At 71.2% G+C, this 54,847-nt stretch carries 51 protein-coding genes and 4 pseudogenes (1 of these 55 only partly in view); 33 read left to right on the top strand and 22 right to left on the bottom strand.

The features are described 5' to 3' along the window. The 4 genes and pseudogenes from ACZ4SA_RS19565 to ACZ4SA_RS19550 all read left to right on the top strand — a co-directional run. Nucleotides 1-693, top strand: the 3' portion of a protein-coding gene (locus ACZ4SA_RS19565) for an S-4TM family putative pore-forming effector (protein WP_468275982.1). It extends 231 nt beyond the left edge of the window; the window shows 693 of its 924 coding nt (coding positions 232-924); the start codon falls outside the window, past its left edge; it ends in the stop codon at nucleotides 691-693. 344 nt (nucleotides 694-1,037) lie between these two features. Then, a pseudogene (locus ACZ4SA_RS19560) lies at nucleotides 1,038-2,756 on the top strand (helix-hairpin-helix domain-containing protein); the annotation flags it as partial. Next, nucleotides 2,753-3,733 carry a DNA polymerase Y family protein gene (locus tag ACZ4SA_RS19555; protein WP_468275979.1) on the top strand — a complete coding sequence of 327 codons (981 nt, stop codon included), beginning with the start codon at nucleotides 2,753-2,755 and terminating at the stop codon, nucleotides 3,731-3,733. The pseudogene ACZ4SA_RS19560 and the gene ACZ4SA_RS19555, both read left to right, overlap by 4 nt. A 158-nt stretch (nucleotides 3,734-3,891) precedes the next feature. Next, entirely contained in the window at nucleotides 3,892-4,767 is an 876-nt protein-coding gene (locus ACZ4SA_RS19550; RefSeq protein WP_468275977.1) for an esterase/lipase family protein, read from the top strand. Between the two features lie 72 nt (nucleotides 4,768-4,839). On the opposite strand, the gene ACZ4SA_RS19545 is transcribed toward ACZ4SA_RS19550, so the two are convergent. Continuing rightward, nucleotides 4,840-5,877, bottom strand: coding sequence for a lytic polysaccharide monooxygenase auxiliary activity family 9 protein (locus ACZ4SA_RS19545; RefSeq protein ID WP_468275975.1), 1,038 nt, complete (start codon nucleotides 5,875-5,877; stop codon nucleotides 4,840-4,842). Between the two features lie 285 nt (nucleotides 5,878-6,162). Here ACZ4SA_RS19545 and ACZ4SA_RS19540 point away from each other — a divergent pair, with 285 nt between their 5' ends. The 3 genes from ACZ4SA_RS19540 (at nucleotide 6,163) to ACZ4SA_RS19530 (ending at nucleotide 7,606) form a co-directional block, all read left to right on the top strand. Further along, nucleotides 6,163-6,525, top strand: coding sequence for a DUF427 domain-containing protein (locus ACZ4SA_RS19540; RefSeq protein ID WP_468275972.1), 363 nt, complete (start codon nucleotides 6,163-6,165; stop codon nucleotides 6,523-6,525). Beyond that, the gene (locus ACZ4SA_RS19535; protein ID WP_468275970.1) at nucleotides 6,522-7,166 is read left to right on the top strand and encodes a class I SAM-dependent methyltransferase; all 645 of its coding nucleotides are present in this window, start codon (nucleotides 6,522-6,524) and stop codon (nucleotides 7,164-7,166) included. Before ACZ4SA_RS19540 ends, ACZ4SA_RS19535 begins: the two co-directional genes overlap by 4 nt. A gap of 80 nt (nucleotides 7,167-7,246) precedes the next feature. Further along, a complete protein-coding gene (locus ACZ4SA_RS19530) occupies nucleotides 7,247-7,606 on the top strand; it encodes a VOC family protein (RefSeq protein ID WP_468275968.1) in 360 nt (119 codons plus the stop codon). Between the two features lie 8 nt (nucleotides 7,607-7,614). Here ACZ4SA_RS19530 and ACZ4SA_RS19525 read toward each other — a convergent pair whose 3' ends face one another. Beyond that, on the bottom strand, nucleotides 7,615-8,268 hold the full coding sequence (locus ACZ4SA_RS19525; RefSeq protein ID WP_468276051.1) for a response regulator: 654 nt from the start codon (nucleotides 8,266-8,268) through the stop codon (nucleotides 7,615-7,617). A 156-nt stretch (nucleotides 8,269-8,424) separates the two neighbouring features. Between ACZ4SA_RS19525 and ACZ4SA_RS19520 the strand changes: the two genes are divergently transcribed. Genes ACZ4SA_RS19520 through ACZ4SA_RS19510 form a run of 3 tightly spaced genes read left to right on the top strand, consistent with a single transcriptional unit; the run spans nucleotide 8,425 to nucleotide 11,416 of the window. After that, nucleotides 8,425-9,408, top strand: a complete 984-nt coding sequence (locus ACZ4SA_RS19520; protein WP_468275966.1) for a Bug family tripartite tricarboxylate transporter substrate binding protein — start codon at nucleotides 8,425-8,427, stop codon at nucleotides 9,406-9,408. Beyond that, on the top strand, nucleotides 9,405-9,923 hold the full coding sequence (locus ACZ4SA_RS19515; protein ID WP_468275964.1) for a tripartite tricarboxylate transporter TctB family protein: 519 nt from the start codon (nucleotides 9,405-9,407) through the stop codon (nucleotides 9,921-9,923). Before ACZ4SA_RS19520 ends, ACZ4SA_RS19515 begins: the two co-directional genes overlap by 4 nt. Beyond that, nucleotides 9,923-11,416 (top strand): tripartite tricarboxylate transporter permease, encoded by a 1,494-nt coding sequence (locus tag ACZ4SA_RS19510; protein ID WP_468275962.1) that lies wholly within the window; start codon nucleotides 9,923-9,925, stop codon nucleotides 11,414-11,416. Before ACZ4SA_RS19515 ends, ACZ4SA_RS19510 begins: the two co-directional genes overlap by 1 nt. Nucleotides 11,417-11,471: 55 nt before the next feature. On the opposite strand, the gene ACZ4SA_RS19505 is transcribed toward ACZ4SA_RS19510, so the two are convergent. After that, nucleotides 11,472-11,963, bottom strand: a complete 492-nt coding sequence (locus tag ACZ4SA_RS19505) for a ribonuclease FAU-1 family protein (RefSeq protein WP_468275959.1) — start codon at nucleotides 11,961-11,963, stop codon at nucleotides 11,472-11,474. After that, the gene (locus ACZ4SA_RS19500; protein ID WP_468275956.1) at nucleotides 11,944-12,864 is read right to left on the bottom strand and encodes a GNAT family N-acetyltransferase; all 921 of its coding nucleotides are present in this window, start codon (nucleotides 12,862-12,864) and stop codon (nucleotides 11,944-11,946) included. Before ACZ4SA_RS19500 ends, ACZ4SA_RS19505 begins: the two co-directional genes overlap by 20 nt. A 683-nt stretch (nucleotides 12,865-13,547) precedes the next feature. On the opposite strand from ACZ4SA_RS19500, the gene ACZ4SA_RS19495 reads away from it, so the two are divergent. Further along, nucleotides 13,548-14,720, top strand: coding sequence for an FAD-dependent oxidoreductase (locus ACZ4SA_RS19495; protein WP_468275953.1), 1,173 nt, complete (start codon nucleotides 13,548-13,550; stop codon nucleotides 14,718-14,720). A 22-nt stretch (nucleotides 14,721-14,742) separates the two neighbouring features. Then, entirely contained in the window at nucleotides 14,743-15,672 is a 930-nt protein-coding gene (locus ACZ4SA_RS19490; RefSeq protein ID WP_468275951.1) for an SDR family oxidoreductase, read from the top strand. A gap of 101 nt (nucleotides 15,673-15,773) precedes the next feature. On the opposite strand, the gene ACZ4SA_RS19485 is transcribed toward ACZ4SA_RS19490, so the two are convergent. Further along, nucleotides 15,774-16,826 carry an alcohol dehydrogenase catalytic domain-containing protein gene (locus ACZ4SA_RS19485; protein ID WP_468275949.1) on the bottom strand — a complete coding sequence of 351 codons (1,053 nt, stop codon included), beginning with the start codon at nucleotides 16,824-16,826 and terminating at the stop codon, nucleotides 15,774-15,776. Nucleotides 16,827-17,013: 187 nt separating this feature from the next. On the opposite strand from ACZ4SA_RS19485, the gene ACZ4SA_RS19480 reads away from it, so the two are divergent. Then, on the top strand, nucleotides 17,014-17,727 hold the full coding sequence (locus tag ACZ4SA_RS19480; RefSeq protein WP_468275946.1) for a TetR/AcrR family transcriptional regulator: 714 nt from the start codon (nucleotides 17,014-17,016) through the stop codon (nucleotides 17,725-17,727). Nucleotides 17,728-17,783: 56 nt separating this feature from the next. On the opposite strand, the gene ACZ4SA_RS19475 is transcribed toward ACZ4SA_RS19480, so the two are convergent. Beyond that, nucleotides 17,784-18,434, bottom strand: a complete 651-nt coding sequence (locus ACZ4SA_RS19475; RefSeq protein ID WP_468275943.1) for a TetR/AcrR family transcriptional regulator — start codon at nucleotides 18,432-18,434, stop codon at nucleotides 17,784-17,786. 189 nt (nucleotides 18,435-18,623) lie between these two features. On the opposite strand from ACZ4SA_RS19475, the gene ACZ4SA_RS19470 reads away from it, so the two are divergent. Beyond that, a complete protein-coding gene (locus tag ACZ4SA_RS19470) occupies nucleotides 18,624-19,013 on the top strand; it encodes a GntR family transcriptional regulator (protein ID WP_468275940.1) in 390 nt (129 codons plus the stop codon). A 44-nt stretch (nucleotides 19,014-19,057) separates the two neighbouring features. Here the strand turns inward: ACZ4SA_RS19470 and ACZ4SA_RS19465 are convergent, their stop codons facing one another. Next, a complete protein-coding gene (locus tag ACZ4SA_RS19465) occupies nucleotides 19,058-20,152 on the bottom strand; it encodes a DUF5925 domain-containing protein (protein ID WP_468275937.1) in 1,095 nt (364 codons plus the stop codon). Between the two features lie 83 nt (nucleotides 20,153-20,235). After that, nucleotides 20,236-20,424 (bottom strand): annotated as a pseudogene (locus ACZ4SA_RS19460) (polysaccharide deacetylase family protein); the annotation flags it as partial. A 234-nt stretch (nucleotides 20,425-20,658) separates the two neighbouring features. Between ACZ4SA_RS19460 and ACZ4SA_RS19455 the strand changes: the two are divergent. After that, entirely contained in the window at nucleotides 20,659-21,468 is an 810-nt protein-coding gene (locus ACZ4SA_RS19455) for an SGNH/GDSL hydrolase family protein (protein WP_468275934.1), read from the top strand. Between the two features lie 136 nt (nucleotides 21,469-21,604). Here ACZ4SA_RS19455 and ACZ4SA_RS19450 read toward each other — a convergent pair whose 3' ends face one another. After that, nucleotides 21,605-22,597: a serine/threonine-protein kinase gene (locus ACZ4SA_RS19450; protein WP_468275931.1), complete on the bottom strand. Its 993-nt coding sequence runs from the start codon at nucleotides 22,595-22,597 to the stop codon at nucleotides 21,605-21,607. Nucleotides 22,598-22,879: 282 nt separating this feature from the next. On the opposite strand from ACZ4SA_RS19450, the gene ACZ4SA_RS19445 reads away from it, so the two are divergent. Further along, on the top strand, nucleotides 22,880-23,143 hold the full coding sequence (locus ACZ4SA_RS19445; RefSeq protein WP_468275929.1) for a hypothetical protein: 264 nt from the start codon (nucleotides 22,880-22,882) through the stop codon (nucleotides 23,141-23,143). 61 nt (nucleotides 23,144-23,204) lie between these two features. Here the strand turns inward: ACZ4SA_RS19445 and ACZ4SA_RS19440 are convergent, their stop codons facing one another. The 4 genes from ACZ4SA_RS19440 to hmgA form a co-directional block, all read right to left on the bottom strand. Next, nucleotides 23,205-24,401, bottom strand: a complete 1,197-nt coding sequence (locus ACZ4SA_RS19440; protein ID WP_468275926.1) for a CaiB/BaiF CoA transferase family protein — start codon at nucleotides 24,399-24,401, stop codon at nucleotides 23,205-23,207. A 406-nt stretch (nucleotides 24,402-24,807) separates the two neighbouring features. Then, nucleotides 24,808-26,004 (bottom strand): type ISP restriction/modification enzyme, encoded by a 1,197-nt coding sequence (locus ACZ4SA_RS19435; protein ID WP_468275923.1) that lies wholly within the window; start codon nucleotides 26,002-26,004, stop codon nucleotides 24,808-24,810. A gap of 206 nt (nucleotides 26,005-26,210) precedes the next feature. Next, nucleotides 26,211-26,963, bottom strand: a complete 753-nt coding sequence (locus tag ACZ4SA_RS19430) for a GntR family transcriptional regulator (RefSeq protein ID WP_468275920.1) — start codon at nucleotides 26,961-26,963, stop codon at nucleotides 26,211-26,213. Nucleotides 26,964-26,991: 28 nt separating this feature from the next. Further along, on the bottom strand, nucleotides 26,992-28,344 hold the full coding sequence (hmgA, locus tag ACZ4SA_RS19425; RefSeq protein WP_468275918.1) for a homogentisate 1,2-dioxygenase: 1,353 nt from the start codon (nucleotides 28,342-28,344) through the stop codon (nucleotides 26,992-26,994). A gap of 89 nt (nucleotides 28,345-28,433) precedes the next feature. Between hmgA and ACZ4SA_RS19420 the strand changes: the two genes are divergently transcribed. From ACZ4SA_RS19420 to ACZ4SA_RS19380, 9 genes and pseudogenes are all read left to right on the top strand, one after another. Then, a complete protein-coding gene (locus ACZ4SA_RS19420; RefSeq protein WP_468275916.1) occupies nucleotides 28,434-29,111 on the top strand; it encodes a TetR/AcrR family transcriptional regulator in 678 nt (225 codons plus the stop codon). A 174-nt stretch (nucleotides 29,112-29,285) separates the two neighbouring features. Then, nucleotides 29,286-31,547 carry a molybdopterin oxidoreductase family protein gene (locus ACZ4SA_RS19415; RefSeq protein ID WP_468275914.1) on the top strand — a complete coding sequence of 754 codons (2,262 nt, stop codon included), beginning with the start codon at nucleotides 29,286-29,288 and terminating at the stop codon, nucleotides 31,545-31,547. Between the two features lie 5 nt (nucleotides 31,548-31,552). Beyond that, nucleotides 31,553-32,357 (top strand): annotated as a pseudogene (locus tag ACZ4SA_RS19410) (MFS transporter); the annotation flags it as partial. Between the two features lie 118 nt (nucleotides 32,358-32,475). Continuing rightward, complete coding sequence (locus ACZ4SA_RS19405) at nucleotides 32,476-33,165, top strand: hypothetical protein (protein ID WP_468275912.1); 690 nt, start codon at nucleotides 32,476-32,478, stop codon at nucleotides 33,163-33,165. Nucleotides 33,166-33,229: 64 nt separating this feature from the next. Then, a complete protein-coding gene (locus ACZ4SA_RS19400; RefSeq protein WP_468275910.1) occupies nucleotides 33,230-34,015 on the top strand; it encodes a class F sortase in 786 nt (261 codons plus the stop codon). Nucleotides 34,016-34,204: 189 nt separating this feature from the next. Beyond that, nucleotides 34,205-35,536 (top strand): ABC transporter ATP-binding protein, encoded by a 1,332-nt coding sequence (locus ACZ4SA_RS19395; RefSeq protein WP_468275907.1) that lies wholly within the window; start codon nucleotides 34,205-34,207, stop codon nucleotides 35,534-35,536. Between the two features lie 140 nt (nucleotides 35,537-35,676). After that, nucleotides 35,677-37,071 carry an aldehyde dehydrogenase family protein gene (locus ACZ4SA_RS19390; protein WP_468275905.1) on the top strand — a complete coding sequence of 465 codons (1,395 nt, stop codon included), beginning with the start codon at nucleotides 35,677-35,679 and terminating at the stop codon, nucleotides 37,069-37,071. Between the two features lie 17 nt (nucleotides 37,072-37,088). Next, entirely contained in the window at nucleotides 37,089-38,168 is a 1,080-nt protein-coding gene (locus tag ACZ4SA_RS19385; RefSeq protein ID WP_468275903.1) for a Zn-dependent alcohol dehydrogenase, read from the top strand. A gap of 178 nt (nucleotides 38,169-38,346) precedes the next feature. Then, entirely contained in the window at nucleotides 38,347-39,723 is a 1,377-nt protein-coding gene (locus ACZ4SA_RS19380; RefSeq protein ID WP_468275900.1) for an MFS transporter, read from the top strand. A 71-nt stretch (nucleotides 39,724-39,794) separates the two neighbouring features. Here ACZ4SA_RS19380 and ACZ4SA_RS19375 read toward each other — a convergent pair whose 3' ends face one another. Continuing rightward, nucleotides 39,795-40,190: an ATP-binding protein gene (locus tag ACZ4SA_RS19375; protein ID WP_468275897.1), complete on the bottom strand. Its 396-nt coding sequence runs from the start codon at nucleotides 40,188-40,190 to the stop codon at nucleotides 39,795-39,797. On the opposite strand from ACZ4SA_RS19375, the gene ACZ4SA_RS19370 reads away from it, so the two are divergent. After that, nucleotides 40,142-40,429 (top strand): DUF397 domain-containing protein, encoded by a 288-nt coding sequence (locus ACZ4SA_RS19370; RefSeq protein WP_468275895.1) that lies wholly within the window; start codon nucleotides 40,142-40,144, stop codon nucleotides 40,427-40,429. The two genes, ACZ4SA_RS19375 and ACZ4SA_RS19370, sit on opposite strands and share 49 nt — an antisense overlap. A 23-nt stretch (nucleotides 40,430-40,452) precedes the next feature. Here the strand turns inward: ACZ4SA_RS19370 and ACZ4SA_RS19365 are convergent. The 3 genes and pseudogenes from ACZ4SA_RS19365 to ACZ4SA_RS19355 form a co-directional block, all read right to left on the bottom strand. After that, nucleotides 40,453-41,381 (bottom strand): annotated as a pseudogene (locus ACZ4SA_RS19365) (DMT family transporter). Nucleotides 41,382-41,413: 32 nt separating this feature from the next. Then, the gene (locus tag ACZ4SA_RS19360) at nucleotides 41,414-42,115 is read right to left on the bottom strand and encodes an ArsR/SmtB family transcription factor (RefSeq protein ID WP_468275893.1); all 702 of its coding nucleotides are present in this window, start codon (nucleotides 42,113-42,115) and stop codon (nucleotides 41,414-41,416) included. 15 nt (nucleotides 42,116-42,130) lie between these two features. Next, complete coding sequence (locus ACZ4SA_RS19355) at nucleotides 42,131-42,820, bottom strand: TetR/AcrR family transcriptional regulator (RefSeq protein ID WP_468275891.1); 690 nt, start codon at nucleotides 42,818-42,820, stop codon at nucleotides 42,131-42,133. 66 nt (nucleotides 42,821-42,886) lie between these two features. On the opposite strand from ACZ4SA_RS19355, the gene ACZ4SA_RS19350 reads away from it, so the two are divergent. From ACZ4SA_RS19350 to ACZ4SA_RS19340, 3 genes are all read left to right on the top strand, one after another. Beyond that, complete coding sequence (locus ACZ4SA_RS19350) at nucleotides 42,887-44,038, top strand: acyl-CoA dehydrogenase family protein (protein ID WP_468275889.1); 1,152 nt, start codon at nucleotides 42,887-42,889, stop codon at nucleotides 44,036-44,038. A 104-nt stretch (nucleotides 44,039-44,142) separates the two neighbouring features. Then, the gene (locus ACZ4SA_RS19345; protein WP_100106388.1) at nucleotides 44,143-44,430 is read left to right on the top strand and encodes a YiaA/YiaB family inner membrane protein; all 288 of its coding nucleotides are present in this window, start codon (nucleotides 44,143-44,145) and stop codon (nucleotides 44,428-44,430) included. Nucleotides 44,431-44,497: 67 nt separating this feature from the next. Next, nucleotides 44,498-45,136, top strand: a complete 639-nt coding sequence (locus tag ACZ4SA_RS19340; RefSeq protein WP_468275887.1) for a TetR/AcrR family transcriptional regulator — start codon at nucleotides 44,498-44,500, stop codon at nucleotides 45,134-45,136. Here the strand turns inward: ACZ4SA_RS19340 and ACZ4SA_RS19335 are convergent. Next, nucleotides 45,124-45,585, bottom strand: coding sequence for a MaoC family dehydratase (locus ACZ4SA_RS19335; protein ID WP_468275884.1), 462 nt, complete (start codon nucleotides 45,583-45,585; stop codon nucleotides 45,124-45,126). The genes ACZ4SA_RS19340 and ACZ4SA_RS19335 overlap by 13 nt on opposite strands. A 100-nt stretch (nucleotides 45,586-45,685) precedes the next feature. Between ACZ4SA_RS19335 and soxR the strand changes: the two genes are divergently transcribed. Next, nucleotides 45,686-46,165 (top strand): redox-sensitive transcriptional activator SoxR, encoded by a 480-nt coding sequence (soxR, locus tag ACZ4SA_RS19330; protein ID WP_468275882.1) that lies wholly within the window; start codon nucleotides 45,686-45,688, stop codon nucleotides 46,163-46,165. Between the two features lie 56 nt (nucleotides 46,166-46,221). On the opposite strand, the gene ACZ4SA_RS19325 is transcribed toward soxR, so the two are convergent. The 4 genes from ACZ4SA_RS19325 to ACZ4SA_RS19310 form a co-directional block, all read right to left on the bottom strand. Continuing rightward, nucleotides 46,222-47,295: an RNA ligase (ATP) gene (locus ACZ4SA_RS19325; protein WP_468275879.1), complete on the bottom strand. Its 1,074-nt coding sequence runs from the start codon at nucleotides 47,293-47,295 to the stop codon at nucleotides 46,222-46,224. 203 nt (nucleotides 47,296-47,498) lie between these two features. Next, nucleotides 47,499-48,110 (bottom strand): hypothetical protein, encoded by a 612-nt coding sequence (locus tag ACZ4SA_RS19320; protein ID WP_468275877.1) that lies wholly within the window; start codon nucleotides 48,108-48,110, stop codon nucleotides 47,499-47,501. Between the two features lie 101 nt (nucleotides 48,111-48,211). Beyond that, nucleotides 48,212-49,504, bottom strand: coding sequence for a serine-threonine protein kinase (locus ACZ4SA_RS19315; RefSeq protein WP_468275875.1), 1,293 nt, complete (start codon nucleotides 49,502-49,504; stop codon nucleotides 48,212-48,214). A gap of 525 nt (nucleotides 49,505-50,029) precedes the next feature. After that, nucleotides 50,030-51,268 (bottom strand): exo-beta-N-acetylmuramidase NamZ family protein, encoded by a 1,239-nt coding sequence (locus ACZ4SA_RS19310; protein ID WP_468275874.1) that lies wholly within the window; start codon nucleotides 51,266-51,268, stop codon nucleotides 50,030-50,032. Nucleotides 51,269-51,438: 170 nt separating this feature from the next. On the opposite strand from ACZ4SA_RS19310, the gene ACZ4SA_RS19305 reads away from it, so the two are divergent. The 3 genes from ACZ4SA_RS19305 to ACZ4SA_RS19295 are packed head-to-tail and all read left to right on the top strand — an operon-like array spanning nucleotide 51,439 to nucleotide 54,496. Further along, nucleotides 51,439-52,203: an SDR family oxidoreductase gene (locus ACZ4SA_RS19305; protein ID WP_468275873.1), complete on the top strand. Its 765-nt coding sequence runs from the start codon at nucleotides 51,439-51,441 to the stop codon at nucleotides 52,201-52,203. Beyond that, nucleotides 52,200-53,852: an AMP-binding protein gene (locus tag ACZ4SA_RS19300; protein ID WP_468275871.1), complete on the top strand. Its 1,653-nt coding sequence runs from the start codon at nucleotides 52,200-52,202 to the stop codon at nucleotides 53,850-53,852. The genes ACZ4SA_RS19305 and ACZ4SA_RS19300 overlap by 4 nt, the downstream gene beginning before the upstream one ends. A gap of 50 nt (nucleotides 53,853-53,902) precedes the next feature. Then, nucleotides 53,903-54,496 (top strand): TetR/AcrR family transcriptional regulator, encoded by a 594-nt coding sequence (locus tag ACZ4SA_RS19295; RefSeq protein ID WP_468275869.1) that lies wholly within the window; start codon nucleotides 53,903-53,905, stop codon nucleotides 54,494-54,496. The last annotated feature ends 351 nt before the right edge of the window (nucleotides 54,497-54,847 follow it).

Raw genomic sequence — 54,847 nt, 5'->3', positions numbered from 1 at the left:
GCCTGGCTGGTACTCGGGAAGACCGTACTCAAAGGGCTGGAGGCAAGCGCCACCCTGAGGGCCGCCAATATCCAGGAGTTGTACGACACCAAGCTCTTCCACTTGGATTGGAATCAAGCCCTCGTCGGCCGACAGCCCGTCCCTGATGACGTCTCCTCGGCCGCTCGTCACATCCGTGAGCAGGGCCCCTATCTCGATTGGTACAGCATCGACTTGGGCGACACCCCCTGGCCCGGCGATGTCCTTCTGTGCCAGCGGCAAAGCGCAGTCTGGAGCCGTCGGGATCACCATGCTTATGGCGCCTTCCTGGCGGTCGGCGGCGGAACGTGGGCTGTCGCGATCATCATGTTCGCCCTCGTACGTGACATGACGCTGCTCGCCTTTCTCGTGGCGCTCTTCCTGCCTAGCGCCGCGGCGCTTCTCGATACCGTCGAACTCGCCCACGAGCACTGGCAGCAGTCCACCAAACGCCGACAAGTCGAGGACGACATCCACGACGTATGGAACAAGTACCAGGCCAGGCCAGCAGATATCCCAGCCGAAGAATGCCGACGCCTTCAGGACGCCACCTACCTCCTGCGGAGGGACGGCCCATCGGTACCCAAGTGGTTCTACGATCGCCGCCGCCCCGAAACCGCTGCCGTCACGAACGACGGCACCACAGTCCTGCGCTCATCGTCAGATCCCGACTGACTGATCAGCCGCGTTGTGTCGCTCACCCTCCGCGCTTGTGACGGCGGGGCTGTTCAGGGCAGTTGTGGCTCTGAGGCGACGCGGCTTGGTACGCGTCGTTGCCCTGATGTGAGTTCCATACGGGTTGAAGGCTCAGCGCTTCCCCGCAGTGCGCCAGGCCTGCATCCCGACCTTCTTTGCCGGGCGACTGGTCGCCATGCTGCCATGTGACCTCAGTCACAGGCGTGCCCGTCTCCTCAAGTGGAATCGCGACATCGAGAGGCGGCCGACCGGTACGCTCGCCACGTGGCAGTTCGCCCGTAATCGCGACACGATGTGGAGTGGACACGGGGACTGCGGCGAAAATCGGCATGCGGATGCAGTCGGCGATCGCGCACGCGGTCGCCGAGGTGCGGCGGGCCACCGGTGAAGAGGTGGACATCGACGCCGTACCGCCCGGCGACCCGGAGACGTACCGGCTGATCAAGTCCACCGAGACGCTGGGCTGCTTCCAGATCGAGTCGCCCGGCCAGCGCGACCTGGTGGGGCGGCTGCAGCCGGAGACGTTCGGCGACCTGGTCGTCGACATCTCGCTGTTCCGGCCGGGCCCGGTTGCGGCCGACATGGTGCGGCCGTTCATCGAGGCCAGGCACGGTCGCGCGCCGGTCCGCTATCCGCACCCGGACCTGGAGGGACCGCTGAGGGAGACGTACGGAGTCGTGGTCTTCCACGAGCAGATCATCGAGATCCTGGACATCATGACCGGCTGTGGCCGGGACGAGGCCGACCGGGTGCGGCGCGGGCTCTCCGACCCGGAGTCGCAGGGGAAGATCAAGGCCTGGTTCGCGCAGAACGCCGGGGCGAAGGGTTACGCGCCCGAGGTCATCGGCCGGACCTGGGAGATCGTCGAGGCCTTCGGGTCGTACGGCTTCTGCAAGGCGCACGCGGTCGCGTTCGCCGTGCCGACCTACCAGTCCGCGTGGCTCAAGGCGCACCACCCGGCGGCCTTCTATGCGGGGCTGCTCACCCACGACCCCGGCATGTATCCCAAGCGGCTGCTGCTGGCGGACGCGCGATGGCGCGGGGTGCCGGTGCTGCCGCTGGACGTGAACCGGTCCGGAGCCGCTCATCGAATCGAACTGGTGTCTGATCCAGGGGTCCTGGGGGCTCGTGAGCCGGCGCGATGGGGGCTGCGGCTCGCCCTCGCGGACGTCCACGGCATCAGCGAGGCCGAGACGGCCCGCATCGAGACCGGGCAGCCGTACTCCTCGCTGCTGGACTTCTGGCAGCGGGCCCGGCCCGGCCGGCCGGTCGCCGAACGGCTCGCCCAGGTCGGCGCACTCGACGCCTTCGGCGCCAACCGGCGCGACCTGCTGCTGCACCTCGCCGAACTCCACCGCACCCAGCGGGGAACGGCGCCCTACGGCAGCCAGCTCCCGCTGGCCCAGGGCCGCAAGACCGCGCCCGTCGGCCTGCCCGACCTGGAGGACGCCGAACGCCTCAGCGCCGAGCTCGGTGTGCTCGGCATGGACGCCTCCCGCCATCTGATGGCGGATCACCATGCCTTCCTGGCCGAGCTGGGCGTGCTCTCCGCCCAGCGGCTGCGCGCCGCGCCGCACGGGCGCACGGTCCTGGTCGCGGGAGCGAAGGCGGCCACCCAGACACCGCCGATCCGCTCCGGCAGGCGGGTCATCTTCACCACGCTCGACGACGGCACCGGCCTGGTCGACCTCGCCTTCTTCGACGACAGCCACGCCGCCTGCGCCCACACGGTCTTCCACTCCTGGCTGCTGCTGGTGCGCGGAGTGGTGCAGCGGCGCGGACCGCGCAGCCTCAGCGTGGTCGGCGCGGCAGCCTGGAACCTGGCGGAGCTGGTGGAGCTGCGGCGCACCGGCGGCCTCGACGCGGTCGCGGCACGGCTGGCGGAGCCGGCGCCGCGGCAGGACGACGAGAGCGACAACGGCCGCCGTATCAAGATGCCGACGGGATACGAGATGAACCCGTGGGCGGACCTCAAGCCCGCCGGTGAACCGGCTCCGGGCGGAAGGAAGTTGTGGCACCAGAGCCCTGGGAGCGCCGGATGATCCTCTACGTGCGCTTCCTTCCGGAGCCGGTGCTCGAAGCGGCGGGCATCGAAGCCGCGCTGCCCGCGCTGCTCGCCCTGGCCCAGGACATCAGCCCCGTCGTCCAGGCGCTGCCGCCCGACGCAGCGCTCATCGACGTCCGGGGCGCCGAGCGGTACTTCGGCCGGGACGCGGCCCAGCTCGCCTCGCTGCTGCGGGTCCGTGCGCTCGCGCACCGGGGCGTGGACTGCGTGATCGGCGCGGGCCCGGTGCCCATGCTCGCCAGGATGGCCGCGCGCGATGCCGTGCCCGGCACGACCCTGGTGGTGAGGGAGGACGAGTCCGCCGCCTTCCTGGCCGGCAAGCCGGTCGCCGCGCTCGACGGGGTGGGCCGGGCGACAGCCCGCACCCTGTGCGCTTACGGCCTCGACTCCGTCGGCCGTCTCGCCGCCGCACCGCTCGCCGTGATCCAGCGGATCCTGGGCGCGCGGGCCGGACGCGAGGTGTGGGAACGGGCGCGCGGCATCGACCGCACGCCGGTCGTCCCGAACGCCCTCTCCCGGTCGGTGGCCGCGGAACGTGCCTTTGAGATCGACGAGTTGGACCAGGACGAGCACCGCCGGGCGCTGCTCTCACTCGCGGAGGAGCTGGGCGCGCGGATGCGCGGTGAGCGCCAGGTGTGCACGTCGCTGACACTCACCGTCCGTTACGCCGACCGGTCCACGACCACCCGTACCCGCACCCTGCGCGAGCCCACCGCCCACTCGGCGGCGCTCGCCGGTACCGCGTACGCGCTCCATGAGGCGCTCGGTCTGCAGCGGGCCAGGGTGCGGGGTCTGTTGCTGCGGGCCGAGGGCCTGACGGAGGCCGAACGGGCGGCGCGCCAGCTGACGTTCGACCCCGCCGACGAGCGGGCGCGGCGGATCGAGGAGGTGGCGGACCGGGCCCGTGCGAAGTTCGGTCCGCGCGCGATCGTGCCGGGGTCGCTGGCGGCTTGAGGCGGTCTGACCTGCGCTACAGGTCGTTTCGTATGCCTTGAAGAAAAGTCAGTTTTTACTGACGCGTAACTTCCCAGTCGCGGTTACCCGCCCGTAAGTTGTCGTGAGCACAGCAAATCCAGCCATCGAACTCCCTTGAGCCGCAAGGAGACCGGCCGATGCTGCCTTGGAAACGTGCGCTCAGACCACTGTCAGCCCTCATGCTCGCAGTGGCAGTCGCCCTCACCCCCACCGCCACCGCCACCGCCACCGCGGCATCCGCCGCCGCCGCCCCCAGCCGTGGCTGGAACGACTACAACTGCAAGCCCTCCGCCGCCCACCCCCGCCCCGTCGTCCTGGTCCACGGAACGCTCGGCAACTCCGTCGACAACTGGCTCGTCCTCGCCCCGTACCTGGTGAAACGCGGCTACTGCGTCTTCTCCCTCGACTACGGGCAGCTCCCCAACGTCCCCTTCTTCCACGGCCTCGGCCCCATCGACAAATCGGCGGAGCAACTCGACTCCTACGTCGACAGGGTGCTCGCCTCCACCGGCGCCGCCGAGGCCGACATCGTCGGCCACTCCCAGGGCGGCATGATGCCGCGCTACTACCTGAAGTACCTGGGTGGGGCGGACAAGGTGAACGCCCTGGTCGGCATCGCGCCCAGCAACCACGGCACCACCCTGAACGGCTTCACCAAGCTGCTGCCGTACTTCCCCGGAGCGGCCGACCTGCTCGGAACCCACACCCCCGCCTTCGCCGACCAGGTCGCCGGATCACCCTTCATCACCGAACTCAACGCGGGCGGCGACACCGTGCCCGGCGTGCGCTACACCGTCATCGCGACCCGCTACGACGAGGTGGTCACCCCCTGGCGGTCGCAGTACCTGAGCGGGCCGAACGTCCGCAACGTACTGCTCCAGGACCTGTGCCCGCTCGACTTCTCGGAGCATGTGGCGATCGGCGTGTTCGACCTGATCGCCTACCACGAGGTGGCCAACGCGCTCGACCCGGCCCGTGCGAAACGCACCACCTGCGCGTCGGTCTTCGGCTGACACGCGCAGGTCACGCGTGAGGCTGCCCTCCGCTCGCAGCGAGCGGAGGGCAGCCTCGTTGTTGTTGTCCGGTCAGCGGCTGTGCCGGCCGCCCGCCGTGGCGGCCCTGCGCCGGCTGACACCGAACAGCGCCGCGGCACCGGCCGCGAGCGCGGCCGCACCGCCCGCCGCCATATAGGTGGTGCTGCTGTCGCCGCCCGTCTCCGCGAGGTTCTCGCCCGAGGCCTCCGGGGCGGCCACGGGCTCCGCGGCACCCTTCACCTCGGGAGCGTTGCCCGTGTCTCCGCCGGCCGGCTGCTCGGCCGATGCCGTGTCGGGCTTCTTTGCCGGCTGTTCGGCGGGAACGGCGCCCTTCTGCTCGCCGTGGCCGTCGCCCCCGTGACCGCCGTGGTCGACCGTGGACTTGTCGGACCCGGCCTCGATGTCCTGCTCGGAGGGGGCGCTCGCCTCCGGCGCCGGCGCCCCGCCGCCGTTGTCCTTGCCGAACACCACGTCGGAGCAGGTGTAGAAGGCCTCGGGGGAGTCGGACCGCTGCCAGATCGAGTAGATCAGGTGCCGGCCGGACTTGTTCGGCACGATGCCGTCGAAGACGTACGACCCGTTCTCCAGCTTCGGGTCGGTGACCGTGGCGAACGGCTTCTCCTCCAGATCCGACCACTTCAGGGGCTTGGTGGGGTCGTAGCCGTCCTTCGTGAGGTACAGCTCGAAGGAGCCCTTGTGCGGCGCGGTCGCCTTGTAGCGGAAGGTGTGGTTCCCGGACGCGAGCGGGGACGACGGCCAGTCCGCACGTGGCAGGTCGAGCCCCTTGTACTTGTCGCGGCCCGCGCTGCACAGCTTGCCGTCGGGGATCAACTGCTTGTGGTTCCCGGCCGCGTTGGCGATGTTGACCTCGTTCCAGTCGTACAGCGGCTGCGTCCCGCCCGCCGCGACCAGCGCCTTGCACGCCGCCGAGTCAGGGTTCTCCGGGCCCTCCGCGAAGCAGGCGGATATCCGGCTGACCGGGTCGGTCATGGAACCGTGCGCGGACGCCGGAGCGGTGGCGAGACCGGCGAGCGCGAGCGGCGCGAGGCCGAGTACGGCGACCGAGGTGACCTTGCGGCGAGCGGTCATGGGGACGTTCTCCTTCAAACGGCTATGGGGGGATACGAGACGCGGTTCGAACAGGCGGCACAGCCCCCCGCGGACTACGGCGCCGACTGCTCGAACCGGCCCCGGCGATCAGCAAGCTAGCCGCTCGCGACCGCGAAATCGCCTGCTGGAAGGGGGTGATGGCGATCCTTATGGCGCCTTTAAGGAAGGGGTAAGGAAGGGCTGAGGAAGCCGGCCGCCCGCACACGGGACTCACCTCGTGATCGCGGACGGGAACACCGGGCCCCGCCCGGACGCTGACCGGGTATGACCTCACACCCACCACGGACGGTCGCACAGAGCCTCGGCGGAGCCCACCGGATCACGGTCGAGCCCGGCACCGAACAGGTCCGCGTCATGCGGGACGGGCAGGTGCTCGCCGAGAGCCGGCGGCCCCTGGTCCTGCGCGAGACCGGATGCCCGGTCCGCTACTACCTTCCGGCCGCCGACGTACGAACAGATCTCCTGACCCCCTCCGCCACACGCACCCACTGCCCGTTCAAGGGCGACGCCTCCTACTGGTCGGTGCCCGGCGCGGACGATCTGGTCTGGGCCTACCTCGAGCCGAAACCGGGCGTGGCAGCCATCGCGGAGCACTACTGCTTCTACGACACGGAGGTGGTCCGGTGAGCGAGGAACCGCGGCCCCGGGGCGCGTCAGCCGCCGAGGTCTTCGACGAGGTCGGCGCGCGCTATCAGGAGGTGTTTGCCGACGTCCCCGGCCAACTCGCCGCCCTCGACTGGCTCACCGGCCGTCTCGCGCCCGCTGCCCGCGTCCTGGACGTGGGCAGCGGTACCGGCCGCCCGGCCGCCGAAACCCTGGCCCGGGCGGGCTTCGCGGTCACCGGCATCGACGTGTCCGCCGAGATGGTCCGGCTTGCCCGGGAGCAGGTGCCCGCCGCCCGCTTCGAACAGGCCGACGTACGTACCTACCGGGCACCGGAAGGCGGGTTCGACGCGGTGTGCGCCTTCTTCCCGCTGCTGGTGATGGACCAGCCGGAGGTGGTGGAGTCGCTGGCCAGGATGGCGTCCTGGGTGGCGCCCGGCGGGTCGTTCGCCATGGCCACCGTGCCCGGTGACATCAGGGGGCTGGACATCGTGTGGATGGGCCATCAGGTCACCGTCAGCAGTCTGGCCACCGACGATCAGCTGCGCGTGCTGGAGGAGGCCGGCCTGGCGGTGGTGCACCACCACACCGCCCTCTACCGGCCGCACGGGCCGGGCGCGCAGCCCGAGGAGCACCTGTTCGTCCACGCCCACAGGCCGGCCTGAGCGGGGGGCCGGATGCGGCCGCCACGCGTCCGCCGTAGCGTGGGACCGCACTCGGTTCCGAGGACATCGGGAGATGACACATGGCCGGGGAGATCTCGTTCTTCGAGCTGGGCGTGGGGGACTCCGAGCGGGCCCGCACCTTCTACAGCGGGCTGTTCGGCTGGACGTTCGAGGCCGGGACGACCGAGGGAGGCGGGTACTCGATCCGCACCCCGGGCGTTCCCGGCGGAGTGCACGGAGGGGACGCGGGAGCGAGCCCCTACCTGTTCTTCAAGGTCGACGACATGCAGCAGGCCGTCTCACGGCTACGTGAGCTCGGCGGCACCGTCGACGACATCGACGTCGGCAGCGACGAGGAGACGGTCGCCCGCTTCGGCCGCTTCCAGCTCTGCCACGACGACCAGGGCTCCCCCTTCGGGCTCCACCAGCCCCCTGCCTGACCGGGCCTTCAGCCGATCCGGCGGTAGCGCCGTTCGGGCCTGCCCGTACCGCCGTAGCGCAGTGTGACCTTGGCCCGGCCCGTCTCCGCGAAGTACTCCAGATACCGCCGGGCGCTCACCCGCGACAGCGAGCCCGCCTCTGCGCATTCGGAGGCCGACATGTCGCCCGGGTGCTCGCGCAGGATGCGCTCCACCAGCTCCGCCGTGTGGGGCGCCAGGCCCTTGGGCAGTTCCCGGGAGCCGGGCGGCCGGGTGCCGAAGATCTGGTCGACGTCCTCCTGGCGCGCCTCGTCCAGCCGGTCGAGGCGTGAGCGCAGCGACGCCACGTGCCGCAACTGCCCGTGCAGTGCCGCCTGGTTGAAGGGCTTGATCAGATAGTGCAGGGCGCCCGCCCGCAGGGCGGACCGGATGATCGCCGCGTCCCGTGCGGCCGTGATGAAAAGGGCGTCCGCGCTCACCCGGTCCGCGTCACGCTCCTCCGCCGCGCGCAGCTCCCGCAGCACGGTGATCCCGTCCATGTCGGGCAGATAGATGTCGAGCAGGACGAGATCGGGCCGCAGCCGCTCGGCGGCGCGCAGCGCCTCCGCGCCGCTGTGGGCCACCCCGACGGCCGTGAAGCCCTCCGCCTGGGACACATAGCGGCTGTGCAGCTTGGCGACCATGAAGTCGTCGTCCACCACCAGCACCTTTGTCACGCCGACACGCTAAGCCGCGACCACAAGGACCACAACGTCCGTTGATTCCGGAAGAGAGACAGCTTCTTAACGCGCAGGCAACATGTGGGCCACTTCACACTCCTACGGACGAGAGGCGTTGCCGTGCGATTGCGCACCCCCATTGCCCTGCTCGGGGCGGCACTGCTGGTGCTCGTGGGGCCGCCGCTGCTCACCACCGGCAGCGGCGCCGACACCGGTACGCAGATACCCGGTCTGCGGTTCATGGTTCCCAACACCCCCGGCGGCGGCTACGACATCACCGCCCGCACGGCAGCCAAGAACGCCGAGGACGCCGGACTCACCCACAACATCGAGGTCTTCAACCTGCCCGGCGCCGGCGGCACCGTCGGCCTCACCCGGCTCGTCGGCGAGCACGGGAACGGCAAGCTCGCCATGTCCATGGGCCTCGGCGTCGTCGGCGCCGTACACACCAACAAGTCGCCGAAGACCCTCGCCGACGCCACCCCGATCGCCCGGCTCACCGAGGAGCAGGACATCGTGGTGGTCGACAAGGACTCCCCGTACCAGTCGATCGACCAGCTGATCGCCGCCTGGAAGGAGGAACCCGGCAAACTGCCGGTCGGCGGCGGGTCCTCGCCGGGCGGGCCCGACCACCTGGCGCCCATGCTGATGGCGCAGGCCGCCGGAATCGCCCCCAGATCCGTCAACTACATCCCCTTCGACGGCGGCGGCGAACTGCTCGCCTCCATCCTCGGCAACAAGGTCGCCTTCGGCGTCTCCGGCGTCGGCGAGTACCTCGACCAGATCAGGTCGGGCGAGCTGCGGCTGCTGGCCGTGACCGGTCCGAAGCGCGTCCCCGGACTGGACGCGCCCACCCTGCGCGAGGCCGGACTCGACACCGAATTCACCAACTGGCGCGGCATCGTCGCCCCGCCCGGCCTGTCCGACAGCGAACGCGACAAGCTCATCGGCCTCGTCATGAAGCTGCACGACTCCAAGCAGTGGCAGGACTCCATGAAGAAGAACGGCTGGGACGACGCCTTCCTCACCGGCCCTGAGTTCGGCGACTTCCTCGACGAGCAGGACAGAAGCGTCGACCAGGTGCTGAAGGAGCTGGGACTGTGAGCACGACCGAGACCCCGGGACGGCGCTCCTGGCTGCGTGAACACTCCGAGCTGGGCGTCAGCCTCCTGCTCCTCGTCATCGGTGTCCTCGTCCTCACCGACGCGCTCACCATGGACGTCGACATCGCTCGACGCGGGCCCGTCGGCCCCACGACCGTCCCGGTCGTCGTCGGCGCCGGACTGCTCGCCGTCGCCGCCCTCCTCGCCGTCGACGTGCTGCGCGGCGGCCGCGGAGAGGCGGAGGGCGGCGAGGACATCGATCTGTCGGAACCCGCTGACTGGCGGACCGTCCTGCTCCTTGCGGGCGTCTTCCTCGCGGGCGCCGTCCTCATCGGCCCCCTCGGCTTCCCGGTCTCCGGCGCGCTGCTCTTCTGGGGCTCCGCGTACGCGCTCGGCAGCCGGCGCACCGACCGCGATCCGCTTGTCGCGTCGGTCCTCTCCCTCGTCACCTACTTCGTCTTCAACAACCTGCTCGGCGTCCCGCTGCCCGGCGGACCGCTGATGGGAGTGCTCTGATGGACTCACTGAACTCCCTGCTCGACGGTTTCGGCACGGCGCTCACCCCGATCAACCTGCTCTGGGCGGCGATCGGTGTCCTGCTCGGCACGGCCATCGGCGTGCTGCCCGGCATCGGCCCCGCCATGGCGGTCGCGCTGCTGCTGCCGGTGACGTACGGCCTCGAGCCGACCGGCGCGTTCATCATGTTCGCCGGGATCTACTACGGGGCCATGTTCGGCGGCTCCACCACCTCCATCCTGCTCAACACGCCCGGTGAGAGCGCGGCCGTCGTCGCCGCGATCGAGGGCAACCCGATGGCCAGGGCCGGGCGCGGCGCACAGGCGCTCGCCGCAGCCGCCGGCGGCCACTTCGCCGGTGGCATGATCGGCACGATCCTGCTCGTCGCCCTCGCCCCGACCGTCGCCGAGCTGGCCGTCGACATCGGCGCACCCGACTACTTCGCGATCATGGTGCTGGCTTTCATCGCCGTCACCTCCGTGCTCGGGTCCTCGCGGATCCGCGGTCTCGCCTCACTGCTGATCGGCCTCACCCTCGGGCTCGTCGGCCTCGACCAGATGACCGGTCAGCAGCGCCTCACCTTCGGCTCCCTGCAGCTCGCCGACGGCATCGACGTCGTCATCGTCGCGGTCGGTCTCTTCGCCATCGGAGAGGCCCTGTGGACCGCCGCGCATCTGCGGCGCACCAGCGGCGACGCCATCCCGGTCGGCCGGCCCTGGCTGGCGAAGTCCGATGTGAAGCGCACCTGGAAGCCGTGGCTGCGCGGGCCCGTCATCGGCTTCCCGTTCGGCGCGATCCCGGCCGGCGGCGCGGAGATCCCCACCTTCCTGTCGTACGTCACGGAGAAGCGGCTCTCCAAGCACAAGGACGAGTTCGGCAAGGGCGCCGTCGAGGGCGTGGCCGGACCCGAGTCCGCGGCGTCCGCCTCCGCGGCGGGCACCCTCGTCTCGATGCTCACGCTCGGACTGCCCACGACCGCCGTCGCGGCGGTCATGCTGGCCGCCTTCCAGCAGTACGGCATTCAGCCCGGACCGCTGCTGTTCGAGCGCGAACCGGACCTTGTGTGGGGCCTGATCGCCTCGCTCTTCGTCGGCATGGTGCTGCTGCTCGCGCTCAACCTGCCGCTCGCCCCGCTCTGGGCCAAGCTGCTGCGCATCCCGCGGCCGTACCTCTACGCCGGGATCCTGTTCTTCGCGGCGGTCGGCGCGTACGCGGTGGGCGGCGAGGCCATCGATCTGGTGATCCTGCTGATCATCGGCCTCATCGGATTCGGCATGCGGCGCTACGGGCTCCCCGTCCTGCCCGCCGTCATCGGTGTGATCCTGGGCCCGGCGGCCGAGCAGCAGCTGCGGCGCGCGCTCCAGATCAGCGACGGCAGTGCGGTGGGCCTGGTCAACACACCCTTCTCGGTGACCGTCTACGTGGTGATCGTGCTGCTGGTGGCGTGGCCGTGGCTGAAGAAGCTGTTCGTGCGGGACCGGTCGTCGGCCTGACGGGACGGCGCGAGACGTGAGGGGCGGTTCGCGGCGGCGGTCCGCCCCTCACCGTTCACGCGGCGAGCAGTTGGGCGAAGCTGTCTGCCCGGGCCAGCCGTTCCAGCTCGTCGAGGGCCCGGACGGCTTCCTCCGCCGCTTCCGGGTCACGGGCGGACAGGCCGCTCTCCTCGAACTCGTCCACGTCCAGCCGGAGGATCTCCCGGCCGTCCGCGGACACCCAGAGATCGAGGTCCAGATCCTCGACGCTCAGCTCACCGCCGTCCTCCGCCAGCACGGCGGGCCGGCAGATGTCGCAGTACCAGCCCTTGAGCGTGCCGTCGCCCGTGCGGACCTCCTTCACCGAGTACCACCGGTCCCGCCAGTAGTGCTCGGTGAACACATCGCCCGGCTCGAAGCGTACGAAGCCGAAGTCGCGTACGCCGGGCGCAGCCCAGGGCGCACGGACCGCGAGATGCGTCCCGTCGTCGCTGAGCAGCTCCGCCGGGTAACGGATCTTCGTCGCGCCCGCCTTGACGAGCCGTACCTCAACCGAGTGCGCGGACATGGCGGACCTCCGTCGCGCAGATCTCGTACCCGAACCCCCTGTTGATCGCGAGCATCGGGCCGTTGTCGGCGTCGTTGCTGGTGAACGCGTGGGTGTAGCCCGTGAGGCGGGCACGCCGCAGTGAGTCGGTCTTGGCAAGCTTGGCGAAACCCTTGCCGCGGTGGGCCCGCAGGGTGCCGGTCATGCCCGACAGATAGCGGGTGGCGCCGTCCGTCAGCGCCGCGGTGAAGGCCGCGACCTCGCCGCCGGCCAGCACGACCGTGGTGAGGTGCCGGTCGAGCAGCGGATCGTTCCACGTATGGGCGATCCAGTCCTCGTAGTCCTCGAACTGCATGCTGATGTCGCCCGGCTCGTCCGAGGTCGCCTCCGCGTCCGCCTCGAAAAGCGGGCGCGGATCCGTCTCGAAGTCCGCGGCGGTACGCAGCTCGACGCCCGCCGGCAGAGCGGGCAGCTCCGGCAGGCCCCCGTCCGCCAGGTCGAGGCGCTGGAAGTGCGCGGGGCGGGTGGGCGTGTAGCCGCGCTTCTTCGCGAACGCGAGGTTCTCCGGGCCGTCCAGCACCCATGCGTACACCTGGGTCGCCCCCTCCGCCGCGAGATGCTCCTCGGCGACGCGCAGCAGAAGCCCGCCGGCGCCCTGACCGCGGTGCTCGGGGTGGACGTGCGGGGTGACGTACGACTGACCGGGCTCGGCCGCGTCGTACGCGATACCGGCATGCGCGGCACCGATGAGCTCCCCGTCCCTCTCGGCGATCAACAGCCGGTACTTCTTGGCGGGGTTGGCCGTCTCGACCCCGAAGAGGAGGGACGCGGGTGTGGTCACCTCGAATGGCATGCAGGCACGCCGTACCCGGGTCACGGCCTCGGCGTCCTCGGGACGGAAATTACGGACGATCACAGTCATGGGCAGGCACGGTACGCGTGGGGAGGCGGCGTCGCCTCCCAATACTGACTTGGGCTCGTCAGGGTGAACTCTGGCGAAGTCTCTGTTGGGCCTGGAGTGTTGTCTGTGTTGCGTGGTGTGTGAGATGTGGCGATGGGGCGGGCTGACCGCTGCGGGGTGCAGGCGCGGGGAGACGGTACGGATGCGGGCGGCTGAGTTGTTCGAGGGGGGGGCGAGCCGCCGGAGGTGGCACGGCGCCGGCGGGTGATCCGGGAGTGGGCCTGTCAAGTGGTACCAGCTGTGGGGGAGGGCGGTGTGCAGGCGCTGGCCTCCCGTGGCTCGAGCGGGTCGCGGTGCCGCCTGTCCCCACGACAAGCCCCCTCCCAATCACGACCAACCCGGAGATCATCCCACTCACCGGTCAACGTGACAGCACCGCCAGGCAGAAGCTCAGTGGGACTCACTCAGCGAACACTGACCACGAAAAAAAGTTTGCACACCGGTGAGCAATAACGTAGGCTCGCGAACTCCTGGGCCAAGAGATGCGAAGGGATCTGTGGGCAGTCATCCGCTCCGGACCAACCGGGCGAGCGGCAAATGAACCCCCCACCGCGCCGACACAAGGTCTGGGGAACAGCAGATCCAGCCCTGAACGATCTTCGCTTCCTTGCATCGCAAGCTGCGCTTTCAACGAGGAGGGACCTGTGGCAGACATCGCGATCATCGGAGGCGGCCCCGGCGGGCTGACGGCGGCCATCGCGCTGGCCCGGCGCGGGATCCGCAGCACAGTGTTCGAGCGCGGCGGCCACCCCCAGGACATACCGCGCTTCAACCCCGACCGCTCCTACCCGATCGACCTCACCGGCCATGGACTGAAGGCGGTGCGGCACATCGACGCCGTCGCCCACTTCGATGCCCACCTGACCCCGTTCCACGGCATCAGGTACCGCGGCCGGATCGTCGACCCCTGGTCGGAGCCGGGTTGGATCGGCTCGCGCGGGGACATCGTGCGGGCGCTCATGTCGCTCGCCGAGGAGCGGCACCGCGATCTGATCGACGTCGCCTTCCACCGCGACATCCGTGCCGAAGACGTGGACGTGCACGCCGGCAAGGTGGCAGGGCAGACCTTCGACCTCGTCATCGGCTCGGACGGCGCGGGCTCCACGGTCCGCAAGGCGATGCAGGAGCAGGTCGAGGGATTCACCGTCGAGACCTCTGCCGTCCCCAACTATGGGCTCATCCTGGAACTCGACCAGGTCGGCGACACGTTGGACAAGCACTACCTGCAAGGGCTGACGATGAGCCCGTTCACCCTTGCCGGGGCGACCATCGACGAGACCAGGCCGGAAGGCGTCCGCTGGATCTGCGTCATCGGGGTGAACAGGATGCACACCTTCGCCTCGCCCGAAGAAGCCACCGCGTGGCTTCGCCGGAACGTCCCACGCGCCCTGGAGCTGACGAGCGAGAGTTGCGTCGCCGAGTTCTCCCGCCGCAAGGCCGTCCACCTGGGCCAGCGGCTGACCTGCTCGCAGCTGCACGGCGCCGGGGCGGTGCTGATCGGCGACGCCGCAGCGGCCTTTCCCCCGATCGGCCAGGGCGGCAACGCGGCCCTGGAATCGGCGATGGTGTTCGACCAGGCGCTGGCCTCCGGGCCGCTGGCGACCACGGGCGCCCGCTTCGAGGCGGCTTGGAAGCCCGAGGCGGACGCGCTGACCTGGATCAGCAGCCAAGTGCGCTACCAGAGCCCGTGGATGGTGGTCCGTATGGCCATTTCCAGGGTCCTCGGGGTCAACCCCATAAACAATTCCAAGAGTTCCATCCGCTCCTACTCCGAGGTACGGCGCTCAGCCGGCCGCCTCGGACCGCTGTGGGCCTGAACGGGCAGAACGGACTGAGACCATGAATCGTCAGGTCGGCAATCGCCTGCAACGGGTGGAAGCACTGGCCGCGGTGCCCGACATGCGGGGCCGGGTGGCCCTGGTCACCGGCGCGAGCGACGGCATAGGCCGGTCGGCCGCCGCCCAGCTCGCCGCGGCCGGAGCGGTCACTCTCATCGCCGCCCGCAACCGGGCCAAGGGCGAACGGGTCCGGGACGAGATCGTGCAGACCACGGGCAACCAGGGCGTCCACTGCGTGGACATGGACCTCGCCGACCTCGCCTCGGTGCGCCAGGCAGCGGCCACCGTGCTGGACCGCTGGGACCAGCTCGACCTCCTGCTCTGCGCCGCCGGCTACGCGGAACGCGGCACTCGGACCGAGACGGCCGACGGCTTCGAGATGACGTTCGGCGTCAACCACCTCGGCCATGCACTGCTGGCCCGGCTGCTCGTCGACCGGCTGCGGGCAAGCGCCCCGAGCCGCATCATCGTGGTCGCGTCCGAAGCGCACCGCCGCGCCAAGGGCGGCCTCGACTTCGATGACCTGATGATGACTCAGGGGAAGTTCCGGCCCTTCCTCGCCTACAACCGGTCGAAGCTGGCAAACATCCTCTACGCCCGCGAGTTGGCCCGCCGGGTTGCGGGATCGGGGGTGGACGTCAGCGCCGCGCATCCCGGGGCAGTCGACACGCTGATGGTGCAATCGATGTTCGACCGCCCCGTGCTGCGCCATCTCTACCCGCTGTTCCGCCAAGGGCTGATCTCTCCGGACGAGGCCGCCACCGGGCTGCTGCGGGTGGCGCTCGACTCCACGCTCACCGGCAGGACCGGCCTGTACTACGAAAGAGGGCAACTCGCCGAGCCGGGTGCACGGGGACGGGACGACGCCGCCGCGCGGCGGCTGTGGGCCGTCACCGAGGAGTTGATCGCCCTCGACGCCGCTGATCGGTGACGGCGCTGTCAACTTGTCGGGTCGAGGCCCGGCCTTGACGAACCGGAGCCCCGTCCCACAGCGCCTACCGCCTCCGCCGTCCGCGGCTGAGCCGAGGTGGATCAGCGGGCAGGGTCGAGAAGGATCTTGCGGACACCGTCGGCGCGGCTGTTGAACAGGTCGTACGCCGCGGGGCCCTCGGAGAGCGCGAAGCGGTGGGAGACCACGGCCTCCGGCGTGATCCGGCCGGCCTGGGCGAGGGCGATCAGGGCAGGGAGTTCGTAGTGGATCGAGCACAGTCCGATGGCGAACTCCAGCTCCTTGATCTGGGCCAGTCCCATGTGGAAGGGGAAGGCCTTGTTGTGGCTGACGCCGATGACGCTGACCCGTCCCGCCTGCCGGACGGCTTTGAGGGCGAGTCCAATGGTGGCGTCCGAGCCCACGGCCTCCACGACGGCGTCCGGACCGCGTCCTGCGGTCATCTCCCGTACGGCCTTCCGGGTGTCCTCACCCTCGACCGGCTCGACGCCCAAGGTGGCGGCGAAGGCCCGGCGCTCGGCGACCAGGTCGGCTCCCAGCACACGGGCGGCGCCCATGGCGAAGGCGGATTGCGCGGCCATGAGGCCGACCGGCCCGAGGCCGATGACCAGGACCGTTTCGCCCGGCTGGATGCGGGCGCGGCGGCAGCCGTACCAGGCGGTGGGGGCGTTGTCCGTCAGGACGATGGCGGCCTCGTCGGAGAGGCCCTCGGGCAGGTGCACCAGGTTGACATCGGCATGGGGCACGGCCAGGGCCTGGGCCTGACTGCCCGGGATCTTTGGGCTCACTCCGTAGCACAGGTCCGTCGGGGCCTGGGCGCGCTCGCACCTGGCGGTGAGCCCCTTCGCGCAGGTTCTGCACACGGTGCAGCCGACCGAGGCGGGAACAAGGACCCGGTCGCCGGGCTTGAAGCGGGCGACCTGGTTGCCGGTGTCCACGACCACTCCGACGCACTCGTGTCCCGGGGTGTAGCCCACCTCCGCGCTGAACCCGTTGCCGCCGTAGATGTGCAGGTCGCTGCCGCAGATACCAGCCGTGGTGACCTGGACGACCGCGTCGGTGGGGCTGGTGACGGCCGGGTCGGGGACGTCCCCGTAGCGGATGTCGTGATGACCCTGGTAGGTCAGCGCCTTCACCGGGCCCCTCCGTCCAGGCGCAGGGCGGCGCCGGTACGGAACGATGTCGCCAGGGTGGCGGAGTGCAAGGCGTCGGGGTCGTTCTCGAAGTCCCGGGGCATGGATGGTCTCCCACATATACAAAGAGGTTTGGATCAATGATTAATGCAAGCGTATCACTTTGACGTAATCATGTATCATGTCCTTTGTGACAGCACAAGAGACGCCGGAGCCCAGCACACCGCCCCGGAGTCGGGAGTCCCGTGACACCCGCGGCAAACTCATCCGGGCCGCCGAGCAGTTGTTCGCGGCGAAGGGCGTCGACGGTGTCTCACTCAGTGAGATCAAACGAGCCGCGGGTCAGCGCAACGCGATGGCCCTGCAGTACCACTTCGGCGACCGGGCCGGTCTGCTGCGAGCCGTACTCGACAAGCACCTCCCTGCGGTGGACGCTCGCCGGGAGGTACTGCTGCAGCAGTACGAGGACAGCGGGGCCGCCGGTCTTCGCCCCCTCGCCGCCGCCCTGGTACTGCCGGCTGCCGCGAAACTCGCGGACCCCGACGGCGGACGCGAGTTCCTGCAGATCGTGGCCGAACTGCTCAACCGGCCCGAACCCCTGGTCGAGCTCATCGTGCCGAACGAGAAGTCGAGCATCTACGCGTGGCGGCGCCTGCTGGACCCCCTACTGGCTCCTGAGTCGACCGCGGTACTCCACACCCGCTTCACTGCCATGCGCTTCTGCCACGCCGAACTCGCCACCCGTGCCGCCGCCCGCCCCCGCAGGGACGACCGGTTGTTCACCAGCCGGCTGGTCGACCTGGTCACCGCACTGCTGGCCGCACCGGTGTCCGAGCAGACCGCACGACTGCTGCACGAACGAGACCTGAAGGAACGCAACGGCCGGCAGGCTCGGGCTCGCTGACCGGTTGGGTTGATTCTCCTGGATCAAACGCTCTTTGAGGTGTGACCCGCCGAAGATCACCCAACGCCTGGATCGGCCTCGCAGTGTCCGGTATCGGCGAGCAGGCTTCCCACTTCATCTGCCGCACGATCCGCGGGTACTCCCGCGGTGACCAACGCCGCGATTGTTGCCGCAACACCATTGTCTTCCCAGTCTCCCCGGGAAGCACTCTCAAGGAGAGACAAGGACAGCGCTTCAATTGCCGGACTCAGCACATGCGCCGGCACGTGATCATGGAAGACTCCTTCCATCTGCCCCTGCTGCAGGATGCCCGAGATCGTAGCCCGGGCAGGCGTAAGGAATTCACGCACCGGATCTGTTGACGGATCCCGTCTGGCAAGTGCGATGAGTACCTGATAGCGGTCACCGACGGGCCACAAAGCCAGAGTCAGACGCGCGAGGGACCGCTGGGGCGATTCGGACGAGTGGAAAGCTGTGGCGACTGTCTTCTGCAAGATCTCGAAGGCCTCGTGAGCGAGCGCTTCCAGCAGCGCGTCCCTGCCGGGGAAGTGACCGTAAACTGTGCGCCTTACGACCCCCGCGGCCTGCGCGATCTCACCCAGCGTCACATCCAGGTTCCGCACCAGTTCCTGGCGTGCGACTGCGAGGATCCGCGCCCGATTGGCACGGGAGTCGCGCCTTTGGGGCTCTGGAACAGATCGCGTCACGTTATAAGACCTCTCAACTTAGAATATGTACATTATTACGCACTATGGAACCGGCCGGAGGCGGCGGTCGGCACGCCGCTGCCGGAGCTGGTGGACGCCGTCGATCAGCGCGGTGCCCATCAGGGACTTCGCCGAAGTTCACCCTGACGAGCCGAAGTCAGTATTGGGGCGATGGGGGAGAATCGCGCCGTGACCTTGAACATCACCATCGACGCCGACGCGCCCGACGCGCCGTACGAGCAACTGCGGGCGCAGATCTCCGAACAGGCCCGCTCGGGGGTGCTGCCGGTGGGCCACCGGCTGCCGACCGTCCGCGGCCTCGCGGAACAACTGGGCCTCGCGGCGAACACCGTGGCCAAGGCGTACCGGACGCTGGAGAGCGACGGGGTGATCGAGACGCGGGGCCGCAACGGCACGTTCGTGGCGGCGGCGGGGGACGCGGCGGAGCGGCAGGCGGCGGCGGCCGCGGCGGCGTATGCGGCGCAGGCGCGGCGGCTGGGGCTGTCGCGGGAGGCGGCGCTGGGAACGGCGGGGGAGGCGATTCGCGCGGCGTACGAGGCGGCGTACGAGGGGGACTGACGGGGCGGGAACGCCCGCCGCAGGCGCCCCCACCCTGCCCGGCGTCACAGGTACAGCCCCGCCTCCTCGCCCCCGATCTGCGACGGGACCGACGCCGGAGGCGTACCGCGGCGCAGCGCGTAGAGCTCCGCCAGCGTCGCGCCCTCGCGGCCCACGCCCTCGTCCGTGCCGAGCCACGACACGGCCTCGCGGCGGGTGAGCGGGCCCACCTCGATGCGGGCCAGGCAGCGGCCGGGGCGGACGACCGCGGGGTGGAGGCGTTCCAGGTCCTCGTTGGTGGTGACGCCCACCAGGACATTGCGCCCCTGCCCGAGCAGGCCGTCCGTCAGGTTGAGCAGACGGGACAGCGCCTGACCCGCCGTGTGTTTCGCCTCGCCGCGGATCAGCTCGTCGCAGTCCTCGAGCAGCAGCAGCCGCCAGCGCCCCTTGGAGGTGCCCTCGTCCTCGCCGATCGCGATGTCCATCAGATAGCCCACGTCGTTGAAGAGCCGCTCCGGGTCCAGAACGCAGTCCACCTGGCACCAGTCGCGCCACGAGCGGGCCAGCGTCCGCAGTGCGGACGTCTTGCCCGTACCGGGAGGGCCGTGGAGGAGCAGCAGCCGGCCCGCGATGTCGTCCGGTGTCACCTTCATCAGCCGGTCCATCGCGTCGGCCACGGGCGCGGTGTAGTTGGCCCGGACCTCTTCCCATGTCCCGGCGGCGATCTGCCGTGTCGTGCGGTGCGGGCCGCGGCGCGGGGAGACGTACCAGAAGCCCATGGTGACGTTCGTCGGCTGCGGTTCCGGTACGTCGGCCGCGCCGTCGGTCGCCTCTTTGAGGATCTTCTCGGCGAGCTCGGAGCTGACGGCCGTGACCGTGATGTCCGCGCCGCGGTTCCAGCGGGAGATCAGCATGGTCCATCCGTCGCCCTCGGCGAGCGTGGCGCTCCGGTCGTCGTCCCGGGCGGAGCGCAGCACAGTGGCGGCGGGCGGCAGCATCGACGCGCCGTGCCGGACGCGCTCGATACTGGAGCTGTGGGAGTACGGCTGCTCGCCCGTCGCGAAGCGGCCGAGGAACAGCGCGTCGACGACGTCCGAGGGTGAATCGCTGTCGTCGACGTTGAGCCGGATCGGCAGAGCGTCCTGAGGGTTTGCAGACATGCGCCCATGATCCGGCACGGTCTCGGCCGCCGCACCGTGTTTTGCCCGGTGCGGCGGCGAACCGCGGTGCGGCGGGCCGGTGCTCAGCGGCGCACCAGTGCCAGGGCCTGTCTGGCCCTGCGCACCACGGCGTAGCCCTTGGTGAGGGCCCGGTCCTTGGCGAAGTCTCCTGTGAGCGTCCGTCCTTCGACGAGCCGTTCGAACTCGGCCGCTCCCGTCCTGCGCCGTACCGTCAGCCGCCGCAGTGCGTACGGGCCCTGCCGCATAGCCGCCCGCGGCCGCTGCGGCGCCCGCGACGATCGCGCCGGCACTCTTGGGACTGTATGACAGGACCGCCTCGGAGGGCCCCACTCCTGAGGGTTTGTGACGCTCGATCAGCGGCGGCTGCGGTACCGCCCCAAGGACCTCACTGACTCGTCAGTAACAGTTCTTGGCATGGACACTTCCGGTGAAGTCTGTCCCCTGCTACGAAAGTTGAGGCAGAGATCCTGCTAAAGGGAGGTTCCATGAATCTGTCCCGAGTCGCGGCATTCTCATCCTCACTCCTCCTCGGCGCTGTCCTCGCTCTCACGGGAGCGGGCCCGGCGCAGGCAGACACCACCGCCCAGTCACTGGACTACGTCGCCCTTGGCGACTCCTACTCCTCAGGGGTGGGAGCCGGCAGCTACGACAGCGCGAGTGGCAACTGCAAGCGCAGCACCCGGGCCTTCCCCAGGCTCTGGGCCAACGCCAATTCACCCTCGTCGTTCGCGTTCACCGCTTGCTCAGGCGCCCGTACGGGTGATGTCACGGCGAGTCAGCTCGGTCCGCTCAGCTCCTCCACCGACCTCGTATCCATCACGATCGGCGGCAACGACGCAGGCTTCGCCGACGTCATGACCACGTGCGTCCTGCAGTCCGAGTCCAACTGCATCAACCGCATCGCACAGGCCAAGGCGTACGTCGATTCGACCCTGCCCGGAAAGCTCGACCAGGTGTACTCGGCGATCAGCGCCAAGGCTCCCGCAGCCCAGGTCGTCGTCCTCGGCTATCCCCGTTTCTACAAGCTGCAGGGCAACTGCATCGCCGGTCTGACGGAGAACGAGCGGGCCGCCATCAACGGCGCCTCCGACCACCTCAACGCGGCGATCGCCAAGCGCGCGGCCGATCACGGTTACGGCTTCGCGAGTGTCGTCGGGACCTTCACCGGACATGAGATCTGCTCCGGTTCGTCCTGGCTGCACAGCGTCAACTGGCTCAACATCGGTGAGTCGTACCACCCGACGGCGTCCGGCCAGTCCGGCGGCTACCTGCCCGTGTTGGCGTCGAACGTCTGACGCGCGTAGTTCCGTTCCACCCTTCCACGACCGGGCTCGGCCCCCACACGTGTCCGGTCGTGGCACTTTCGTGCTCGGGCGGGGCCGAACGGGTCGTCACCGCGCAGGTGTCCGGATCCGGGACGGAGCCGAACGCCTAAGCAGCCAATGCCCAGACCAGGGCCACGAGGAACAGCAGCAACAGGGCAACCCCAACGGCCAGCACCGTCGTGGCCCGTCGGGAGTCGTCATCCTGTCCGGGGGTCTTTGCAACCACCGTCCCGGCCCTCGCCGAAGCGGTTTCCGGCTCCCGGACCCCGGGGCCCGTGAATCGAGTGTCGGCCGGGGGTGACGCGGTCGCCGGCACGTCCGTCCGTGCGGCGCCGCCGGAGCTTGCCAGGCGCAGCAGATGCTCCGCTTCCGCGGCGTCCATCCGGCCCGACGGATTGCGGTGCAGCAGTCCGGTGACCACCGGTTCCAGCGCGTCGGCGCCGCCCCGCGACGGATGCGCCGCCGGGTCGCCCTCCGCGCCGAACGCGGAGCGCCCCTCCGTCGCCGCGTGCAGCAACGCCCCCAGTGACCACAGGTCCGAGTCCGGGCCCGGATCGCGGCCGGCCGCCGTCTCCGGGGCGCCGAACTCGGGGGAGTCGCGCGCCGTCAGTGTGCCGAAGTCGGTGACCATCACCCGGCCGTCGTTGGCCATCAGCACGCTTGACGGCTTCAGGTCCCGGTGCAGGACCCCGGCCGCGTGTGCCACCCGCAGAGCGGCCAGGATCTCCGCCCCGATGTGCGCGGCGCGGCGCGGCGGCAGCGGCCCTTCCGCTTCGAGGACGTCCGCGAGCGTGAGGCCGCGCACCAGCTCCATCACGATCCAGGGCCGGCCGTCCTCCGTGACCACGTCATGGACGGCGACCACGTTCCGGTGCGAGACGCGGCCGGCGGCGCGCGCCGCGTCCTCCAGGTGCTCGTACAGCCGGCGCGTGTCCCCGGGGCCGAGCGTCCGCGGTGCCCGGACCTCCCTGATCGCGACGTCGCGCGTCAGCACCTCGTCGCGGGCCAGCCACAGCACGCCCCCGCCGACCTCGTCCAGCGGGCTCAGCAGCCTGTAGCGCTCCGCGATCAGCCGTACCGTTCCCGGCACTTCGCTCATGGCGAGCCCCCTGTCCGCAATCAGCGCCGCAACACGGTGTAAACCCCTCCAAGCTAGCTCAACTCATGGTGTTTGAAGCTTCCTTGAGTGGTCATCAGTACGACTGAGGCTCAAAATTGCATGCACGCTGTCCAACTCGCCCTGGAAACAGCCACATTCGAAGAGCAATCGTCAACCCGCGTACGGGTGTGGTGAATCATGCGGGCGGGATACACGGGTGTCCCGGCGGGGAGATAGGGTTAGCCTGCCCGGGCCGGGTGCCTCGTACGGGTGGGGAGTGACATGGAACAGATAACAGTGCGCAGCAGGGCGCGAGTGCCTGCCATCACATGCGGGAGCGGAGCGAGCAGTTCGCGTCTCGACCGCCACCTGTCGGTGCTCGGCGGTCCCGTCGTGCCGCAGCGTGAGTCGGCCGAAGCGACGCTGCTGATGCGTGAACTGACCTCGCGTGATGTGGCGCACAGCCGCAGGAGCAAGAGCGCGCGTGTGTCGCTCTTCGCGCCGCTGCGGCGCCTGCGACGCTCGCTCTTCGGCAGCCGCGGCTGACCCGGCACCCGGCCGCACCACCCACCGGCCCCACGCGTCGGGACGATCGCGCCCACCCCGCTCAGGCGACCACACCGTCCCGGCGCAGTACCGCTGCGGCTTCATCCGTCATCCCCATGGTCCGAAGCAGCGCATCGGTGTGCTCTCCGAGACCGGGAATCGCCCCCATCCGCGCCGGCTCCCCGCCTGGCAGCGTGATCGGGGGAATCATCGCCCGCAGCGGTCCCACCGGTGACCCGATCTCGCGCCACCGGTCCCGTGACGCCAGCTGCGGATGCCCGGCCACGTCCGCCACGGTATTGAGCCGTGCGCACGCGATACCCGCCGCGTCCAGCCGCGCGACCGCCTCACTCGCGTCCAGCCCGGCCAGCGCCTTGGCGACCACGGCGTCCGTCCGCTCGCGGTTCGCCGTGCGGGCCGTGTTGGTGGCGAACTCCGGATCACGGGCCAAGTCCGGCCGCTCCAGGACGTGGTCGGCGAGCCGCCGCCACTCGCGGTCGTTCTGTACGGACAGCAGCACCTGACCCCCGTCGGCGGTGGCATAGGCGTCGTACGGGGCGATGACGGCGTGCGCGAGACCCGTACGCGCCGGTGCTTCGCCGCCGTGCATCCCGTGGTGCAGGGGATGCCCCATCCACTCGGCCAGCGATTCCAGCATGGAGATCTCCACCGGCCCGCCTCGCCCCGTCGTGCCGCGTCGCAGCAGCGCCGCCAGGACGCCGGAGAAGGCGTACATCGCCGCGGCGATGTCGGCTGCCGGGATGCCCGCCTTCACGGGCTGCTCGGCGGTCCCCGTCACGGAGACGAGACCGGCCTCGCACTGCACGAGCATGTCGTACGCCCGCTTGTGCGCGTACGGGCCCTCGGAGCCGTAGCCGGAGATGTCGACGGCGACCAGCCTCGAATGGGCGGCGCACAGGGCGGCGGCGTCCAGGCGGAGCCGGGCGGCCGCGCCCTGGGCGAGGTTCTGCACGAACACGTCGGCGTCCGCGACGAGCCGGTGCACGATGTCGAGGCCGCGCGGGTCCTTGAGGTCCACGGCGATGGACTCCTTGCCGCGGTTGCACCACACGAAGTGCGAGGCGAGGCCGCGGGCAGCGGTGTCGTAGCCGCGGGCGAAGTCCCCGCCGTCCGGTCGCTCCACCTTGATCACGCGCGCGCCGAGGTCGGCCAGTTGTCGGGTGGCGAACGGGGCGGAGACGGCCTGCTCGACGGCGACGACCGTGATTCCGTCCAGGGGCAGTGGCATGTGGCTCATGACGCCGTGCATACCGTGTACGTGCCACCTTTGTCACCACCGGGGTGTCACACCAAGATCGTCTCCGGGGTCGCGAGCGTCTCAGGAGCGGGTCGGTGCGCTCGAAGGCCCGGACGCGCCGGCCGGCACGACGAGGGAGCTGATCGCGATGGTCGGCGGCTCGGTGATGAACCACGTCGCGAACGAGCTCGCGACCGCGGAGCGGGCGCGTGCACTGCCGTGGCCGCAGGAACAGGAGCAGGCGGTGCGGACGGAGTATCTGCGCGCGGGTGGGATCGGGGGGTATCCGCGGTCGGCCGCGCCGTCGGCGGCGGGCCCGGATCCGGTGGACCCGGAGGAGGGATTCGAACGGGTCCTGGCGCGCGTGCTCGACGGTTCGCGTAGCGGCGGCCCGGTACGGGGGAGGTCAAAGCAACGCGAACTGGCCGCCCGGGCCCTCCTCCTCGTGGTCGAGGACCGACGCCGGTCGCCGCATGTTGCGCGGCGGCGGCACGATCCCCGCGGACCGGAGCTCGCCGGCGGCGATCCGTGGGCCCGCCGCCAACGCCTCCCTCCTCGGCTCCAGTTCCGCCAGCAGCGCCAGCACCGTGATCAGCTCCAGCAGTTCCGAGGTCCACTCCTGGGGCCAGGCCGCGGGCCGTACTGCCTCCAAAGTGCCGGGCTCCGCCGGGGCCGTGCGTTGTTCGAACCAGTGCTCCAGCACCCGTACCCCGCCCAGCTCGAAGCCCCAGGCGCAGTCCGGGACGGGGGAGACACGGCCGGTGCCGCCGATGACCAGCGCCTCGTCCTTGGGGTCGTAGTCGATCGAGTCGGGCCGGGGCGGCAGAGCCGCGCGGACGTACGGCCTGCGTCCGCCGGGCAGTCGCGGCCGCTCACCGCCCCGCGCGCCGCGCAGCATGACGCGGGTCAGTTCCCGGCCCAGGGTCACCCCGGACGTCCAGAGGTCCGCGTCGCCGGTCAGTGGCACGGCGCATCCGGCGGGGGACGGCTGCACGGCCGCCACCACCCAGGCGGCGAACTCCTCGGCGCTCACCTCGCGTCCGTACCGTTCGCCGAGCAGATCCGTCAGGCCGGGCGCGAGGTTCGGCTCGAGGCCGCCCGGCCGCCGGTACAGCGGCCGGACACGCCCGGGACGCCCCGGGCGACCGCCGGGCGAACGCCCGTCCGGAAGCAGGGCGGAGACCACAAGGCGCGGTCCGTGCTCGACGAACAACAGTTGCCGCTCGTCGAGCACCCGCCACAACTCGGGCCGCGCGACGTCGATCAGCCGGTGGTCCGGTATCAGCCACTGCTCGTCGAAGGCGCCGTGCAGGACCCGTACGGGCTCGGGGCAGCGGCCGGCCTCCTCGGTGAAACGTCCTGTGGCCGCCGGCCGGCCGGGAAGCTGCGCCACCGCACTGCGCGGGCTGCGCGCACGGCTCGGGCGGAACAGCGCGTCGCGCTCGTCGCCGCCGGAGCGTGCGAGTGTGTTCCAGCGGGCCCTCAGAGACGCGGCGTCGGGCGCCATCACCCAGTCCCGGCCGAGCCGCAGCGGAGCCACGGACCAGGGCATGAGGTCGTCGAGCAGCGGCATGTCCTCGGCGAGAGCAGTCACCGTCCGCATGCTAGTGCTGGGACCGGCAAGGTTCACCGGCTCGCGACGCCCGGCACGGCACCTCGCTGCGTGTCGCATCACCCAAGTACATCCAGTACGCGGGAGATCCTCCGCCTTGCGATGCACCGCACCGGACGCCGCGAGCTTTCCGGCAAACCTTGCCGGTCACAGCACTGGCCAGCGTGCTCAGTCCACTGCACCCACGGTGAAGGAGCTCAGTCGGCCGCGTCCACGGTGACGGAGAAGGAGAAGCGGTCGCCGCGGTAGCGGATGCGCGCCACGTCGACGACCCGGCCGGACTCGTCGTACGTCACGCCGGTGTAGTGCAGGATCGGGCTCAGCAGCGGCACCCGCAGCAGCGCCGCGGTCCGCGGGTCCGCGAGCCGCGCCTCCACCGTGTCGGTGATCCGGCTGATCCGGACACCGAGCGCGTCCCGCAGCACCTTGGTCATCGGCCAGCGCTCCAGGTCCGCGGTGTCGAGACCGGCGGCGACGTCCGGGTGGAGGGCGTTCTCCGCCCAGTTGGTGGGCTCGCCGCTCTCGCCGTCGCAGCGCAGCCGCCGGTACACCACGACCTCGGCCGCGCCGGGGAAGTGCTCCGCGAGCTCGCCGGGCACCGGCTCCGGGCCGTGGCCGAGGATCGTCGTGCGCTCGCCGGACTGCTGCGCGACGATCGCGTCGATCGAGCCCAGCAGCCGGCGGGGCGCACCGCGTCGCGCCCCCGGTTCGATGAAGGTGCCGCGCCGGCGGTGCCGGCTGATCAGGCCCTCCTCCTCCAGCTCCTTGAGCGCCTGCCGCATGGTCAGCACGCTCACGCCGTAGTGCTGGGCGAGCTGCTCCTCGGTGGGCAGCCGCAGCGACGCCTCGGGGCCTCGGCCCAGTATCGAGGCGCGCAGCGACTGCGAGACCTGGTACCACAGCGGCAGCTTGCGGTTCAGGACCAGTGAGTCGGGGGCGAAGGAGGTCACGGCATCTCCGTTACACGGCAAGTCTCCACTACGGCCTGAAGTGGCGCTCCAGACCCTGCCATACGTCGTCGTAGCCCTTCTGCAGATGGTCGGCGTTCGCCGCCTGGCCGGTGGCGGTCACGGGCCAGCGGGTCTCGAACATGAACGCAAGTCCGTCGTCGATCTTCTGCGGCCCCAGCTCCGCGGTGCTCGCGGCCTCGAAGGTCTCCCGGTCGGGGCCGTGCGCGGACATCATGTTGTGCAGCGAGCCGCCGCCCGGCACGAAGCCCTCGGCCTTGGCGTCGTACGCGCCCTCGATGAGGCCCATGTACTCGCTCATCACATTGCGGTGGAAGTACGGCGGGCGGAAGGTGTCCTCGCCGACCAGCCAGCGGGGCGCGAAGACGACGAAGTCGACGCCCGCGAGACCGGGGGTGTCGGACGGCGACGTCAGGACCGTGAAGATCGACGGGTCGGGGTGGTCGTAGGAGATGGTCCCGATGACGTTGAAGCGGCGCAGGTCGTAGACATAGGGGACGTGGTTGCCGTGCCACGCGACCACGTCCAGCGGGGAGTGGTCGTACGTCGCGGCCCACAGGTTCCCGCAGAACTTGTTGACCACCTCCACCGGGCCCTCGACGTCCTCGAAGGCGGCGACCGGGGCGAGGAAGTCACGCGCGTTCGCGAGACCGTTCGCGCCGATGGGGCCGAGGTCCGGGAGCTGGAAGGGCTGTCCGTAGTTCTCGCAGACGTAACCGCGGGCGGACGGGCTCTGCCCGGCGTCGGGCGCGGTGTCCAGGAGCTCGACACGGAAGCGGACGCCCCGCGGGATCAGGGCGACCTCGCCGGGGCGGGCCGGCAGCAGGCCGAACTCGGTGACCAGCAGCAGCCCGCCGCGCTCAGGGACGATCAGCAGCTCGCCGTCCGAGTTGCTGAACACCCGGTCCGTCATGGACGTATCGGCGTGGTAGAGGTGCACGGCCATGCCGGTGCGCTGAGTCGCGTCGCCGTTGCCGCCGAGCGTCCACAGACCGGCCAGCCAGTCGGTGCCGGGCGCGGGCTCCGGCAGCGGGTTCCAGCGCAGTCTGTTGGGGTCGGGCACGGTCTCGGTGAAGGGGGCGCTGCGCACGTGGCCGTTGTCGATGCGGGTGAACGGGGGGTGGGCGGCGGACGGTCGGATGCGGTACAGCCAGGAGCGCCGGTTGTGCGCGCGGGGCTCGGTGAAGGCGGAACCGCTGAGCTGCTCCGCGTAGAGCCCGAGGGGGGCGCGCTGGGGGGAGTTACGCCCGTGGGGGAGTGCGCCGGGCACCGCCTCCGAGCTGTGCTCGTTACCGAAGCCGGGGGAGAACGACTGATCGGTCAGCCCCTCGACGATCTTCCGCGCCTGCTCGGTGCCGCTCATTGCCCGCTCCTGGTGCTGAAGGTCACTGAAACCATTCCTATGGACAACCGTAGGATTGCAGGTCCGCCCGCCAACGGCAACGGAGCGGCATGATGGACCGCGTGTCCCGCGCCCGCACCGGCTCTGATTCCCCTTCCTCTTCCTCGCCGTCCTCCTCTCCTCCTTCCCATGCGCATCTCCGCCGCGCGCCTGTTCAGCAGCGCAGCGCCCACCGGCTCGCCCGGATCCTGGACGCCTGTGCCGAGGTTCTCGACGAGGAGGGCTACGAAGAACTGTCCACCCGCACGGTGGCGGCCAGGGCGGGCGTGCCGATCGGCTCCGTCTACCGCTTCTTCGGCAACAAGCGCGCGTTGGTCGAGGCCCTCGGGCGGCGCAATCTGGACGGCTTCGCCGAGCGGGTCGCAGGGCGGCTCCCCGCGCTGCCCCCCGGTGACTGGCGGGCTGCGGTCGATGCCGTGCTTGACGAGTACCTGGCGATGAAGCGGACGGTGCCGGGATTCACCCTGGTCGACTTCGGCGCACAGCTGCCGGTCGGCGCACCCGCTGCCTGCGCCAACCACGAGGTCGCCGACCGGCTGACGGACCTGCTCGCGGCGCATCTGGGGCGCCCGTCGGATGTGCCGCTGAGGCGGACGGTCCTGGTGGCGGTGGAAGCTGTGGACGCGCTGCTGCAGCTGGCCTTCCGGGTGCGGCCGTCCGGCGACGAGGACATCGTGACCGAGACGCGTGAGCTGGTACGGGCGTATCTGGCGCGGGTCTTCGACTGACGCGGGGGTCTTCGACTGACGGCGGGGGTCTTCGGGCGGGGCGGGCCAGGGCTGGCCTGCCCCGCCTTTGCCCGCCCCCGAAATCGCACGGGATCGGGCTTCCCGTCCGTGCATACCGGTCGGTATGCTCGGCCGGGCCAGCACCACGCCGCTGCCGCCGCCCGGGGAGGGCCCATGTCCCGCACCGCACCCGCCGTCCGTACGACCCCAGCCCCGCCCGGCGCGCCCGCCGCGCAGAGCGCCCGTACCGCCCTGCGCGTCTGCCCGCTGTGCGAAGCCACCTGCGGACTCACCCTCACCATCGAGGGCTCCCGTGTCACCCGGGCCCGCGGTGACCGGGACGATGTCTTCAGCCAGGGCTTCATATGCCCCAAGGGCGCCTCGTTCGGTGAGCTCGACGCCGACCCGGACCGACTGCGCAGCCCGCTGGTCCGGGAGAACGGCGAACTGCGCGAGGCGACCTGGGCGGAGGCCTTCGACCTCATCGCCGCACGCATCCGGCCGCTGACCGAGGAGCACGGGCCGAACGCCGTCGCAGTCGTCCTCGGCAACCCCAACGTCCACACGATGGCCGGTGGCCTCTACCCGCCCGTCCTGATCTCCGCACTGCGGACACGGAACGTCTTCAGCGCCTCCACGCTGGACCAGATGCCCAAGCACGTGTCCAGCGGTCTGCTCTTCGGCAGTTCGGTCGCCATCCCCGTCCCCGACCTGGACCGCACCGACCATCTGCTGCTCCTCGGCGCCAATCCCCTGGAATCCAACGGGAGTCTGTGCACCGCCCCCGACTTCCCCGGCAAGCTCAAGGCGCTCCGCCGCCGCGGCGGCACCCTCACCGTCGTCGACCCGCGCCGCACCCGCACCGCGCAGCTGGCCGACCGTCATGTCGCCATCCGGCCCGGCACCGACGCGTTGCTGCTGGCCGCCCTCGCCCAGGTCCTCTTCGAGGAGGGGCTCACCGACCTCGGCACACTCGCCGAGCATGTCGAGGGCGTGGCCGAAGTCGAGGCCGCCGTCAAGGACTTCACCCCCGAGGCCGTCGCAGCCGCCTGCGACATGGACGCCGACGACATCCGGGCGATCGCCCGTGAACTGGCCGCCGCCCCCACCGCCGCCGTGTACGGGCGCATCGGCAGCTGCACCGTCGAGCACGGCACCCTGGCCAGCTGGCTCGTCGACGTCCTCAACATCCTGACTGGCAACCTGGACCGGCCCGGCGGCGCCCTCTTCCCGCTCGCCGCGACGGACCGGGCCCCGCGTCCGGCAGCTCCCGGCAAGGGCTTCGCGCTCGGCCGATGGTCCAGCAGGGTCAGTGGCCACCCCGAGGCCAAAGGTGAACTGCCGATCGCCGCGCTCGCGGAAGAGATCGAGACCCCGGGCGACGGCCGGATCCGGGCCGTCATCGCTATCGCCGCCAACCCGGTGCTCTCCGCCCCGGACGGCGACCGTCTCGACCGCGCCCTGGCCGGCCTCGACCTGATGGTCAGCATCGACCCGTATCTCAACGAGACCTCACGCCACGCCGACGTCGTGCTGCCTCCGCCGCCGCCCGCCCAGAGCGCCCACTTCGACTTCGCGTTCAACGCCCTCGCCGTCCGCAACCAGGCCCGCTACTCACCGGCCGCCGTGCCTCTGGAGGCCGGGCTGATGGACGAGTGCGAGATCCACGCCCGGCTCGTCCTCGCTGTCTCCGGGATGCACGGAGCCGAGCCTTCGGCCGTCGACGACATGGTCATCCAGGGCGCCCTGGCCAAGGCGGTCGCCGACCCGCACTCGCCCCTCCACGGACGGGACGCGGCCGAGCAGGCGCGCCTGCTGGCCGGCAGCAGCGGGCCGGAGCGGCGGCTCGACATGATGCTCCGCCTCGGCCCGTACGATCTTGTCCTCGAGGACCTGCGGCAGGCGCCGCACGGCATCGACCTCGGCCCGCTCCGACCCCGTATCCCGCAGATCCTCAAGACCCGCAGCGGACGCGTCGACCTGCTGCCCGGCCCGATCGCCGCCGATCTGCCGAGGCTGCGGGCGGCGCTCGACGAGCGGCCCGCCGGCCTGGTCCTGGTCGGCCGCCGCCATCTGCGCTCCAACAACAGCTGGCTCCACAACGTGCCGGCCCTGAACGGCGGGTCCAACCGCTGCACGCTCCACATCCACCCCGACGACGCGGCCCGTCTCGGGATCGCCGACGGCGCCACAGTGCGCATCACCGCGGACGGCGGTCATGTCGACGCCCCCGCGGAGATCACGGACACGATCCGCACCGGTGTCGTGAGCCTGCCGCACGGCTGGGGACACGACCGGCCGGGCACCCGGCTCTCGGTGGCCGCGCAGCGCGCCGGAGTCAACGTCAACCAGCTGCTCGACGGCTCCCGGCTCGACCCCCTGTCCGGCACGGCGGTGCTCAACGGCTTCCCCGTCGAACTGACAACCCTGCCATGACCTGGGCCCGTACGAGCGCCTTCGCGCTGGTCGTCTCCGGGGGCGTCGCCGTGGCCTCCTTCGCCTCGCTGTGGCGTATCGAGCGCCGTCCAACGGAAGTTGGGGGAGGCCCGAAGGAGTCGCGGACGAAGGTCCCGGTGCACCGCATCCTGCGGACGCGCGGTGTTCTGCGGGGATCTTCATCAGTCTCGCGGTGCTGTCGGCCACCGACATCCTCACCGTCTACCTTCCGGTGGTCGGCGAGGACCGCGGCATCGCGCCCGCCGCCGTCGGAGCGCTGCTGAGCCTGCGGGCCGCCGCGACGATCGCCTGCCGGCTGGTGATGACGCCGGTGATCCGCCTCCTCGGCCGTACGGCCCTGCTCATCGTGACGTGTCTGCTCGGCGGAGTGCTGTGTGCGGGCATCGCGCTGCCGGTACCGGTGTGGGCGCCGGCCCTGGTGCTGGCGGCCCTCGGCTTCTGCCTGGGGGTCGGCCGGCCGCTGTCCATGACGACGGTGGTCCAGGCGGCCCCCGCCCGGTCCCGTTCCACGGCGCCGGCCCTGCGGCTGACCGGCAACCGCCTGGGCCAGGTCGCCGCGCCCGCTTCCGCCGGACTGACCGCCGGTCTCGCCGGCACGGCGCTCCCTTCGTGATGCTGGGCGCCCTGCTGCTCGTGTCGGCGGGGACCGCTGTGCGGACAGGGCCGAACGGGCGACCGGGGCACGCATCGGCGGAGGGCGACGGAGCCGGCGGGACCGGCCAGGGCGGTGCGGCCGAGGGCGCGGACGGGCCGGGGTCCCCCGGTCGGCATACAGATCGTGTCCGCTAGTAGGGGCATTTCTGACGAGTTCTCAGCGTTTCGACGCTGCTTTCTGCCGAATCCATGACATCTAGTCAGCTGATCGCGTGATCAGTATGACAATCGGATCGGCTTGAAGGAGCCTCGCATGAGCACGACTGCAACTCTCCACCCGCGCCGCCCCCGCACGGCGGCGGCGGCCCTCGCCGCTCTGGCCTGTGCCGGCGTGACGCTGGCGGGGGCGTCGGCGGCTGTCGCCGCCCCCGGTGACAGCGGAGACCTCAAGATCCACAACGCCGGCGTCGAGCACTGGGACACCCGGGACGACATCAAGGGAGTCTGCAAGTTCAGCCTCAGCGCGTTCAACTTCGAGAGCCTGACGCAGGTCACCTGGACCATCACTCCGCAGCCCCCGACCGCCGCCGGCGCCACCCTGACGGACACCCTCGTGCTGATCGCCGGCCGGGGTCACACGGGGCAGTACTCGCTGCCCGACGGCGAGTACCTGCTCACCTGGACGGCACCCAGCGGTCCGCGGCAGAAGGTCTTCACCGTCGACTGCGACAAGTACGGCGACAAGCAGGGAGCGAAGGGCGGCGAGAACCAGAACAAGGACAAGATCCAGGACGACAAGGGCACGGACTGGGAGAAGGACGACAAGGGCTCGCCGCACGGTGCGGTACCCGCGGGCGGCGGCGGAGCGGCCGACAGCGGTGAAACCAACGGGGCGGGTGGCTCCTCGACCGGCGTGACCACCGCGCTGGTCACTGGTGCGGCCGGGGTGGCCGGACTGGTTCTCGTCCGACGGGCCCGCCGCCGCGCCCATGGCGCCGCGTAACGTCCGCAGTCGCCGCCGCCGACGCGGACCCAGCCGCGCCTGCCGTCTGGCCCTCACGCTCAGCGTGACGGTCACGCTGGTCACCGGCGTCGTCCGGGGGTGTGAGGATCCGCTCCTGGGCGCGCCGGCGGTCACCGTCGCGGCCGACGTGTCGACGTCCGGAGCCGGCGTGCGGGCCTCGTCGGACGTGTCGAACCAGATCGACCTGCCGCCGCTCTTCCCTCGCACCGCGGGCCCGGAGGCACAATCGGCGGCCGCGACGCCCGGAACGCCGTCCGCTACGCCCGGAGCACAGTCCGGGAATCCGGGGCCGTCCCGGTCGGCCGCGCCCAGCACGTCCGCGGCACCACGGGGAGCCAAGACCGCTTCGGGCGGGCACGCGGCACTGCCACGCTCTCCCGCGAAACAGCTCGCGATCCCCGCCATCACCATCGAGTCACCGGTGACGGGGCTGGGCCTCGACAAGCACCATCGGCTCACGGCGCCTCCGGTGGACAACCCGCGCCTCGTCGGCTGGTACCGCGACGGGCCGTCCCCCGGCGAGGCCGGTACGGCTCTGCTGGTCGGACACCGCGACACCAGGACCGGCCCCGCCATCTTCCTCAACCTCAACGCACTGAAGCCGGGTGACAAGGTCAACGTCCGACGCGCGGACCGGCGGACGGCCGTGTTCACCGTCGACAAGGTGCGCACGTACAAGAAGGAGGTGTTCCCCGACGTCGAGGTGTACGGCCACACGGGCCGGCCGGAACTGCGGCTGCTGACCTGCGGCGGCAGCTTCGACCAGAAGGCCGGTTACTCCGCCAACGTCGTCGTCTTCGCGCACCTCACGGACGTCAAGCAGCCGTGATGCGCGCGGGGACGGTCCGCCACAGCGCGGCCGCCCCGCGGCCGGGCGGGCTCCTGCCGAGCGGATCTCGCATGGTGGACACATGCGTAACAAAGCGGCGCTCCGGCCTGCGCGATCCATTCCCCGACGGGGCGAAGTGGGCTAGCTTCTGGCGACGCAGCTGCCCCTTCTCATCCCGGGCGGGACCCTATGACTCGCGCCATCGCTCTGCACGACGTCAGCAAGAGATACGGGCGTGCTCGCCGCGCCGTCGACCGCTTCTCCCTCGGTATCGAACCGGGGGAGTTCCTCGTTCTGCTGGGCCCCTCCGGATGCGGCAAGTCGACGGTGCTGCGCATGATCGCCGGGCTCGAGGACATCACGGAGGGGGAGCTGCTGCTGGACGGGGAGTATGCCAACGACGTGCCGCCGCGCGAGCGCGACATGGCCATGGTCTTCCAGAACTTCGCGCTCTACCCGAACATGACCAACCGCCAGAACATCGGCTTCCCCCTGAAGCTGGAGAACCCCCGGGCCGACAGCAGCCCACGTGTCGAGGCCACCGCCAGAATGCTCGGCATCGAGGACCTCCTCGACCGGTTCCCCGCGCAGCTCTCCGGCGGCGAACGGCAGCGCGTCGCGATGGGCAGGGCCATCTCGCGGCGGCCCTCCGTCTTCCTGATGGACGAACCGCTCTCCAACCTCGACGCGAAGCTCCGCAACCACCTCCGGGCCGAGATCGCCCGGCTCACCGCGGAGTTGGGTGTGACGACGGTCTATGTCACCCACGATCAGGCGGAGGCGATGTCGCTGGGCGACCGGGTCGCGGTCATGCGCGGCGGAGTGCTCCAGCAGGTCGGCACTCCCCGGGAGACCTACGCCGTGCCGGCGAACGTCTTCGTCGCCGCGTTCATCGGTACGCCCCGGATCAATCTGCTGCAGGCCGTCGTCCATGCGCCGCTGGACGGCAGGATGTCGATCGATCTGGGCAGGCAGCGCCTGCCGTTGCCCGAACCGCTCAGCCCCGACCACCAGTTGCTGCGCATCCAGCAGGGGCGGCAGATCATCGTGGGCCTGCGCTCGGAGGCCGCCCGCATCGCGCCGCCCAGCCAGGCGCGCCCCGGTGAGGTCGCGCTGACCGGGCTCGTCGAGCACATGGAGTACCAGGGGCACGAGGCGCTGGTGCACTTCAACACCGGCTCCACGCCCGCCGTCGTCGCCGACCTGGAGTCGCCGCGACCGAAGACACCGGCGAGGAGGCGCAAGGACGCGGGCCCCGGAGTGCTCACCCGGCTCAAGGAGCGCGCGATGGCGCAGGTCGGCGGAGCCGTCGCGGTGCTCGACGAACCGGAACCGGTCCCCGCCCGTGAACAGCGGCCCCTCGGCGCGAGCGACCTCGTCGTCCGCACCGGCCCGGACCTGCGGCTGCGGACCGGTGCGCAGGTGCCGCTGCTCGTCGACCTCGCGCACCTCTATGTCTTCGACCACCAGGGCCGCCGGATCTGCCCGGCCCCCGTCGACCTCCCCGGCCTCGACGCGTAGGGCCTGTCCGGGCGGGGCGGGACCGGACTGCCCGGCCGCGCGGCCCGCCACGTAGCCTCCATCACGAGGGCTGCCCCTGGTGCCGTAAAACTAACGGCGCTAGTTTGGGGGGACACTACCGCGACGCGTGGAGGAGAACGATGAAGGCCCACGACGGCATGTACATCGGCGGCCGGTGGCGGCCCGCCGCGGCACAGGACACGATCGCGGTCGTCAACCCGGCGGACGAACAGGTCATCGCGCACGTCCCGGCGGGCACCGCGGCCGACGTCGACGACGCCGTGCGCGCCGCCCGCGAGGCCTTCCCGGCCTGGGCCGCTACGCCGCCCGCCGAACGCGCGCAGCGTATAGCGGCGCTCCGCGACGAACTCGGGCGGCGGACGGAGGAGATCGCGGAGACCGTCACCGCCGAACTCGGCGCACCGCCCGCCCTGGCTGTCGCGGTCCACGCGAGCCTGCCCGTGATGGTCGCCGGCTCCTACGCGGAGCTCGCCGGCTCGTACGCGTTCGAGGAGAAACTCGGCAACTCCACCGTGCTGATGGAGCCGGTCGGAGTCGTCGGGGCGATCACACCCTGGAACTACCCCCTGCACCAGATCGTCGCCAAGGTGGCCCCCGCGCTCGCGGCCGGCTGCACGGTCGTCCTGAAGCCCGCGGAGGACACCCCGCTGACCGCGCAGCTCTTCGCGGAGGCCGTCCACGAGGCGGGCGTACCGGCGGGCGTCTTCAACCTCGTCACCGGCCTCGGCCCCGTGGCCGGCCAGGCGCTCGCCGAGCACGAGGGTGTCGACCTGGTGTCCTTCACCGGCTCCACCGCCGTCGGCCGCCGGATCGGCGCGACGGCGGGCGGCGCCGTCAAGCGCGTCGCGCTGGAGCTCGGAGGCAAGTCCGCCAACGTGATCCTGCCGAGCGCCGACCTGGCCAAGGCCGTCAACGTCGGCATCGCCAACGTGATGTCCAACTCCGGTCAGACGTGCAGCGCGTGGACCCGGATGCTCGTGCACAAGGACCAGTACGAAGAGGCCGTCGCCCTCGCCGCGGCCGCCGTCGCCAAGTACGTCCCCGGCGACCGGGTCGGTCCGCTCGTCAACGCCAAGCAGCAGGAGCGGGTGCGCGGCTACATCGGGAAGGGCGTCGAGGAGGGCGCCCGGCTCGTCGCGGGCGGCCCCGACGCGCCCCTGGAGACGGGCTACTACGTCAGCCCGACCGTCTTCGCCGACGTGACCCCCGACATGACCATCGCCCAGGAGGAGATCTTCGGCCCGGTCGTCTCACTCCTGAAGTACGAGGACGAGGAGGACGCCCTGGCCATCGCCAACGGCACCGTCTACGGCCTCGCGGGTGCGGTCTGGGCAGGCGACGAGTCCGAGGCGGTCGCCTTCGCCCGCCGGATGGACACCGGCCAGGTCGACATCAACGGCGGTCGCTTCAACCCGCTGGCGCCCTTCGGCGGTTACAAGCAGTCCGGCGTCGGCCGGGAGCTCGGCCCGCACGGCCTCGCCGAGTACCTCCAGACCAAGTCCCTCCAGTTCTGAGCGTTAAGGAAACGATTGTGGTCCGTGCAGCCGTACTGCCCTCCGTCGGCGCTCCCCTCGAGATCACCGGGATCTCCCTGCCCGACCCCGGCCCGGGGCAGGTCCGCGTCAAGCTGGCCGCGGCCGGTGTGTGTCACTCCGACCTGTCCCTGTCCAACGGCACCATGCGGGTGCCCGTGCCCGCCGTCCTCGGGCACGAGGGCGCCGGCACCGTGCTCGCCGTCGGCGAGGGCGTCACCCGTGTCGCCCCCGGCGACGGCGTCGTCCTCAACTGGGCGCCGTCCTGCGGCCTCTGCCACGCCTGCGTGATCGGCGAGGTGTGGCTGTGCGCCGACGCGCTGACCGGCGCGGGCCGCGTGCACGCCGTCACGAAGGACGGCACCGAACTCCATCCGGGCCTGAACGTCGCCGCGTTCGCCGAGGAGACGGTCGTCGCCGCGAACTGCGTGCTGCCCGTCCCCGACGGCGTGCCGCTCGCCGACGCCGCCCTGCTCGGCTGCGCCGTCCTCACCGGCTACGGCGCCGTGCACAACGCCGCGCGGGTACGCGAGGGCGAGTCCGTCGTGGTCTTCGGCGTCGGAGGGGTGGGCCTCGCCACCCTCCAGTCCGCGCGGATCGCCGGCGCCGGCACCGTCATCGCGGTCGACGTCTCCCCCGAGAAGGAGGAACTGGCCCGGCGGGCCGGCGCGACCGACTACGTGGTGGCCTCCGACACCACCGCGAGGGAGATCCGCGGGCTCACCGGCAAGCGGGGCGCGGACGTGGCCATCGAGTGCGTCGGCCGATCCGTGACCATCCGCACCGCCTGGGACTCCACCCGCCGCGGCGGCCGGACGGTGGTCGTCGGCATCGGCGGCAAGGACCAACAGGTCACGTTCAACGCGCTGGAGCTGTTCCACTGGGGCCGGACCCTCTCCGGCTGCGTGTACGGCAACTCCGATCCGGCCCGGGACCTCCCCGTCCTCGCGGACCATATCCGCGCGGGCCGCCTCGACCTGTCCGCCCTGGTGACCGACCGGATCGCCCTGGAGGGCATTCCGGCAGCGTTCGACGCCATGCGCGAAGGGAAGGGCGGCCGCGCCCTCGTGACGTTCTGACCTGCTCCTTTGCACGCGCCCCGGCGGAAGCGCCGCCGGGGCCGTCCGTGCTGCTCACGTAAGGGCGGGAGCCGGGGCCCAGTCGTCGGAAATTGTCATCGTGCATCCCGTTGACTCCATACCCACTGGTCGGTACGTTCCCCGCACTCCCGTCCCCGCACCTACGGAGTGTGCACGTATGGACACCGCTCCCCAGCTCACAGACACCCCCGGCGACCGCCCGCCCGCCGATCCGCGGCGGCGGCGCGTCGCCACCGCCGCCGCGCTCGCCTCGGCCGTCGAGTGGTACGACTACTTCGTCTTCGGCATCGCCGCCGCCCTCGTCCTGGGCGACCTGTACTTCCCCGCCGGCAGTTCCTCCGCCGGCGTACTGGCCGCCTTCGCCACCTTCGCCGTCGGCTTCCTCGCCCGCCCCGTCGGCGGTGTCATCGCCGGGCAGCTCGGCGACAAGCGGGGCCGCAAGCCGATGCTGGTCCTCGCGCTGACCCTGATGGGCGTCGCAACCGCCGGGATCGGGCTGCTGCCCACGTACGAGACGATCGGCGTCGCCGCGCCGATACTGCTCGTGCTGCTCCGCATCGTGCAGGGCATCGCCGTCGGCGCGCAGTGGGGCGGCGCGATGCTGATGGCCACCGAGTACGCCCCGGAGGGCAAGCGCGGCCTCTACGGCAGCCTCGTCCAGCTCGGCGTCCCCATCGGCGTGGTCACCGCCAACACGGTCTTCCTGATCGCGGGATCCGTCACCAGCGAGTCGACCTTCGCCTCCTGGGGCTGGCGAGTGCCGTTCTTCGTCGGCTTCCTCGTCCTCGGCCTCGCCTGGTACATCCACACCAAGGTCGAGGAGACGCCCGAGTTCCGCGAGGCCGAACGGGCTCTCGCCGAGAAGGAGAAGGGCGAGACGAAGTCACGGTCCCCCCTGCGCACCATCCTGCGCAGCCACCTCGGCACCGTCTTCCTGGCCGGCGGTTCGTTCGCCGTCAATACCGCGACGTTCTACATCATCATCACCGGCGTCCTGGACTACGCGACCCGCGAACTCGACATGAAGCGCAGCGCGGTCCTTGCCGTGTCCCTGTGCGTGAGCCTTACCCAACTGGTGCTGATACCCGCGGCGGCGGCGCTCTCCGACCGCATCGGGCGGCTGCGGATCTACGCGGCCGGCGCGATCGGGCTGCTGGTGTGGGCCGTGCCGATGTTCCTGCTGATCGACACCGCCTCGCTCCTCTGGCTCGGCGTCGGCACCTTCGTCACCAGCTGCTTCCTGAGCATCATGTACGGGCCTCAGGCAGCGCTGTTCGCGGAGCTGTTCACCGCGGAGATGCGCTACACCGGCGCCTCGCTCGGCTACCAGATCGCCGCCGTGTTCGGCGGCGGCCTGGCGCCGTTCGTGATGGTCCTGCTGCTGGAGGCGACCGGTACGTCGATGGCCGTCTCGGCCTACATCATCGGCCTCGCGGTGATCGCCCTGATCTCGATCAGGATCCTTGCCTCCCGCGCCGCGCGGAACGCCCCGGCCGCGCCGTCGCCTGTCCCCACGGCGGCCTCCGCCGACTGACGCCGCCCAGTCCCGGCCGCGGCCCGCCGCGGCCGGGACACGCGCTCACGGCCGCACGCCGTGGGCCACGATCAGGGTCCTGCCGTGTCCTCGGGCAGCTCGCACCACACGGTCTTGGTGAGCGCGTTGCGCACCACGCCCCAGCGGCAGGCGACCGCGTCCAGCAGCGCGAGCCCACGACCGCCCTCCGCGTCGCACTCTGCGTGCGCAGGGGCCGGCTCGGCGTCCGGAGCGGCATCCGTGACCTCCACCCGCGTCACGCCGTGACCTGTGCAGGAAACCCTTAACGTCACGGGAGAACCCTCCCCGACGTGCCGCACGACGTTGCTCAGCAGTTCGCTCACCGCGAGCTGCACATCCGGGCAGTCACGCCCCAGATGCTCACGGACCGCGCGCCGCAGCAACGGAACCGCCTTGGGTGCGGCGAGCAGATCCGCCTCGAACGCCGGGTCCGCCACCCGCCTCATCGCCCCGCCGCCTCGCGCAGCACCGCCGCGAGCTGGTCGGCGGTGGCGAGGGTTGCAGTTGCCGAGTGAGACGAGATGGCGGCAGGGCAGGGCTCCCGCGTAACTCGGCAGGTCCACGCGACGGCGTCCCCGGCATCGTCCCCGTGCGTGACTCCAAGGTGCCGGCCGGACCGGTGCTGCTCGTCGGTGACGGGGCCTGGGCCTCGTTCGTCCACGCCCTCCAGGGCAAGCACGGCTGACACCCGAGTCGCGCCGTCCGCGATCACGTCCGCTCGCGGGCCGGCTCCGCCGCCTGCCCGGGGCGCTGGGCCTCACGCCGCCGGGAACGCGACACCGTCACGCCCGCCAGGCAGAGCGCGCCGCCCGCGAGGGTCAGCAGCCCGGGTACCTCGTCGAGCACCAGCCAGGACATCAGCACCACCAGCGCGGGCACGGCGTACGTGGTCGCGCCCATCCGGCCCGCCGTCGTACGTGCCAGTGCGTACGCCCAGGTCGTGAACGCGAGCGCGGTCGGGAACACGCCGAGGTACACCATGTTGAGCGTGGCCGACAAGGGCGCGGAGGCGGCCTGGTCGACGAGCTGTCCCGCGAACGGCAGGCAGGCCACAGCGCCCACCAGGCACCCGAACGTCGTCACCTGCAGGGCGCTCGCGTGCGCCAGTGCCGGCTTCTGCGCCACCACACCGCCCGCGTAACCCACTGCGGCCAGCAGACACAGCAGCACACCCAGCGTCGACGCCCCGCCCTCGCCGGACATGGACATGCCGACCGCGATCGCGCCCGCGAACGACACCGCCATCCCGGTCAGCAGCCGTGGCGGCAGCGCCTCGCCGAGGAACCGTGCGCCGAGCAGGGCGATGAGCACCGGGCCGATGTTCACCACCATCGCGGCCGTGCCCGCATCGACTTCCTGCTCGCCCAGTTGAGCACCACCATGTAGACGCCGAACCACAGCAGCCCGGACACGGCGATCCCGGGCCACGCGGCCCGTGGCGGCAGGCCCTCGCGCCGGACGAGCAGCACGAGGCCGAGCGCCAGCGAGCCCGCGAGCAGCCGGCCGAGGGCGAGGGCGCCGGGGGAGTACGCCTCACCGGCACTGCGGATGGACACAAAGGCGGAGGCCCACAGGACGACGGTGATCCCCGCGGCCACGAGGGCGGGCCAGTATGCGTGGCGGTTCGGCTTCGTCATGGGGGGACCGTACGGCGCGGACCCTTCGGCGCTCACCGCAATATCTCCGGCTCGATGCCGAGCAGCGCGTGCAGTGCCCGTTCGCCCTCCGTGGTCACCTTCACGGCGCGTTCGGAGCCGATGCGTACGCACCAGCCGGCGTCCAGCGCGTGCCGGCACAGCCGCGCGCCCGCGACACCGGCGAGATGGGGCCGGCGCTCGGTCCAGTCGAGGCAGCCCCGGGCCAGTGGCCGGCGGCCGGCACGCTCCAGTGGGACGCCCAGGTCGGCGAACCAGTCCGTGCCGCGTTCCGTCAGTGCGAAGCCGGATTCCTGGCTGAGCAGTCCCCGGGCGGTCATGGCCCCGGTGATCGTGATGCCGAGGCGCCCCGCGAGATGGTCGTAGCACGTGCGGCCCCGCGCCATCGCGGACGCGGCGGTCGACTCCCGCAGGGTGCGCGGCGGCGGCTTCGGTCCCGCGTGCGCCGCGTGCGCGGCGAGTTCCTCGACGAGGTGCGCCACACGGTCGTCGGCGAGCCGCACATAGCGGTGCCGGCCCTGGCGTTCCTCCGCGAGCAGCCCGCCCGCGACTAGCTTTCCGAGATGCTCGCTTGCGGTCGACGCGGCGACCCCGCCGTGCCGGGCGAGTTCGCCCGCGGTCCAGGCCCGCCCGTCGAGCAGCGCGAGAGCGAACCCGGCGCGGGTGTCGTCGGCGAGCAGCGCCGCGAAGGCGGCGAGGTCACGGGAGGAGGTCATGCCTCCCAGGATGCGTCAGGGACGTTTCGGTGTGGGCCGAAGAGTGCCGTTCCGGGAAGGGTCCGGGCGAACGGCGCTCTCGTACTGGAGCGCCAGTCCGTCCAGCAGGGCCTGGAGTCCCGTCTCGAACGCCCCTTGGTCGACCTGTTCCTGGCGGTCCGCGAGCAGATGGGCCTGGCCGAGGTGCGGGTAGTCCGCCGGGTCGTACGCCGTCGCGTCGTCGACGAAGCCGCGGGCGAAGGAGCCGAGCGCGGAGCCGGTGATGAAGTAGCGCATCAGGGCGCCGATGCGGGTGGCCTGGGCGGGGGGCCAGCCGGCGCGGACCATCGCGCCGAAGACCGCGTCGGCGACCTTGAGGCCCGCCGGGCGGCGGCCGGGGCCGCGGGCGAGGACCGGGACGGTGTTGGGATGCGCGCTCAGGGCGGCGCGGTAGGAGACGGCCCAGTCGTGCAGCGCGGTGCGCCAGTCGCGGTCGTCGTGCTCGTCGAACATCGACAGGTCGACACGGGCACTGACCGCGTCGGCGACGGCGTCGAGGATCTCGTCCTTGTTGCGGAAGTGGTTGTAGAGGGAGGGGCCGCTGACGCCCAGCTCGGCCGCGAGCCGGCGGGTGGAGACCGCGTCGAGCCCCTCGGCGTCCACGAGCGTGCTCGCCGCGTCCACGATGCGGTCTCTGCTGAGGAGGGGCTTGCGCGGTCGGGCCATGCGGCACATAGTAGGGCCTGCCAGAAAGAAACTAGCAGTGATAGTTAAATCTTGGGGTGACCGCGCATGAACCTGGGGCTCGGCGAGGAGCACACGGCCGTCCGGCAGTTGGCGAAGGACTTCGTCGACCGCGAGATCGCCCCGCATGTGGTCGAGTGGGACCGCGCGGAGAGCGTCGAGGCGGGGATCGTGAAGAAGCTCGGCCCGCTCGGCTTCCTCGGCCTCACGATCGACGAGGAGTACGGCGGCTCGGGCGGCGACCACCTCGCGTACTGCCTGGTCACCGAGGAACTCGGCCGCGGTGACTCCTCGGTGCGCGGCATCGTCTCCGTGTCGCTGGGCCTCGTGACCAAGACCATTGCGGCCTACGGCACCGAGGAGCAGAAGCGCCACTGGCTGCCCAGGCTCACCGCGGGCGACGCGCTCGGCTGCTTCGGCCTCACCGAGCCCGGCACCGGCTCGGACGCCGGGAACCTGACCACCAGGGCGGTCCCCGACGGCGACGACTACGTGATCAACGGCTCCAAGATGTTCATCACCAACGGCACCTGGGCCGATGTGGTGCTGCTGTTCGCCAGGACCAATGACACGCCCGGCCACAGGGGCGTGTCCGCCTTTCTCGTCCCCACCGACACGCCCGGGTTCACCCGCCGCACGATCCACGGCAAGCTCGGGCTGCGGGGCCAGGCCACCGCCGAGGTCGTTCTCGAGGACGTCCGGGTCCCCGCGTCGGCCGTGCTCGGACCCGAGGGCAAGGGCTTCTCCATCGCCATGTCCGCGCTCGCCAAGGGGCGGATGTCGGTCGCCGCGGGCTGCGTGGGCATCGCGCAGGCGGCCCTGGACGCCGCTGTCGGCTACGCGAAGGAGCGCGAGCAGTTCGGCAAGTCCATCGCGCACTACCAGCTGGTCCAGGAACTGATCAGCGACATCGCCGTCGACGTGGACGCCGCGCGGCTGCTGACCTGGCGGGTCGCCGACCTGATCGACCGCGGCCAGGACTTCGCCACCGCCGCCTCGAAGGCCAAGCTGTTCGCCTCGGAAGCCGCCGTCAGGGCCGCCAACAACGCCCTCCAGGTCTTCGGCGGCTACGGCTACATCGACGAGTACCCGGTCGGCAAGCTGCTGCGCGACGCGCGCGTGATGACCCTGTACGAGGGCACCAGCCAGATCCAGAAGCTCATCATCGGCCGCGCCCTGACCGGGGTCTCCGCGTTCTGAGACTCCCGGCGCACCCGGCAGACTCCCGGCGCCCCCGGCAGGTGAGTACGCACCTGAGTAGCAGCGCCCATACCGGGCCGGCCGCGGGCCGCGAGGCTGTGCGCATGAGTGAGACACCCGTCAAGCAGCAGAACACCGCCGCGTACTACGGTCAGGCCGTGGCCTCCTTCGGCATCGCGCTCGGGGCCGTCGCCGTCGGTATCTTCAACATGGAAACGGACGCCTGGGTTCGGGCCTTCCTGGGCATCGCGGTCCTCTATCTGACGACCTCGGCCTTCACCCTGGCCAAGGTCGTACGTGACCGGCAGGAGGCCGGTCAGATCGTCAGCCGTGTCGACCAGGCCCGGCTCGAGAAGCTGCTCGCGGAGCACGATCCGTTCCAGAAGCTCTGATCGGACTCTAAGCGCTTGCTCATCGTCGGGGTATGGTGTTCGTCCTGTGCCATGGAAGGGGCGAGTGATGAGTGCGGCTGACCAGACGGCGGGCCCGGAGTCCGGCGAGGACAAGCCGTGGGACGAGGTCACCCCGGACGCGGCCAGGAAACTGCTCGTGGCCGCGGTCGAGGCCTTCGCGGAGCGTGGGTACCACGCCACCACCACGCGGGACATCGCCGGCCGCGCCGGTATGAGCCCGGCAGCGCTCTACATCCACTACAAGACCAAGGAAGAGCTGCTCCACCGGATCAGCCGGATCGGGCACGACAAGGCGATCGAGATCCTGGGCGCCGCCTACGACGGCCCGGGTACGCCCACCGACCGGCTCGCCGACGCGGTGCGCTCCTTCGTCCGCTGGCACGCCGGGCGGTACACCACCGCCCGGGTGGTGCAGTACGAGCTCGAGGCGCTCAGTGACACCCACCGCACCGAGATCTTCGGCCTGCGCAGGCAGAGTGACGCCGTGGTGCGCCGCATCCTCGAGGAGGGTGTGGAAACCGGCGAGTTCGACGTGCCGGACGTGCCCGGCACCGCCGTCGCCGTGCTGTCGCTGTGCATCGACGTGGCGCGCTGGTTCAACACGCAGGGCCGCCGGACGCCCGACGAGGTCGGCGCGCTCTACGCCGACCTCGTCCTGCGCATGGTGAGCGCTCAGAAGAAGTAACGGGACACCGACTCCGCCACGCACGCCGGCTTGTCGCCACCCTCGCGCTCGATCGTGACGAGGGCGGTGACCTGCACGCCACCGCCCGCCTCCTCGACGTCCTGGAGTACCGCGCCGGCGCGCAGCCGCGAGCCGACCGGCACGGGGGAGGGGAAACGGACCTTGTTGCTGCCGTAGTTGATGCCCATCTTCATGCCCTCGACCCGCAGCACCTGGGGCACCAGGGCCGGCAGGAGCGACAGCGTCAGATAGCCGTGGGCGATCGTCGTGCCGAACGGCCCGCTCGCGGCCCGCTCGGGGTCCACATGGATCCACTGGTGGTCACCGGTCGCGTCGGCGAAGAGATCGATCCGCTTCTGGTCGACCTCCAGCCAGTCGCTGTAACCCAGTTGCTCGCCGACTCCGGCGCGCAGCTCCTCGGGGGAGGTGAAGATCCTCGGCTCTGCCATGTCCCTGGCCCCTGACTCTCGACGACTGATGTCTAAGCGCTTGCTCAGCATGGTCGGACGGGCACCCTCCTGTCAACGACGGACCAGTAGGCTTCCGGGAGTGCCACAGATTCCAGAGAAGATCCACGAGCTCACGGTCGGCCAGCTCTCCGCACGCAGCGGCGCCGCCGTCTCCGCCCTGCACTTCTACGAGTCCAAGGGCCTCATCAGCAGCCGCCGCACCAGCGGCAACCAGCGCCGCTACAGCAGGGACGCACTGCGCCGCGTCGCCTTCGTGCGCGCCGCGCAGCGCGTCGGCATTCCGCTCGCCACCATCAGGGACGCCCTCGCGGAACTGCCCGAGGAGCGGACGCCCGACCGCGACGACTGGGCGCGGCTCTCCGAGACCTGGCGCGGTGAACTCGACGAACGCATCAAGCAGCTCGGCCGGCTCCGCGATCACCTCACCGACTGCATCGGCTGCGGTTGCCTCTCCCTGAAGACGTGCGTCCTGTCCAACCCGGACGACGTCTTCGGCGAGCGGCTCACGGGCTCGCGGCTGCTGCCGGAGAGCCGGCGCACCGGCTCCGACGCGGACTGACACGGACGAGGGCGGGCCCGCACCCCCGTCGCGGGCCCGCCCTCGTGCGCGTGGTCCTACTCGTACTCCGTGCCGCCCTTACGGGTCAGGTACGCCGGGCTCACCGCCTTCGCGATCGCGCGGCCGCCGGTGACCGGGCTGTACCGCTCCACCGCAGGGCGGACGACCACGCCCTCCCGCAGATGCAGTCGCCGGCCCGAGACCGTCTCGCGGCCGCTCGCCAGCTCCAGCACCTTGTCCGGGTCGTACGGACCCGTGAACAGCCGTGGTACGACCGGCAGTTCACCGCACAGCACCGCCGCCGGGTCCAGCCAGCGGACCTGGCCGTCGATCTCCGCCGAGATGTCGAACACGGCGTAACCGAGACCGTCCTGCGCCCGGGCGTCCTTGCCGTAGCCGAGGTCCTGGACGCCGGCCCCGTACACCTCGGCGAACACCCCCACCCGGCTCGCACCGAGCCGCTCGGCGAGGCGAGCCGCGATCTCGGGCACACCGTTCCCGAGGGCCGCGCGCCAGTACAGGTTGGCCCGGTCCTCCTTGATGGCCAGCCCCTTGGCGCCGAAACCCTTGGACGAGACCTGCACGCGGCCCCCGCCCTCCGTGGCGTAGGTCATCAGACAGGCGGTGCCGTGCAGCTTCTCGGTGATCACGACCGCCTCGCCGGGCCCGAAGATGCCCGGATAGCGCTGCAGGTTCTCGATGTCCACCCACGGAAGCAGGTCCGGCGCGGCTTCGACGTCGCCGCTCATCCGGGTCGGGGTCGGCGGCGACCACTTGGTGATCGAGAGCCGCTCGGCGAAGTCCGTGCCGTCGGACGCGGCCTGGGCCAGGTCGACGTCCGCCAGCGCCCTGGGCCGGCACACGATCCCCTGCGACAGCTCGCCGCGCAGCCGCACGGCCTTGACCCTGTTGGCGTCCCCGCCCGCAAGCCGTCCGGTGAGACCCAGCTCCTCGACGAGCGCCGCCGGGAGCACGGCCTGCTCGGGGATGTAGAGCGCCACATCGCCGGTGCGGTAGACGCCCTTGGCGACGACGGCACGGTACAGACCCACCTGCGCCAGCTCCAGGGCATCGGCGTCCGGGTGCTCGTGCACGGTCAGGAATTCGGCGGTGACGCGCAGCGTCGACATGTCAGGGCTCCTCGGTGGTGTTCCGCATCGCCCCCAACTGTGGCGTCCCGCAATACCGTTGGCCCATCGGGTTTTTGTGCTGGTAGCGTCGCCGCGGGGTGTGCGACGCGACGCAGGCCGGACGCCCGGTCGCCACCGTGCCACGGCGCAGGAGCCTGACCCGGACGGGTTCCGGGCCCCCCGCCCCGGAACCCCGTGCCCCGTCATGCGACGGAGGCGAGCTCCCGGCGTCCTGCCCGCTTCGCCGCCGCCACCACGTCCGGCGTCAGCACCGGCTGCGGCACGACGATGCCGCAGCCGGTGCAGACCGGTCCGACCCACGGCTCGTGCTCCAGGTCCTGACGCCAGACGATGTGCGTTCCCCCGCACACCGGGCAGGCCTCCCCAGGGTCCGCCTCCAGCGCGCCGATCAGCCGGCGCAGCACCTCGCCGAGCGGTGCCGACGGGTGCTCCGCCGGTGTGTCACAGCGGGCCACCCCGTTCCCGCCCCAGGTCCTCCGGTGCCAGTCGTCGATGTGTCCGGGCCGCCGAAGCCCCTCGTGCTTCTCCCGTTTGCGGCGGTCCGCGAAGTTGTCCTCGTAGGCGAGCCAGACGGCCCGTGCCTCTTCCAGTTCGTCGAGCGCGGCCATCAGCCGCGCCGGATCCGGGGCCCTGTCCTCGGGATCGATACGGTGCCTTCCGCACAGGTGGTCCCAGGTGGCCCGGTGCCCGTACGGGGCGAACCGCTCCAGGCACTTGCGCAGCGAATAGCGCCGTAGCGCCAGATCACACCGCGGGTCGCGCACCTGTCTCGCGAGACTCCGGAAACCGGCCATAGCACTGCCACCTCCGTCGCTGGTACATCGGCGTTGAAGAATGGACGTAGGAGTGCCCGATTCGGCTCCATCGAAAATACGGACGCGCCCCTTCGGCCGGATCACGCCCCTGGCCCGGTTTCCCCGATCCGGGCCGCCGTAAGAACCATCCGGGCGAGTTCCTCGTGGCAGATGTCTCCGTGCGCGCCCGTCGGCGGCCCTCCTTTGCGCACCACACGCGAGGCGTCGACGCTGACGCAGCCCGACGCCGGCAGCCCGGTCCGCAGCGCCTCCTCGAGCGTCTGCCGGGGCGTGTTCGCGACGGCCTGGATGCCGTCGTGGCCCATCGCCCGCCAACGCCGGTCGGTCCCCGCCGCGGCCGAATCGCCCGCGAGGCCCGACACCAGCGGGTAGAACACCCCGAGCGCGGTGTCGTGGCGCGAATGGCAGGCCACCACCGGCCCGTCGACCCGGTGCTGGAGCCCGGCCAGCACACCGCAGCGGTGCGGGGCGTGGGGGAGGCTGTCGGCGAACGCGTAGTGCGAGAAGGAAGCTTGAAGCAGCGTCACCGACTTCACGTTCCGCGCGCCCTCCGGCAGTCCGCGCAGCGCGAACGCGGCCAGCCGTGCGCCCTGGCTGTGGCCGACGAGATGCACCCGCACTCCGGGCGCGGACCGGGACAGCCGTCCCAGTAGCGGGCCGAGGCCCAGCTCGCCCACCGTCCCCGCCCGCCGTTTCATCGCGTAGTACGTCGTCTGCCGCAGCAGCTCCTTCGCGCCCCGCCACGCCGCCCCGGGGCCGGTGCCGGCTCCAGGGACGCCTCGCTCGCGGTGGAGCGCCGCGGCCAGCCGCAGGCACAGCGTCAGGGTGTCCTCGTAGAGCACCGCCGTCGGGCTCTGCTCGTCCCGCGGGAGGTCCTCGGCGAACGGCGCCTCGAGGCCCCCGGGCGGAACGGCCGTCAACTGCCGGGCGAGCATGCCGAACTCGGCGAACGCCGCCCGCGACGCGGGCTCTTCCTCGAGCAGCCACGCAAGGCGCTCCACCGTCGTCCTGTGCCCGGCGAACAGGTACGAGAGCAGGTCCCGCGTCGCCCCGTCCAGGCCCGGGCCGGACGCCGGCGCTCCCTCGGGCAGCTCGGCGTCCGGGAACGGCTCGTCCGGGAACCTCATCGAGGGCCACAGCACACCGGCGTACCCGACGTGCACGCCCGGCAGTCCGGCGAGCAGTTTGGGGAAGGGGGCGAAGAACGACGAGTGCAGTCTGCGGGCGATGGCGGGGGAGTTGTTCCAGCCATGTGCGAAGACCAGGAGGTCCGTGACGTCCAGCCCGGCCGATACGTCGTACGGACCGCCGTCCGGGTCGCCGTCCGCGTCGAAGCAGATCTCCCGGTACGGATACATACTCATCCCCGCCATGGCACGCCCCTCCCCTTGCGTTCCGCTGCTGACACAGCATCCTGCGCAAGAGGAGAAACGGCCATACACCGCGAGGGGTCAGAGCCGCTCGGCGGCGCTGACGCGGTGCAGATGGATCAGGACGTCGTACGACGCGGCCGGCCGCAGAGGCTCGGGCTCGGCCGGCCAGGCGTTGCCGATGTCCCGCGAGGGACGGGTGCCTGCCGGCCACGCGCGGGCGGCCGGGGGAGCGGTGCGCAGATCCAGGTAGTGGCCGTGGGGCCGCCGCGCGCTCCAGCGTGTGCTCGTTGCTGCCGGGCGCCGGCCTGCCCACCGAGAAGGTCCGCAGCGGTTCCGCGGGGTCGGTGCAGCGCGCTGAACGAGCCCCGGCCGAAGGCGGATCCGACGCTGACGTAGCCGTCGCCGACCATGTCCCGCAGGAGCGTGCCCCGGACCTTCGGATACTGCTCCATCGGGCCGGCTCCCCTGTACGGGGCGGGGGTTACCCCACCCCGTACAGGGGAGGGGGATCACCCCACGCCCCGCTCAGTAGCGCAGGTACCGCTTCCGTGCGGCGGTGAACGCGGCCAGTTCGTCACGCCAGGCGCCCACGACTTCGTCCGTGTCCGCGCCCGCGTCGATCAGGGTGCGCACCTTCGTGGAGCCGGTCAGCTTGTCGATCCAGTTGTCGGGGCGCCAGGCGAAACCGCTCCAGGTCCGCTTCGCCGTCACCAGCAGGCCGATGCCGGTGCGGACCGGGTCGTAGCCCTTGCGGTCGTGGACGTGGAGCTGGACGCCGCCGACCGTCCTGCCCTGGAACTTGGAGAACGTCGGCGCGAAGTACGCCTCGCGGAAGCGGACGCCCGGCAGGCCGAGTTCGTTCGCCGCGTGGGCCCAGGCCGGGCCGATTCCCTCCGCGCCCAGCAGCTCGAACGGGCGGGTGGTGCCACGCCCCTCCGAGAGATTCGTGCCCTCGAACAGACAGGTGCCCGAGTACACCAGCGCGGTCTGAGGGGTGGGCATGTTGGGGCTCGGCGGGACCCACGGCAGGCCGGTCTCGTCGAAGAAGTCTCCCCGTCGCCAGCCCGACATCCGGACGATGTCGAGCTCGACGGGCCGGGTCAGGAATTCTCCGTTGAACAGCAGCGCCAGTTCGGCGACCGTCATGCCGTGCGCCTGCGCGATGGGCTCGCGCCCCACGAAGGTCGCGAACGCCTTGTCGAGGACCGGCCCGAGGGCCCCCCTCCCGGTCACCGGGTTCGGCCGGTCGAGGACGACGAAGCGCTTGCCGGCGAGGGCGGCCGCCTGCATGCAGTCGTACATCGTCCAGATGTACGTGTAGAAGCGGGCGCCTGCGTCCTGGATGTCGAAGACGACGGTGTCCACGCCCGAGGCCGTGAAGATGTCCGCCAGCGGCTGACCGCTCTTGAGGTACGTGTCGTAGACGGGCAGTCCGGTCGCCGGGTCGTCGTAGCGGCCCTCGGAGCCGCCGGCCTGCGCGGTGCCGCGGAAGCCGTGCTCGGGTCCGAAGACCGCGACGAGGTCCATCCGGTCGTCGGCGTGCATGACGTCCACGATGTGGTGTACGTCCCGGGTGATGCCCGTCGGGTTGGTGACCACGCCGACGCGCCGGCCGGACAGCGCCGCGTATCCGTCGGCGGCCAGGCACTCGAAGCCGGTGCGAACCCGGCCGCGGCCGGAGTGGGCCGTGGCGGGCGAGGGAGCGGCGGCCAGTGCCCCCGCCGCGCCGCCCGCAGCAAGCAAACCCCGTCTGGACAGGCTCATAGAGCTACCTCCGCGATCGCCTTCTGTCATGACCACTGCACGCTAGCGCTCATGTCCGCGCTGTGGAACGACCCCGGCAACGTCGTTGTGGCTCGTCGCGCCTCCCTCTTCCCCAGGGACATACCGACTGGTTAGTCTGCCGGGACGACCTGACACGAGAGGCGGAGCGGATGAGTGCGGTGCAGGGCGCTGGGGTTGTGGTCACGGGCGCGGGCGGCGGGATCGGAGCCGCACTGGCGCGCAGATTCGCCGCTGAAGGTGCCCGGGTCGTGGTCAACGACATCGAGGCCGGCAAGGCGAAGACCGTGGCCGACGAGATCGGCGCCACCGCCGTCCCCGGCGATGCCTCGAAGATCGTGGACGAGGCTCGCGACGCCCTCGGCGGGGTCGTCGACATCTACTGCGCGAACGCCGGACTCGGCTCCGGCGGCGACGCCTTCGCCGACGAGGGCGTCTGGGCCGCGGCCTGGGACGTCAACGTCATGGCGCACGTACGGGCGAGCCGGGCGCTGCTGCCCGACTGGCTCGAGCGCGGCAGCGGACGCTTCGTCTCCACCGTCTCCGCCGCCGGCCTGCTCACGATGATCGGCGCGGCGCCGTACAGCGTCACCAAGCACGGCGCCCTGGCCTACGCCGAGTGGCTCTCCCTCACCTACCGCCACCGCGGCCTCAAGGTGCACGCGATCTGCCCGCAGGGCGTACGCACCGACATGCTCACCGCCAGCGGCACGGCGGGCGAGCTCGTGCTCCAGCCGACCGCGATCGAGCCGGAGGACGTGGCCGACGCCCTCTTCGACGCCATGGACGCGGACCGCTTCCTCGTCCTGCCGCACCCCGAGGTCGCCGACTACTACGCCGCCCGCGCCACCCAGAACGACCGCTGGCTGGACGGCATGAACCACATCCAGCAGAAGTGGGAGGAGACCGGCCGATGAAGTCGACATACGCCGCGAAGCCCTGGCTCGGCCGGCTCACCGACGTACAGCGTGCCCCCGTCGACCCTCCCGCGACCGTGGTGCACGCCTTCTGCTCCGCCGTCGCCCGCGCCCCCGAGCACACCGCCCTCGCGTACTTCGACGGACGGATCAGCTACCGCGAGACCGACGAGCTGTCCGACTCCGTCGCCGGCCATCTCGCCGCACGGGGCGTCGCCCGCGGCGACCGGGTCGCGATCATGCTCCAGAACACCCCGCACTTCGTGATCGCCCTGCTGGGCGCATGGAAGGCCGGCGCCACCGTCGTCCCGCTCAACCCGATGTACAAGTCGGGCGAGGTCTCCCACGTCTTCGCCGACGCCGAGGTCACCGCGCTGATCTGCTCGGACCGCGCCTGGGACGGCTACCTGCGCGACTGCGTCGCCGCCTCGCCCGTACGGATCGCCCTCACCGCCTGCGAGCTCGACCTCCAGACGCGGGGCGACACACGCGTCCTCGGCTTCGAGCGCACGGCGCCCGCCGAGGACGCCGACGACCTGCTGGCCGTCGCCCGCCAGGGTCTGCCCGCCCCCAAGGACCGCGAACTCGGCGCGGACGACGTGGCGTTGATCAGCTACACCTCCGGCACCAGCGGCACCCCCAAGGGCGCCATGAACCTGCACGGCGGCATCACCTACAACGCCGAACGCCAGCGCACCGGCCACCCGATACCCGAGGGCGCCTGCTACTTCGCGCTCGCGCCGCTGTTCCACATCACCGGCATGGTCTGCCAGCTGGCCGTCTGCCTCGCCAACGCGGGCACCCTGGCGCTGGTGTACCGCTTCGAGGCGGGCGTCGTGCTCGACGCGTTCCTCGAGCACCGCCCCGCCTATACCGTCGGCCCCTCCACAGCCTTCATGGCGCTCGGCGCCCACCCCTCCGCCACCCGCGAGCACTTCGACTCCTTCGAAGTGATCTCCTCGGGCGGGGCCCCGGTGCCGCCGGCCCTCGTCGAGAAGTTCCGCGCCGGATTCGGCCCCTACATCCGCAACGGCTACGGGCTCACCGAGTGCACCGCGCCGTGCGCCTCGGTGCCCCCGGAGCACGAAGCGCCCGTCGACCCTGCCTCCGGCACCCTGTCCGTCGGCCTCCCCGGCCCCGACACGGTCGTCCGGATCGTCGACGACACGGGCGAGGACGTGCCCCTCGGCGAACAGGGTGAGATCGCGGTCCGCGGACCCCAGGTCGTGCCCGGCTACTGGCGGCTCCCGGAGGCCACCGCGACTGCCTTCCCGGACGGCGAACTGCGTACCGGCGACGTCGGCTTCATGGACACCGACGGCTGGCTCTACGTCGTCGACCGCAAGAAGGACATGATCAACGCCTCCGGCTTCAAGGTCTGGCCCCGCGAGGTCGAGGACGTCCTCTACACTCACCCCGCCGTACGCGAGGCGGCCGTCGTGGGCGTCCCCGACTCCTACCGCGGCGAGACCGTGAAGGCCTACGTCAGCCTACGGCCCGGGTCCGCGGCCGAGCCCGGCGAGATCTCCGCGTACTGTGCCGAGCGGCTGGCGGCCTACAAGTACCCGAGAGAAGTCGAGATCCTGCCGGAGCTCCCCAAGACGACAAGTGGGAAGATCCTCAGGCGGGAACTGCGTTCCCCTGCGTAACAGACGCACCACACAGCACGTCGAACGAAAAAGAAAGGCGGGTGGCGGCAATGGCCAGGACGACGGACGGGGACGGCACCCCCGTCCCGCAGAGGCTGCTTGCCGCCGCCACCCGCCTCTTCGCCGAGCGCGGCTACGACCGCACGTCGGTGCAGGAGATCGTCGAGGCGGCCGGTGTCACCAAGGGGGCGCTGTACCACTACTTCGGCTCCAAGGAGGACCTCCTCCAAGAGGTCTACGCCCGGGTGCTCCGCGTCCAGCAGCAACGGCTCGACGCGTACGCGGACGCCGACGCGCCGGTGGAGAAGCGGCTGCGCGACGCGGCGGCGGACGTAGTCGTCACCACCATTGAGAACCTCGATGACGCGGACATCTTCTTCCGCTCCATGCACCACCTGAGCCCAGAGAAGCACAAGCAGGTCCGTGCCGAACGCCGCCGCTACCACGAGCGGTTCCGCGCGCTGGTGGAGGAGGGCCAGGAGAGCGGCGTGTTCTCGACCGCGACCCCTGCGGACCTGGTGGTCGACTACCACTTCGGCTCGGTCCACCACCTGTCGACGTGGTACCGCCCCGACGGCCCCCTCACGAAGCAACAGGTCGCGGACCACCTGGCGGACCTCCTCCTCCGCTCCCTCCGCCCCTGACGCGAAGCGTCCGACCTTGCACGTCGGAGCTCCGTCCCGAGCCGCGCCCCGGAGGTCGGCGCTGGATGTGCCCCTGGCCCGCGGGGCAGGAACGTGTCCGCCCGTCGGGGCTGCGCCTCAGGTGCAGACGAGGCTGGATGTGCCCCCGGCCCGCGTGCCGGGCGTGCCGGCTGTCGGGGCTCCGTTCCCGGCCCTGCGTTTTGGATGCCGACGAGATGTGCCTCTGGCCGGCGGGGCCGGGCATGCCGCCGGGGGGGGGGGGGGGGGGGGGGGGGGGGGGGGGGGGGGGGGGAGGGGGGGGGGGGGGGGGGGGGGGGGGGGGGGGGGGGGGGGGGGGGGGGGGGGGATACG

The organism is Streptomyces sp. NPDC027962, assembly GCF_055566095.1.
Note: the sequence above shows the minus strand (reverse complement) of the source record. Positions and strands in the feature narration are given on the sequence as shown.

What these genes read in the sequence shown, in the direction of transcription:
- ACZ4SA_RS19555 (WP_468275979.1), top strand. Translation starts at nt 2,753, where the DNA reads ATGATCCTCTACGTGCGCTTCCTTCCGGAGCCGGTGCTCGAAGCGGCG.
- ACZ4SA_RS19550 (WP_468275977.1), top strand. Translation starts at nt 3,892, where the DNA reads ATGCTGCCTTGGAAACGTGCGCTCAGACCACTGTCAGCCCTCATGCTC.
- ACZ4SA_RS19545 (WP_468275975.1), bottom strand. Translation starts at nt 5,877, where the DNA reads ATGACCGCTCGCCGCAAGGTCACCTCGGTCGCCGTACTCGGCCTCGCG.
- ACZ4SA_RS19540 (WP_468275972.1), top strand. Translation starts at nt 6,163, where the DNA reads ATGACCTCACACCCACCACGGACGGTCGCACAGAGCCTCGGCGGAGCC.
- ACZ4SA_RS19530 (WP_468275968.1), top strand. Translation starts at nt 7,247, where the DNA reads ATGGCCGGGGAGATCTCGTTCTTCGAGCTGGGCGTGGGGGACTCCGAG.
- ACZ4SA_RS19525 (WP_468276051.1), bottom strand. Translation starts at nt 8,268, where the DNA reads ATGGTCGCCAAGCTGCACAGCCGCTATGTGTCCCAGGCGGAGGGCTTC.
- ACZ4SA_RS19510 (WP_468275962.1), top strand. Translation starts at nt 9,923, where the DNA reads ATGGACTCACTGAACTCCCTGCTCGACGGTTTCGGCACGGCGCTCACC.
- ACZ4SA_RS19505 (WP_468275959.1), bottom strand. Translation starts at nt 11,963, where the DNA reads ATGTCCGCGCACTCGGTTGAGGTACGGCTCGTCAAGGCGGGCGCGACG.
- ACZ4SA_RS19500 (WP_468275956.1), bottom strand. Translation starts at nt 12,864, where the DNA reads ATGACTGTGATCGTCCGTAATTTCCGTCCCGAGGACGCCGAGGCCGTG.
- ACZ4SA_RS19490 (WP_468275951.1), top strand. Translation starts at nt 14,743, where the DNA reads ATGAATCGTCAGGTCGGCAATCGCCTGCAACGGGTGGAAGCACTGGCC.
- ACZ4SA_RS19465 (WP_468275937.1), bottom strand. Translation starts at nt 20,152, where the DNA reads ATGTCTGCAAACCCTCAGGACGCTCTGCCGATCCGGCTCAACGTCGAC.
- ACZ4SA_RS19455 (WP_468275934.1), top strand. Translation starts at nt 20,659, where the DNA reads ATGAATCTGTCCCGAGTCGCGGCATTCTCATCCTCACTCCTCCTCGGC.
- ACZ4SA_RS19450 (WP_468275931.1), bottom strand. Translation starts at nt 22,597, where the DNA reads ATGAGCGAAGTGCCGGGAACGGTACGGCTGATCGCGGAGCGCTACAGG.
- ACZ4SA_RS19445 (WP_468275929.1), top strand. Translation starts at nt 22,880, where the DNA reads ATGGAACAGATAACAGTGCGCAGCAGGGCGCGAGTGCCTGCCATCACA.
- ACZ4SA_RS19440 (WP_468275926.1), bottom strand. Translation starts at nt 24,401, where the DNA reads ATGAGCCACATGCCACTGCCCCTGGACGGAATCACGGTCGTCGCCGTC.
- ACZ4SA_RS19435 (WP_468275923.1), bottom strand. Translation starts at nt 26,004, where the DNA reads ATGCGGACGGTGACTGCTCTCGCCGAGGACATGCCGCTGCTCGACGAC.
- hmgA (WP_468275918.1), bottom strand. Translation starts at nt 28,344, where the DNA reads ATGAGCGGCACCGAGCAGGCGCGGAAGATCGTCGAGGGGCTGACCGAT.
- ACZ4SA_RS19420 (WP_468275916.1), top strand. Translation starts at nt 28,434, where the DNA reads ATGATGGACCGCGTGTCCCGCGCCCGCACCGGCTCTGATTCCCCTTCC.
- ACZ4SA_RS19415 (WP_468275914.1), top strand. Translation starts at nt 29,286, where the DNA reads ATGTCCCGCACCGCACCCGCCGTCCGTACGACCCCAGCCCCGCCCGGC.
- ACZ4SA_RS19405 (WP_468275912.1), top strand. Translation starts at nt 32,476, where the DNA reads ATGAGCACGACTGCAACTCTCCACCCGCGCCGCCCCCGCACGGCGGCG.
- ACZ4SA_RS19395 (WP_468275907.1), top strand. Translation starts at nt 34,205, where the DNA reads ATGACTCGCGCCATCGCTCTGCACGACGTCAGCAAGAGATACGGGCGT.
- ACZ4SA_RS19390 (WP_468275905.1), top strand. Translation starts at nt 35,677, where the DNA reads ATGAAGGCCCACGACGGCATGTACATCGGCGGCCGGTGGCGGCCCGCC.
- ACZ4SA_RS19380 (WP_468275900.1), top strand. Translation starts at nt 38,347, where the DNA reads ATGGACACCGCTCCCCAGCTCACAGACACCCCCGGCGACCGCCCGCCC.
- ACZ4SA_RS19375 (WP_468275897.1), bottom strand. Translation starts at nt 40,190, where the DNA reads ATGAGGCGGGTGGCGGACCCGGCGTTCGAGGCGGATCTGCTCGCCGCA.
- ACZ4SA_RS19360 (WP_468275893.1), bottom strand. Translation starts at nt 42,115, where the DNA reads ATGACCTCCTCCCGTGACCTCGCCGCCTTCGCGGCGCTGCTCGCCGAC.
- ACZ4SA_RS19355 (WP_468275891.1), bottom strand. Translation starts at nt 42,820, where the DNA reads ATGGCCCGACCGCGCAAGCCCCTCCTCAGCAGAGACCGCATCGTGGAC.
- ACZ4SA_RS19350 (WP_468275889.1), top strand. Translation starts at nt 42,887, where the DNA reads ATGAACCTGGGGCTCGGCGAGGAGCACACGGCCGTCCGGCAGTTGGCG.
- ACZ4SA_RS19345 (WP_100106388.1), top strand. Translation starts at nt 44,143, where the DNA reads ATGAGTGAGACACCCGTCAAGCAGCAGAACACCGCCGCGTACTACGGT.
- ACZ4SA_RS19340 (WP_468275887.1), top strand. Translation starts at nt 44,498, where the DNA reads ATGAGTGCGGCTGACCAGACGGCGGGCCCGGAGTCCGGCGAGGACAAG.
- ACZ4SA_RS19335 (WP_468275884.1), bottom strand. Translation starts at nt 45,585, where the DNA reads ATGGCAGAGCCGAGGATCTTCACCTCCCCCGAGGAGCTGCGCGCCGGA.
- ACZ4SA_RS19325 (WP_468275879.1), bottom strand. Translation starts at nt 47,295, where the DNA reads ATGTCGACGCTGCGCGTCACCGCCGAATTCCTGACCGTGCACGAGCAC.
- ACZ4SA_RS19320 (WP_468275877.1), bottom strand. Translation starts at nt 48,110, where the DNA reads ATGGCCGGTTTCCGGAGTCTCGCGAGACAGGTGCGCGACCCGCGGTGT.
- ACZ4SA_RS19315 (WP_468275875.1), bottom strand. Translation starts at nt 49,504, where the DNA reads ATGGCGGGGATGAGTATGTATCCGTACCGGGAGATCTGCTTCGACGCG.
- ACZ4SA_RS19310 (WP_468275874.1), bottom strand. Translation starts at nt 51,268, where the DNA reads ATGAGCCTGTCCAGACGGGGTTTGCTTGCTGCGGGCGGCGCGGCGGGG.
- ACZ4SA_RS19305 (WP_468275873.1), top strand. Translation starts at nt 51,439, where the DNA reads ATGAGTGCGGTGCAGGGCGCTGGGGTTGTGGTCACGGGCGCGGGCGGC.
- ACZ4SA_RS19300 (WP_468275871.1), top strand. Translation starts at nt 52,200, where the DNA reads ATGAAGTCGACATACGCCGCGAAGCCCTGGCTCGGCCGGCTCACCGAC.
- ACZ4SA_RS19295 (WP_468275869.1), top strand. Translation starts at nt 53,903, where the DNA reads ATGGCCAGGACGACGGACGGGGACGGCACCCCCGTCCCGCAGAGGCTG.